Origin of the sequence: Streptomyces sp. NPDC048270 (assembly GCF_040652335.1) — a bacterium.
In the GTDB taxonomy this organism is placed as follows: Bacteria; Actinomycetota; Actinomycetes; order Streptomycetales; family Streptomycetaceae; genus Streptomyces.
Map to the genome: position 1 here is coordinate 339,001 of NZ_JBEZLV010000004.1, position 44,988 is coordinate 383,988.

Sequence of the window (44,988 nt, forward strand, 5' to 3'; positions counted from 1 at the left end):
GGGTGCAGGACGTAGGAGCGCATCTGGTTGCCCCAGGAGCTGCCGCCGTCCTTGAGGGCGTCCATCTTGGCCTGCTCCTCCTGGCGGCGCCGCTCGAGCAGCTTGGCCTGGAGCACGTTCATGGCGCTGGCCTTGTTCTGGATCTGCGAGCGCTCGTTCTGGCAGGAGACCACGATGCCGGTCGGGAGGTGCGTGATGCGCACCGCCGAGTCGGTGGTGTTGACGCCCTGGCCGCCGGGGCCGGAGGCGCGGTACACGTCGATGCGCAGCTCGCCCTCGTCGATCTCGACGTGGTCGCTGGACTCGACGACCGGCAGCACCTCGACGCCGGCGAAGGAGGTCTGGCGGCGGCCCTGGTTGTCGAAGGGCGAGATCCGCACGAGGCGGTGGGTGCCCTGCTCGACGGAGAGGGTGCCGTAGGCGTACGGGGCCTTGACGACGAAGGTGGTCGACTTGATGCCGGCCTCTTCCGCGTACGAGGTCTCGTAGACCTCGGTCGGGTAGCCGTGCCGCTCGGCCCAGCGCAGGTACATGCGCTGCAGGCGCTCGGCGAAGTCGGAGGCGTCGACGCCGCCGGCCTCGGCGCGGATGTTGACCAGGGCCTCGCGCTCGGCGTACTCGCCGGAGAGCAGGGTCCGGACCTCCATCTCGTCCAGCGCCTTGCGCACGGAGACCAGCTCCGCCTCGGCCTCGGCGAGGGTGTCCGCGTCGTCCATCTCCTGGGCGAGGTCGAACAGCACCGCGAGGTCGTCGATGCGCCCGCGCAGGGTCTCGGTCTTGCGGACCTCTGCCTGGAGGTGCGAAAGCTTGCTCGTGATCTTCTGAGCGGCCTCCGGGTCGTCCCACAGGGACGGCGCGGCGGCCTGCTCCTCGAGCACGGCGATATCTGCCCTCAGCTTGTCGAGGTCCAGGACGGCCTCGATCGACCCCATGGTCGAGGAGAGGGACTTCAGCTCTTCGGAAACATCGACGACTGCCACGGGTCCAGCGTAGCCGGTCCGCGGGCGGGGCCGTCCGGGCAGGCCGGATCACCCGTACTGATGGCCGCTCGTACGGGCGTACGCTCACCGTATGACCGTTCTCTTCGTCACGCGCCTCGTGAAGCGCCGGCATGTGGACCACATGCGCGTCACGACGTCGAGCTGTCTGCCGCCGGACCATCCCCAAGCCTGATCCACACCGATCCGACTTGGTCCTGTACGCGGCCCAAGCGGTCCCGGCGCCATCCCTGCCGGCGGCCCTCCCCACCCGCGGCCCCCGCCACCCGTAGGGGAACAGGACCCCGTGACATCCGAAACGGAGACGTCATGCCGTCCGCGCACTCCACCGTTCCCGCCCTCCCCGTCCTGGACCTCTCCGAGGCGGACGACCCGGCCCGGCGGGCCGGGTTCCTGAAGAAGCTCCACGCCGCGGCCAGGGACACCGGGTTCCTGCACCTCACCGGGCACGGGGTCACCGACGCCGAGAGCGCCCGGATCCTGGAGCTGGCCAGGGCCTTCTTCGCCCTTCCGGAAGCCGACCGGCTGGCCGTGAGCAATCTGAACTCCCCGCACTTCCGGGGCTACACCCGGATCGGCCACGAGCTGACCGGCGGAGCCCACGACTGGCGGGACCAGCTGGACGTGGGCGCGGAGCGGCCGGCGCCGGCGGTCGGGCCGCGGGACCCGGCGTACCTGTGGCTGGAGGGCCCGAACCAGTGGCCCGCGGCGCTGCCGGAGCTGCGGGGCGCGGTGCTGGACTGGCAGGCCCGGCTCGCGGCGGTGGCCCACCGGCTGCTCCGGGAGATCCTGGCCTCGATCGGCGCCCCGGCGGACTTCTTCGACGCGGCCTTCGCGGACCTCCCCCATCTGCACACGAAGCTGATCCGCTACCCGGGGTCCGCTCCGACGGGCGCGGACCAGGGGGTCGGCGCGCACAAGGACTACGGCTTCCTTACTTTGCTCCTCCAGGACTCGGTGGGCGGCCTGCAGGTGGTGCGGGACGGGGGCTACGTCGACATCCCGCCGATGCCAGGGGCGTTCGTGGTCAACCTGGGCGAGCTGCTGGAGATCGCGACGGAGGGCTATCTGACGGCTACGGATCACCGGGTGGTCAGCCCGCCGGGCTCGGTGGAGCGCTACTCGGTGCCGTTCTTCTACAACCCGCGGCTGGACGCGGTGGTGGAGACCGTGCCCGGGGACTACCTGGCGGCGGCGCCGGGCATCGCGCCAGACGCCTCGAACCCGCTGCACGCGGAGTACGGGCGCAACGAGCTGAAGGGCTGGGTACGGGCCCACCCGGCCGTGGCCCGGCGCTGGCACCCGGAACTGGTCGTCGCTCCGTAGCCCCTGCCCCGGGCTGCGCCCGGCCCCGCCGCCGATGGGGGCGCGGGGGATGCCGGGTGCGGGGCTACGGGGTGCGGGGGCCCGACTGCTTGCTGTCCTGCGGGGGCGCGGGGTCGTCGCCCGAGACGGCGAACCACGTGCCCAGGCCCACCGCCGCGGCCAGGGCGACGGCCGAGAGGGACAGCACCAGCCGCCGCTTGCGGGCGGCCTCCGCGCGGTGGCGGGCCGAGCCGGGGCGGTGGCCGCCCGCCGGGCGGGGGACGCGGGCGGTGCCCAGCGCGCCGCCCGCCAGCTCGTCCGGCCCGGGCACCCGCATCGAGGTGTGGGTGTCCCGGTTGGAGTCGGTCGCGGAGCCCGGCACCAGCGGGACCACGCCCCGGCGGCGCACCGGCTCGGCGCCGCCGGCGGCCGAAGCCGCCGACGGGTCGTCCGCGGGATCCGGCTCCGGCTCCGCGTCGTCCGGCTCGTCCACGTCCAGCGGCGGCATCCCGGCCAGCAGCGGCAGCAGGTCCCGGAGGCGCACGGAGAGCTCCGAGGCGCGCAGCCGCGAGGCCGGCGCCTTGGCCAGGCACTGCACGATCAGCTGCCACAGCTCGTCGGGGATCCCCGGCAGCGGGACGACCGTCTCGGTGACGTGCCGCCGCAGGACCGCGCCGGGGTGGCCCCCGCCGAAGGGGGTGAACCCGGCCAGCAGCTCGTACAGGACCGTGGCCAGGGCGTATATGTCCACCGCCGCCCGCGGGGGCAGCCCCTCGACGATCTCCGGCGCCAGATAGTCCGGTGTGCCGATGATCCGCGTGGTCGGGGCCGTGGCGCGGCCGGCAGAGGCCCGCCGGGGGCTGTCGATCAGCTTGGCCACGCCGAAGTCGGTCAGCAGCGCCGGATGCGCGCCGCCCGGACCGAGCGGGCCCTGCATGTCCAGCAGGACGTTCTCGGGCTTGACGTCGCGGTGGACGACCCCGGCCGCGTGCGCGGCCGCCAGCGCGTCCGCGACGTCCGCGACGATGGCCACGGCCGCCTCGGGGGCGAGCCTGCGCTCGCGGTCGAGGCGCGTGCGCAGGTCCGTACCGCGGACGAGGTCCATGACGAGGGCGAGGTCGTTGCCGTCGACGACGAGGTCGCGGACGGAGACGACGTGCGGGTGTTCCAGGCCGAGCAGCGCGCTGCGCTCCTGGACGAACCGTCCGACCAGCTCCTGGTCGGACGCGAGGTCCTCGCGCAGCAGTTTGACGGCGACGGGCCCGTCAGGCCCCTCGCCCAGCCACACCGTGCCCGCGCTGCCGCGCCCCAGGATCTGGTGCGCGGTGTACCGGCTGCCGATCTTCCGTGCCACGACTGCTCCCTCAGCGGCTGGCGTACGCACCAAAGCTACGCGGCCGGGTGGGCGTTGGAGGCCAGCAGGGGCCCGGATTCGCGGCGACCTTCACTTCTGCGGGCGAAATCACGCCCCAGAAGTCGACAAATCCACGAACTCGGCGCTACGGGGCCCGGTTCAGGGCTGCGTGGTGCCCGAGCCCTCCCCGACGGAGCCCACCCAGTCGGCGATGGAGGAGCCCCACGTCCACAGCTGGTCCCACCAGCCGCGGCCGGTGCCGACCCACTCCTGGAGCGGGGTGAGCTCCCAGATCAGCCAGCCCGCCACCACGAACAGCACGATCATGACCAGGCAGCCCTTGAGGCAGCCGAGGCCGGGGATCCGTACCGGGTTGGCGCTGCGGCGGCGCGGCTCGCGCGGGGCCTGCTGCCGGGGCGGCGGGCTCTGCGGGGGCTGCTGCTGCGGGGGCTGCTGCGGCTGCGGCTGGCGGTACTGGGGCTGCTGCGGAGGCTGCGGCTGCTGGTACGGCTGGGGCTGGTGCTGCTGCGGCTGGTAGTGCTGCGGAGGCGGCGGGGGCGCGTACTGCTGCTGCGGCCGCTGCTGGGGCTGGCGGTACTGGGGCTGCTGCGGCTGCTGGTACTGCTGCTGCGGGGGCTGCTGGGGCCGGTGCTGCGGCGGCGGGGGCGCCTGCCGCTGGGGGCGGCGGCGCAGCGGGTCCTCGCTCGGGTCGAGGTACTGGACCTGCGTCTGCTCGTTGCGGTCGCGGACGGCGCGCATCTGCGATTCCCACGGGTGCGGCTGGTCCGGCTGCTGCACGGGCGGCATCACCGAGGTCGGGTCGGCCCCGCCGGGCGCGCCGACCGGCGGCATGACGCTGGTCATCGCGTTCGGGTCGTACGCGCCCGTGGGCGCCCCCGCGCCGGCGGGCAGCACCTGCGTGGGGTCGGCGGATCCCAGTACGCCGGGAGTCTCGGGGACCGGGGCCGGGGAGGGGTCGGGCGCGAGCACCGCGCCGACGCCGAGCGCGGCCTCCACCTCGGCCGCCGTGGAGTGCACGCCGATGCCGGCGGCGACCACGCGCAGCCCGCGGGCCAGGCTCTCGGCGCTGGGCCGCTCGTTCGGCTCCTTGCGCAGGCAGCGCTCGACGACGGTCCACAGCGGCTCGGGGACGGTCGAGGGACGCTGCGGCTCCTCGCTGAGGTGGCGGTGGAGCACTTCGAGCGCCGTGCCGCCCGCGAAGGGCGGCCGGCCGGTGAGCAGCTCGTAGAGCAGGATGCCGGCGCCGTAGATGTCGACGGCGGAGGTCTGCGGGCGGCCCTCGGCGGACTCGGGGGCCACGTAGGCCGGGGTGCCGACGAACTCGTGGGTGCGGGTCAGGCCCGGGGAGTCGGCGAGGCGGGCGATGCCGAAGTCGGTGAGCATCGGGCGCATCTGTCCGCCGCGCTCGTCGAGCAGCACGTTGGCCGGCTTCAGGTCGCGGTGGACCACGCCGTCGGCGTGGCTGGCGGCGAGCGCGTCCGCGATCTGCGCGGTCAGCAGGCTCGCGGCGACGGGGGTGAAGGGGCCGTTCTGGCGGAGGTACTTGTGCAGGTCCGGGCCGTCGATCAGGTCCATGACCAGGGCCAGCAGGTCGCCCTCGACCACGAGGTCGCGGGTGCGCACGATGTTGGGGTGCGTCAGGCGCAGCAGGACGGAGCGCTCGCGCAGGAAGCGCATGACGATGTCCGCGTCCTGGGCCAGCTCCTCCTTGAGGACCTTGATGGCCACGGTCTCGCCGGGCTGCCCGGCGACGGCCGCCTCGGCACCCGCGGTCTCCCGCTGGCGGGCGCGCCAGACGGTGCCCGTGGCGCCGCGCCCGAGCGGCTCCTCGAGCAGGTACTTGCTGCCGACTGGCCGCACGTCTCGCGCTCCCCTGCTGTCGTCTTCTGTCGTCAGGATTTTCCGACCCACTCTAGGGGGTGTCCCCATGAAGGACGCCGGGTGCCGGAGGTTGGTTGCCGTACATATGTACGAAGGGTGATGTTTGGGGGGTATGCCGGAGGCGATTTTCCCCTGCTCCCCGCCCCCTCCGACCGAGGTCCGCGCCGTACCGTGATCGATCAAGATCAATTGTCGCCGGGTGCCGGGCGTGTTGTCCGCGACAGGTGCGAGGATGCACCCGTACGGAACGGCACGGGCGGGAGCCGCGCCTTCCGGGCAGACCTGACCGGACGACGCGTCCGTGCCGGGCGGGGGGCGGTCGGGCAGTGGTGTGCCGACGTTCCCCTGCCGGGCGCACACACCGCGCACCGCGCAGAAGGGACCGCTGACGGCGATGCAGATCCGGCTGACCGTCCTTGGGTCGCGCAGCGGCCACCAGCCCTCGACCGCCCCTGCGAGCTGTGACGTACTCGTCACCGCGCCCGTCGGCACCGCGCTCGCCGCGGTCGCCTCCGGACTCGCGGCGACCGTCGGCGGACCCGACACCGGGGGCACGGTCGTCCTCTACGCCGGAGCCGAGCGCCTCGACCTCCAGCGGCGCGTGCTGGGCGAACCCCCGCTGGTGGACGGGGCGGTGGTGGCCCTGCACGGCCCGGTCCCGGACGTACTGCCCGAGGAGAGCCTCGGCGCGCCCCAACTGCACGTGGTGGCCGGGCCCGACGCGGGCGGGGTGCACCTGCTGCACAGCGGGCAGATCAAGGTGGGCCGCTCCGCCGACGCCGACGTCCCGCTGGACGACCCCGACGTGTCCCGGCTGCACTGCACGGTGACCGTGCTGCGGGACGGGCGGGTGGCGGTGGCCGACCTGGACTCGACGAACGGCACCACCCTGGACGGCTCCCCGGTCGGCCCGCAGCCGGTGGCCCTGCCGCCCGGGGCGCTGCTGCGGGTGGGCGAGTCCACGCTGCGACTGGCCGCCTCGGCCGCCGCTCCCCTGCCGGTGGCCCCCGACCTGGAGGGCCACCTCGCCCTCGGCGGCCGCGGGCCCGCCGCCGTGCCCGCTCCGCCCGCGCACCGCCCGGGCCTGCCCGGCTCGGAGTGGACCGGCACCCCCGGCTCGGCCCCCGACCCCTACGCGGGGGACCCCCGCACGGGACACCCCCCGGCCGCCGCACCGGAGCCCGCCGCCGCGGCCGGGCCGGACGGACCGCCGGCCGGCCGGCGCAAGGGCCTCGGTGCCTGGGCCCGCAAATGGGTGCGGGGCGAGGAGGCCGCCGAGGCCCCGGCCGGGCCCTCGGCCCCGGCCGCCCCCGCCAGACCCGACGCCGACGACCCGGCCGCACTGCTGCTGGCCGCGCTGGGCCCCACCGAACGCCTCTGGTCCCGTACGCCGGGACACCCCCGGGTGCTGGACGTCGGGCTCGGCGCCGGCAGCCGGGTCTCGCTGCGGGCCGTCGGCGCCCTCGGCATCGCCGGCCCGCGCACCCGCCTGACGGGCCTGGCCCGCTGCGTGATCGCGCAGCTGGCGGGCCTGCACGCCCCGGCGCAGCTGGAGATCGTGCTGGTCTGCACCGACCGGGCGCGCACCCTCGCCGAACGGCGCCGCGACTGGGGCTGGCTCGGCTGGCTGCCCCACGTACGGCCCGCGCACGGCCAGGACTGCCGGCTGCTCCTCGCCTACGACCGCGACCAGGCGGCCACCCGGGCCGGCGAGCTGACCCGGCGCCTGGACGACAGCCCGCTCGGCACGCACTGGGCGGCCGCCGACCCCGAGCGGGTGCGGCAGGCCGCCGAGGCCTACGAGGGCCCGTACACCCTCCTCGTCCTGGACGGCGATCCGGGCGCGGGCGCCCTGCGCGACATCACCGGGCGGCTCGCCTCGCACGGTCCGGCCGCCGGGATCCACGTCCTGGCGCTGGCCGAGGCTCCGCCCGCCACGCCCGCCTCCCCGGTCGCCGAGACGTACGAGGCCGCCTGCGCGAGCGCCCCGGCCTTCCGGGACTGCGGGGCGGTCGCCCTGCTCAGCGGGGACGTGGCCACGACCGTACGGACCTTCGCGGTCCACGGCGGCAGGCCGGCGCCGAGCGGAGACACGGCCACCGCCGACGCCGTGTCCGCGGCCTGGGCCGAGCGGTTCGCCAGGGCGCTGGCACCGCTGCGCACCGAGGGCGCGGGCACCGGCGAGCCGTACCGGCCGGCCGCCGCCACCCTGCCCGCGACGGCCCGGCTGCTGGACGAGCTGGGGCTGGCGCGGGCCACCCCGGCCTCCCTGATGGCCCGTTGGGCCGCCGCCACCGAGCAGGGGCAGGGGGTGGGCGGGCTGGTCGAGCTGGTGCTGGGCAGCGGCCGGCGCGGCCCCGTCGGGACCGAGCTGGTGCACGACGGCCCGCACCTGCTCATCGAGGGCCCGACCGGCAGCGGACGGACCGAGCTGCTGCGCTCGGTGGCCGCGTCCCTGTCGGCGGGCGCCCGGCCCGACCGGCTCGGCCTGCTCCTGCTCGACGGGGCGGGCGGCGAGCGCGGCGACGGGCTGGCGTCCTGCACCGACCTCCCGCACGTCTCGGCCCATCTGGTGGCCTCGGACCCGCTGCGGATGCGGGAGTTCGCCCAGGCCCTGGGCGCGGAGCTCAAGCGCCGCGCCGAGCTGCTGGACGGGACGCCGTTCGCCGAGTGGCACGCGCGGCGCGAGGTCTCCGACCGGATGGTCGCGCCCCGCCGGCCCACCGAGGGGGAGCTGCGCGGCGACCTCGACCCGCAGCGCACGGGCACGCTGCGGCTGCGCTCCTCGCTCGCGGCGGCCCGTACCGACCCGGCCGGGCCCAGTCCGCTGCCCCGGCTGGTGGTGTTGGTGGACGACTTCGACGCGCTGGTCGCGCCGGGGCTCGGCAGCACCGGACGCCCCGCCGCCGGTTCGGTGGTCCGGGCGCTGGAGGCGGTGGCCCGTGAGGGCGCCCGGCTCGGGGTGCACCTGGTGGCCACCAGCGCCCGCCCGGACCGCACGGCCGACACCGTGCTGGCCCGGCTGTCGACCCTGCGCGTGGAGCTCGACGCGCCCGACCAGCCCGGTCCCGGCCGCGGCCTGCTCCGCTGCCCGGACGGCCGGACGGTGCCCTTCCAGGCGGGCCGGGTCACCGGCCGGATTCCCAGAACCGCGACCCAGCGCCCGACCGTGGTGCCGGTGGAGTGGGAGCGGATGGGAGACCCGCCGGCCCGCCGCCCGGTGCGCGAGCTGGGCAACGGCCCGACCGACCTCGCCCTGCTGGCCAGCGCCCTGGACCGGGCCTCGCACCTGGTCTCGGCGATACCCGTGCTGTTCCCGCCCGCCCCGTAGGGCCCGCTCCCGGACCGGGCGGGCGCCGCACCGGCTGCCCGAGGCGGTATTGCGGGGCCGCGCCGGTCGGCGTAGACCTTGTGGTCCGGGACACACCACGGGCATCGGGGGCAGAACCATGCGCAGGCACGGAACGAGCCGTACGACACTCAGCTGGGCGGCACTCGCCGCGGCGGGCGCGCTCACGCTCGGCGCGTGCGGCGGGGGCGGCGGCGGGAAGGACCAGCCGGCCCCGGGCGGGGCGGAGCAGACCCCGAGCGTGGCGTTACCCCAGCTGAACGGCGAGAAGCTGGAGGTCGCGGCGGTCTGGACGGGACCGGAGCAGGAGAACTTCACCAAGGTCCTGAAGGAGTTCGAGAAGCGGACGGGGGCTTCCGTCACCTTCGTCCCGGCCCAGGACCCGATCGTCACCTTCCTCGGCTCGAAGATCGCGGGCGGGGCGCCGCCGGACGTGGCGCTGCTCCCGCAGGTCGGGGCGCTGGTCTCGGCGGTGCAGAACAAGTGGGCGCAGCCGGTGGGCCCGGAGGCCCAGGCTCAGCTCGACAAGAACTACTCGGCGGGCTGGAAGACGCTGGGGGCCGTCGGGGGCACCCAGTACGGCGTCTACTACAAGGCCGCGAACAAGTCGCTGATCTGGTACAACGCGAAGGCCTTCGAGGCGGCGGGCGTCAAACCCCCGGCGACCTGGAAGGAGTTGCTGACCGCGGCCGACACCCTGTCCGCCTCGGGCACTCCGGCGGTCTCGGTGGCCGGAGCCGACGGCTGGACCCTCACCGACTGGTTCGAGAACGTGTACCTGTCCCAGGCCGGTCCGGAGAAGTACGACCAGCTGGCCAAGCACGAGATCAAGTGGACGGACGACAGCGTCAAGCAGGCGCTGACCACGCTGGGCGAGCTGTTCGGGCGCAAGGACTTCCTGGCGGGCGGGCCGAGCGGGGCCCTGTCGACCGAGTTCCCGAAGTCGGTGACCCAGACGTTCACCGGCGGCGACCGGCCGGCGGCGGCGATGGTCTTCGAGGGCGACTTCGTGGCGGTGAACATCGCGCAGACCGAGGCGAAGGTGGGTACGGACGCGCTCGTCTTCCCCTTCCCGGCCGTCGGCGCGAAGGCTCCGGTGGTCTCGGGCGGTGACGTGGCGGTGGCTCTGAAGCCGTCGAAGGGCGCGCAGGCGCTGCTGACCTTCCTGGCGTCGGCGGACGCGGCCGCCATCCAGGCCCGCGAGGGCGGTTTCATCTCCCCGAACAAGGCGGTCGACCTGGCCGCCTACCCCAACGACATCCAGCGGAACATCGCCAAGGCGCTGATCGCGGCGGGCGACGACTTCCGCTTCGACATGTCGGACCAGGCTCCGGCGGCCTTCGGCGGGACCCCCGGCGCGGGTGAGTGGAAGGCCCTCCAGGACTTCCTGGCGAACCCGTCGGACGTGGCGGGCGCCCAGGCGAAACTGGAGGCGGACGCGGCCAAGGCCTACGGGAACTGATCCCGGTGACGGCCAAGGTCACCACCCCGGCCCCGGCCCCGGCCGCCCGGGCGGGCAGGACCGCCCGCTCGGCCGAGGCCAGGCGCCGCCGCCTGGTCGCGGCGGCGTTCCTCCTGCCGGCGCTCGTGCTGCTCGGCGCGCTCGTCGTGCACCCGATCGGCTACTCGCTCTACCGCAGCTTCTTCGACCGTCCCGGGACCGGGTTCGTCGGCGGCGACAACTACCGGGAGATCCTGAGCGACCCCACCATCCGCACCGCCCTGCAGAACACGGCGCTGTGGGTGGTGCTCGCGCCGACGACGGCCACCGCGCTCGGCCTGATCTTCGCGGTGCTCACCGAACGGGTCCGCTGGGGAACGGCGTTCAAGCTGCTGGTGTTCATGCCGATGGCGATCTCGATGCTGGCGGCGGGCATCATCTTCCGCCTCGTCTACGACCACGACCCCGACCGGGGCGTCGCCAACGCGGTCTGGGTCGGGGTCCACGACACCTTCGCGGAGTCCTCGGCCTTCCCCAAAGCCCGCCCGGGCCGGGACTCCCCGCTGACGGACGCCGGCGGAGGCGCCTTCGTGACCCGCGACCCGGTCCGCGCGGGCACCCCGGTGCTGCTGCCGCTGGTCGGCGTGGCCCCGGAGGCCCTGCCGGAGGGGACCCGTACGGCCAAGGCGGCGGCCGCCGAGCCCGGCAAGGTCACCGGGACGGCCTGGCAGGACTTCACCCGCGGCGGGGGCGGCGCCACGAACGCGGTCGACCCGGCCGAGCAGGCCTTCGCCGGGATGCGGATCGAGGCGGTCAAGGACGGCCGGGTCGTCGATAGGGCGACGGCCCGAGCCGACGGCACCTTCACGCTGTCCGCCAAGGCCGACGGGGCACAGCTGCGGCTGCCGGCGGCGAACTTCCGCGAGGCCTACGCGGGGGTCCAGTGGCTGGGCCCGTCGCTCGTCACCCCGGCGGTGATCGGGGCGTACGTATGGATGTGGGCCGGTTTCGCGATGGTGCTGATCGGGGCCGGGCTGGCCTCCGTACCGCGCGAGCTGCTGGAGGCGGCGCGGGTGGACGGGGCGAACGAGTGGCAGGTGTTCCGCCGGATCACCGTGCCGCTGCTGGCGCCCGTGCTGGCGGTGGTGCTGGTCACCCTCGTCATCAACGTGATGAAGATCTTCGACCTGGTCTTCGTGATCGCACCGGGGGCGGTGCAGGACGACGCGAACGTGCTCGCGCTCCAGCTCTACCGGACCTCCTTCGGGACGGACGCCGATCCGGGTCTGGGCAGTGCCATCGCCGTGCTGCTGCTGGTGCTGGTGGTCCCGGTGATGCTGGTGAACATCCGCCGGCTGCGGAAGGAGGGGTCCCGATGAGCCGTTCCCCCCGGGTCTCGTACGCCCAGGCCGTCTCCGCCAAGCTCGCCTCGGGTGCGGTGCGCGTGTTCCTGGTGGCGGCCGCGCTCTTCTGGCTGCTGCCCACCCTCGGCCTGCTGCTCTCCTCCCTCCTGGCCCCGGGCGATCTGAACCGGGGCGGCTGGTGGCAGGCGCTGACCGCGCCCGCGCGGCTGACCGCCGGCAACTACGAGCGGCTGCTGGCGAACGACACGATCACCGCCTCGCTGCTGAACACCGTCGCGATCGCGGTTCCGGCCACCCTGCTGGTCCTGGTCCTGGGCGCCTTCGCCGGATACGCCTTCGCCTGGCTGGAGTTCCCCGGACGGGACTGGCTGTTCCTGGTCGTCGTCGGGCTGCTGGTCGTCCCGGTCCAGGTGGCGCTGATCCCGGTGTCCGAACTCTTCGGCGCCATCGGCCTGTTCGAGACCACGGCGGGCGTGGTGCTCTTCCACACCGCCTTCGGGCTGCCGTTCGCGGTGTTCCTGCTGCGCAACTTCTTCGCCCAGATCCCACGGGAGCTGCTGGAGGCGGCCCGCCTGGACGGTGCGGGCGAACTGCGGCTGTTCGCGCGGGTGGTGCTGCCGCTGGGCGGTCCGGCCATCGCCTCGCTCGGCATCTTCCAGTTCCTGTGGGTGTGGAACGACATGCTGGTCGCGCTCGTCTTCGCGGACTCCGCGAACCCGCCGGTGACGGTGGCGCTCCAGCAGCAGGTACGGCAGTTCGGGAACAACATCGACGTACTGGCGCCCGGCGCGTTCCTGTCGATGGTGATCCCGCTCGTCGTCTTCTTCGCCTTCCAGCGGCAGTTCGTCTCGGGGGTGATGGCCGGGGCCATCAAGTAGCGGCGCGAGGCGGCCGCGACGACCCCCCGACATGCGGTGTTGACGCTGCGTAACCCGAATGCCACACGCTGCGTAACCCGAACACCACACCGGGGGTTGCTTGGGGGTACCACCCAGCGGTAGCTGGGGGAGCAATATGCCCGCGCCGACCCCTGGATGTGCCGTGCCCCGGTTCAGCGTCATCGTGCCCGCGTACAAGGTCCAGGCGTACCTCCAGGAGAGTCTGGACTCGGTCCTGACGCAGTCGTGCCCGGATCTGGAACTGATCGCGGTCGACGACGCCTCCCCGGACGCCTGCGGCTCGATCATCGACGAGTACGCGGCCCGGGACCCGCGGGTGACCGCCGTGCACCTGGCGCACAACCTCGGCCTGGGCCCTGCCCGCAACGCGGGTCTGGCCCGGGCCACCGGCGACTACCTGGTCTTCCTCGACGGCGACGACACCCTGGCCCCCGGCGCGCTCCAGGCCATCACCGACCGGCTGAAGGACACCGGCTCGCCCGACGTGCTGGTCTACGACTACGCGCGCACCTTCTGGACCGGCGAGCTCGTGCGCAACCGCCTCTCGCACCGGCTGTCCGAGGAGGGGCCGGCCAGCTTCCGCCTCGCCGACCGGCCCGCGCTGCTCGGCATGCTGATGGTGGTGTGGAACAAGGCGTACCGCCGCGAGTACGTGGAGCGCGAGGGCTTCGAGTTCCCGCCCGGCTTCTACGAGGACACCCCCTGGACCTACCCGGCGCTGCTGGCCGCGGAGTCAATCGCCGTCCTGGACCGGGTCTGCGTCCACTACCGCCAGCGCCGCACCGGCTCGATCCTGACCACCTCCACCCGCCGCCACCTCGACATCTTCGACCAGTACGACCGGGTCTTCGGCTACCTCGCCGGTCGCCCCGAGCTGGAGCGCTGGCGCCCCGCCGTGCACCGGCGGATGGCCGAGCACTTCTGCGCCCTGTACGCCGACCCGCGCCGCCTCCCGCGCGCGAGCCGGGCCGAGTTCTTCGGCCGGGCGTCGGCCCTGCTGCGCCGCTACCGGGCGCCGGGGGCGCAGGCGCTGTCCCTGTCCAGGACCGACCGGATCCGCCACCTGCTGATGCGGCTGGGCACCCGGCGCACGTACCGGCTACTGTCGGTCCTGCGCTCGGGCGGGCTGGCGGCGGGCCGCGGCGCCTCGGCCCTCTCGCGCGGCCTGCGCGAAAGCGCCCTGCGGCTGCACTACCGCACCCAGCGCCTGCTCCCCCTGCGCCCGGAGCTCGCGGTCTTCTCCGCGTACTGGCACGGCGGTTACGCCTGCAACCCGGCGGCGATCGAGGCGAAGCTGCGGGAGCTGGCGCCCGCCATGCGCACGGCCTGGATCTGCGACCCGCGGCACGCCGCGACCCTCCCCCGCGAGACGGCCCTGCTGCGCCCGGGCTCGGCGGCGTACTGGACGGCCCTGGCCAGGGCCGCGTACCTGGTCACCAACGTCAACTGCGAGCGGGCCCTGGTCAAGCGCCCTGGCCAGGTCGTGGTCCAGACCCAGCACGGGACCCCGCTCAAGCGGGTCGGGCTCGACCTCCAGGACCGGCCGGCGGCCACCCCGACCACGGACTTCGCGGGGCTGCTGCGCGGCGCCGACCAGTGGGACTACCTGCTCTCGGCGAACCGGCACTCGACCCTGGTGTGGGAGAAGGCCGTCCCCTCCTCGTACACCACCCTCGAGTACGGCTACCCGCGCAACGACGTCTTCCACCGGGCCACCCAGGCCGACGTCCTGGAGCTGCGCGAACGCCTCGGCATCCCGGCGGGCTCGACGGCGATCCTGTACGCGCCGACCCATCGCGACTACCGGCGCAGCCGGCCGGACCACCTGGACTTCGAGCGGGTGCTGCGCGACCTCGGGCCGCGCTTCACGATCCTGGCCCGCACCCACCTCACGTACGCGGACGCCCACTCCCCCGCGGACGCCCACCCCCGCCTGCTGGACGTCTCCTCGCACCCCTCGGTGGAGGAACTCTGCCTCGCCTCCGACGCGCTGGTCACGGACTACTCGTCCCTGATGTTCGACTACGCGGCGCTGGACCGGCCGATCGTGATCCACGCGGACGACTGGGAGGCGTACGAGGCGGCCCGGGGCACCTACTTCGACCTGCGCGCGTGCCCGCCGGGCGCGATCGCCCGGACCGAGGACGAGCTGGTGGACATCTTCGCCACCGGCCACTGGCAGGGCTCCCGCTCGGCCCAGCTCCGCGCGGCCTTCCGGGCGCGCTTCTGCCAGTACGACGACGGCCACGCGGCGGAGCGCGTGGTGCGCCGGATCTTCCTGGGCCAGCCCACCCCGATCCCGGCGGTCACCCCCCTGCCGGACCGCCGCCCCGCCCCCGCGGCCCCCGCCCCGACGCCGGCCCCGTCGGCGGAACCGACCCTGGCGCACGTCTGGCCGTGACCGCCCTGAGGGCGTGCGGTGCGCTCAGGCGGCGCCGGGGCCCGCCTTCAGGCCCGCCACCACCTGGTGGGCCAGGGTGTCGAGGTGGGCGGCGGTCACCGCGTCGCGGACGACCACCTGGCGCCAGTAGAGGGGGCCGATCAGCAGGTCGAGGGCGTGCTCCGGGCCGATGCCCCCGGGGAGTTCCCCGCGGTCGACGGCGTCGCCGACGATGCCCTGCGCCATGCGGTGCTGGCCGTCGAGCAGGGCCCCGCGGACCGCTTCGGCGATCTCCGGGTTGCGGGCCGCCTCGACCAGCAGGTCGGGGATCACCGCCGAGGCCACGGGGTGCCGCAGTACGTGTGACATGACCTCCAGCAGGGCCCGTACGTCCCCGTACAGCGAGCCCGTCGCCGGCACCGGCAGGCCGTCCGCCGCGAAGGCGCCGACCAGGTCCAGCACCAGGTGCAGCTTGGACTTCCAGCGCCGGTAGACCGCGGTCTTCCCGACGCCCGCCCGCCGCGCGATGCCCTCGATGGACATCCGGGAGAAGCCGACCGCGGCCAGCTCCTCCACCACCGCCTCCCTGATCGCCTCGGTCACGTCCTCGCGCAGGACGGCGGCCCCGGCGGGGGCGCGGCGGGCGGGGGCGGCGACGGTGTCGGCAGGATCCGTGGTCATGCACAGAGCATAGCCGCGCCCACGACACGACGATACGGTTGCGTTCCGTCGCGCAACGCCCTAGCCTCGCCGTAGCGACGATACGGCCCCGTCCCATCGTCGCCGACGCCCCGACCCCGGCGAAAGCGACCCCTGTGACCACCGCGACCGCACCCCCGACCGCCGCCGCGACCCCCGCGGAACTGGCGGCCGCCCACGGCCTGACCCTCAGCGGCGCCCGCCCCTCCCTCCCCCGCTACATCGCGGAGCTCTGGGACCGGCGCCACTTCGTGACCGCGTACGCCACGGCCCGCATGCAGGCCACCTACAGCACGGAGAAGCTGGGCCAGGTCTGGCACCTGGTGACCCCGCTGCTCAACGCGGCGGTCTACTACTTCATCTTCGGCGTGGTCATGCGCGCCAGCCACCACGTGCCCGACTACGTGCCGTTCCTGATCACCGGCGTCTTCGTCTGGGACTTCATCGGCAGCTCCGTCAACGCCGGCACCCGATCCGTCCACAGCAACATCGGCCTGGTGCGCGCCCTGCACTTCCCCCGCGCGAGCCTGCCGATCTCCACCGTCGTCCAGCTCTTCCAGCAGCTGCTGGTCACCATGGGCGCCCTGGTCATCCTGCTGCTCGCCTTCGGCCAGACACCGAGCCCGTCCTGGCTCGTGGCCCTGCCGACGCTGCTGCTGATGGCCGTCTTCGCCGCCGGCTGCGCCCTGCTCATGGCCCGCATCGGCAGCAAGAGCCCCGACGTCAGCCAGCTGATGCCCTTCGTCCTGCGCACCTGGATGTACTCGTCGGGCGTCATGTGGTCCATCGACCAGATGCTCAAGACCGACCACCTGCCCCACTGGGTGCTCATGATCCTCAAGCTCAACCCGGCGGCCGTCTACATCGACCTGATGCGCTTCTCCTTCATCGACAGCTTCACGTCGCAGTCCCTCCCCCACCACGTCTGGCCGGTCGCCATCGGCTGGGCCCTGCTCGCCGGCGTCGGCGGGTTCGTCTACTTCTGGAAGGCCGAGGAGGAGTACGGCCGTGGCTGACACCGCATCGGACACCGCATCGAACACCGCAGCGCAGACCGGTGAGACCCGCGTCCCCACCGTGATCGCGGACGAGGTCCACGTCGTCTACAAGGTCCAGGGCGCCGGCGCCCGCAAGGGCGGCGCCACGGCGGCCCTCAGCCGGATCTTCACCCGGGGGCCCGCCCCCGGCCTCCGCGAGGTGCACGCCGTCAAGGGCGTCAGCTTCACCGCGTACAAGGGCGAGGCCATCGGCCTCATCGGCTCCAACGGTTCGGGCAAGTCCACCCTGCTCAAGGCCATCGCCGGACTCCAGCCGGTGGCGCGGGGCGCGGTCTACTCACACGGCCAGCCCTCGCTCCTCGGGGTGAACGCCGCGCTGATGAACGACCTGACCGGCGAGCGCAACGTCGTGCTCGGCGGCCTCGCGATGGGCATGACCCGCGAACAGATCAAGGAGCGCTACCAGGACATCGTCGACTTCTCCGGCATCAACGAGAAGGGCGACTTCATCTCCCTGCCCATGCGCACGTACTCCTCCGGCATGGGCGCCCGGCTGCGGTTCTCCATCGCCGCCGCCAAGGACCACGACGTCCTGATGATCGACGAGGCCCTCGCCACCGGCGACGCCGCCTTCCAGCGGCGCAGCCAGGACCGCATCGAGGAACTGCGCGAACGCGCCGGCACCGTCTTCCTCGTCAGCCACGGCATCAACACGGTCCGCGAGACCTGCGACCGCGCGATCTGGCTGGAAGCGGGCGTCCTGCGCATGGACGGCCCCTCCGACGAGGTCTGCGCCGCCTACGAGGCCTTCACGAAATCCCGCTGACCCACTCCAGCCCCGGCCGCGCCGCATCCAGCCCCGCCGGGGCTCCCCTCCGGCGCCCTGCGGAGGCTTCCCGCGCCCCCGACGCCGTTCCCGCCCCGGCCGGGCCACATCCAGCCCCGCCGGCGTTTGAGGCGCGGGGGCCCGGGGGCGGAGCCCCCGCAACGGCGCCGCACCCGCACACGAACGGGCCGGGCCCGGGACCGCGAAGGTCCCGGGCCCGGCCCGCCGAGAAGGCCTAGCTGTGCGCGCGCAGCAGCGACCGCATCGTCCGCATCGCCACCGACAGGTTCGCCAGGTCGAAGTCGTCCGAGCCGCGGATCTCGTCCAGGGTCGTCCGCGCACGGCCGATGATCGCCGCGTTCTTCTCCTCCCAGGCCTTGAACCGCTCCTCGGGGGTCGAGCTGCCGTCGCCCACCGACAGCACATCGGCGGTCAGGGCCGCGTGCGCCGCGAACAGGTCCTCGCGGATGGAGGCGCGGGCCATCGACTGCCAGCGGTCGGACCGCGGCAGCTCGATGATCCGGTCCATCAGCTGGGTGATGTCCAGGCGGTCGGCGAGGTCGTAGTACACCTCGGCGACGTCCAGCGGAGCCACCCCGGTGCGGTCCGCGATCGCGACGACGTCCAGCGTCGGGAAGGCGGAGGAGAAGCCGGCCACCTTGGCCGCCAGTTCCTCCGGCACGCCCTCGCCGACCAGCTCGTCCATGATCGACTGGTACCACTCGAGGTCGGCGCCGCGCACCAGCTTCGGCAGCTCGGCCCAGACGTGCCCGACCCGCTCGCTGAAGAACTCGATGGTCTCGGTGATCTGGAGCGGCTGCGGCCGGTTGTTCAGCAGCCAGCGCGTGCCGCGCTCGACCAGGCGCCGCGAGTGCAGCCGGATCCGGGTCTGGACACTGGCCGCGACCTTGTTGTCGAGGGCCTCGACCGCGTCCCACACATCGGCCAGGCCGAAGATCTCGCGGGCCGCGAGCTGCGCCCGGACGATCTCCTCCGTGGAGGCCCCGGTCTCCTCGCGCAGGCGGTGCAGGAAGGTCGAACCACCGGTGTTGACGGTGTCGTTGACCAGCAGCGTGGTGATGATCTCCCGGCGCAGCGCGTGCCCGTCGATCTGCTCGGGGAACTTCTCGCGCAGGGCGGCCGGGAAGTACGCGAAGAGCAGGCGGCGCAGGTACGGGTCGTCCGGCAGCACGGTGTGGATGAGCTCGTCCGCCAGCGTGATCTTGGTGTAGGCGAAGAGGACGGCCAGCTCCGGCTGGGTCAGGCCCCGGCCGTTGGCGAGCAGTTCGCGGATCTGCCGGTCGGTGGGCAGGAACTCCAGCTCGCGGTTGAGCAGCCCCGCGCGCTCCAGGCGGCGCATGAAGCGCTGCTGCGCGTGGAGCAGGCTGGGGGCCTGCGCCGCGCCGTTGGCGAGCGCCGTGTTCTGCGCGTAGTTGTTGCGCAGCACCAGCGTGCCGACCTCGTCGGTCATCTCGGCGAGCAGCTTGTTGCGCTGCTTGACGGTCATGTCGCCGTCCGCCACGACCGCGTTGAGCAGGATCTTGATGTTCACCTCGTGGTCGGAGGTGTCCACGCCGGCGCTGTTGTCGATGGCGTCGGTGTTGACCTTGCCGCCCTCGCCGCCCGCGCCGATACGGGCGAACTCGATGCGGCCGAGCTGGGTCAGGCCCAGGTTGCCGCCCTCGCCGATGACCTTGGCCCGTACGTCGGAGCCGTTGACGCGGATGGCGTCGTTGGCCTTGTCGCCGACGTCCGCGTGCGTCTCGGACGTGGCCTTGACGTACGTACCGATGCCGCCGTTCCACACCAGGTCCACGGGGGACCTGAGGATCGCCTGCATCAGCTCGGCCGGGGTCATCTTGGTGACGCCGGCCTCGATGCCGAGGGCCGCGCGGACCTGCGCGGTGATCGGTACGGCCTTCGCCGAGCGCGGGTGGATGCCGCCGCCCGCCGAGATCAGCGAGGTGTCGTAGTCGGCCCACGAGGAACGCGGCAGGTCGAACAGGCGCCGGCGCTCGGCGTACGAGGTGGCCGCGTCCGGGCTCGGGTCGAGGAAGATGTGCCGGTGGTCGAACGCGGCCACCAGGCGGATGTGCTCCGAGAGCAGCATGCCGTTGCCGAAGACGTCGCCGGACATGTCGCCGACGCCGACGACCGTGAAGTCCTGGGTCTGGGTGTCGTGGCCGAGCTCGCGGAAGTGCCGCTTGACGGACTCCCAGGCGCCGCGGGCCGTGATGCCCATGCCCTTGTGGTCGTAACCGGCCGAGCCGCCCGAGGCGAAGGCGTCGCCGAGCCAGAAGTTGTACTTGTGGGCGACCTCGTTGGCGATGTCGGAGAACGTCGCGGTGCCCTTGTCGGCGGCGACGACGAGGTAGGTGTCGTCCTCGTCGTGGCGCACCACGTCCTGCGGGGGCACGACCTCGCCCGCGACCAGGTTGTCGGTGATGTCGAGCAGCGCCGAGATGAAGGTGCGGTAGCAGGCGATGCCCTCGGCGAGCCAGGCGTCGCGGTCCACGGAGGGGTCCGGGAGCTGCTTGGCGACGAAGCCGCCCTTGGCGCCGACCGGCACGATCACGGTGTTCTTGACCATCTGCGCCTTGACCAGGCCGAGGATCTCCGTACGGAAGTCCTCACGCCGGTCGGACCAGCGCAGGCCGCCGCGCGCGACCTTGCCGAAGCGCAGGTGCACGCCCTCGACGCGCGGCGAGTACACCCAGATCTCGTAGGCCGGGCGGGGCGCCGGCAGGTCGGGGATGGCCTGCGGGTCGAACTTCATGGACACGTAGTCGTGCCACTCGAAGCCCTTCGCCTCCTGGAAGAAGTTGGTCCGCAGGGTGGCCTTGATGAGGGTGAGGAAGGCCCGCAGGATCCGGTCCTCGTCGAGCGAGGCGACCTGGTCCAGGGCCCCGTCCAGCTCCTCCAGCATGGCGTCCACGAGCTCGCTGCCGGCGGCCTGGCGGCTGGGCGACAGCCGCGCCTCGAAGAGGGAGACCAGCAGCCGGGTGGTGTGGACGTTGTTGCGGAGGGTGTCCTCCATGTAGTCCTGGCTGAAGGTGGAGCCCGCCTGGCGCAGGTACTTGGCGTACGCGCGCAGGACGACGGCCTGCCGCCAGGTCAGCCCGGCGCTCAGCACCAGGGTGTTGAAGTTGTCGTTCTCCGCCTGGCCGGTCCAGACGGCCGCGAAGGCCTCCTGGAAGCGCTCGCGGGCGTCGTCGCCGAGGTACGCGTCGCCGTTGGCGCCGACGGCGGGCATCCGCAGGCCGAAGTCGTAGATCCAGGCGCTGACCCGGTCGGAACGGCGCAGCTCGTACGGCCGCTCGTCGGTGACCTCGACGCCCAGGCGCTGGAGCACGGGCAGGACCGCGGAGAGCGAGACCTGCTCGCCGGTGCGGTAGATCTTGAACCGGCGCTCGCCGGGGCCGGCGCCGACGGGCTCGTACAGCGAGAGCGCGAAGGGCAGGTCGCTGGCGGAGAGCCGCTCCAGGTGGCAGAGGTCGGCGACGGCCGCGCGCGGCGAGTGGTCGGCCTTGTAGCCCTCGGGGAAGGAGTTGGCGTACTTGCGCAGCAGTTCGGCGGCGCGCTCCTCGCCGAGTTCGGCGACCAGGGCCTCGGAGAAGCCGTCGGCCCAGGAGCGGGCGGCCTCGACGAGGCGGCCCTCGATGCGCTCGACGTCGGCGTCGGTGAGGACCGGCAGTTCCTTGCCCTGCGGGACGCGGACGACGAAGTGGATGCGGGAGAGGATCGACTCGGTGTTCCAGGCGGTGAAGTCGACGCTGATGCCGTCGAGCTCCTCCTTGAGGATGTCCATCAGCCGCAGCCGGACGCCGGTGGTGAACCGGTCGCGCGGCAGGTAGACGAGCGCGGAGTAGTAGCGCCCGTACTCGTCCTGGCGCAGGTACAGCCGCAGCCGGCGGCGCTCCTGGAGGTACAGGACGGAGGTGACGATCTCGCGGAGCTTGTCGACCGGGGTCTGGAACAGCTCGTCGCGCGGGTAGGTCTCCAGGATCTGCGTCAGGTCGCGGCCGTCGTGGCTGGACGGCGAGAAGCCGGCGGCCTCGAGGACCTCGCTGACCTTGCGGCGGATGACCGGGACGCGGCGCACGGACTCGGTGTACGCGGCGGAGGAGAACAGGCCGAGGAAGCGGCGCTCGCCGACCACGTTGCCCTCGGCGTCGAACTTCTTGACGCCCACGTAGTCGAGGTACGAGGGGCGGTGCACGGTGGAGCGGCTGTTGGCCTTGGTCAGCACCAGCAGGCGGTGCTCGCGGGCCTTGGCGCGGGCGTCGGCGGGCAGCCGGTTGAAGGACGGCGAGACGGGGTGGCCGTCGTCCTTGCCGCTGTGGTGCGGGTCGGAGCGCAGGATGCCGAGGCCGGTGCCGGGGACGGCCGCGAGGGAGTCGCCGTCGACCAGGTTGTACTCGCGGTAGCCGAGGAAGGTGAAGTGGTCGTCGGCGAGCCAGCGCAGCAGCTCGCGGGCCTCTTCGAGCTCGTACTCGCGCAGGTCCGGGGCGGTGGGCTCGTCGGGCAGGCCGTCGGCGATGCGCAGCGCCGCGTCGCGCATCTTCTCCCAGTCCTCGACGGACTCGCGCACGTCGGACAGGACGCGCAGCAGATCGCCGGTGATCTGCTTCAGGTCGGCGCGGTCGGTCTCGCGGTCGATCTCGACGTGGATCCAGGACTCGACGAGGGAGTCGTGGGGGCGCGCGGTCCTGGGGCCGTGCGCGTCGCAGTCGGGGCCGAGGATCTCGATCAGCTTGCCGGTGACGTCACGGCGGACGACGACCTGCGGGTGGATCACGACGTGGATGCCGCGGCCCTGGCGGGACAGCTCGTTGGTGACGGAGTCCACCAGGAAGGGCATGTCGTCCGTGACGACCTCGACGACGGAGTGGCTGGAGGTCCAGCCGTTCTCCTCCACGGTCGGGGTGTTCACGCGCACGTTCGCGGTGCCCTGCGGCCGCTTCTCCGCGAGCCGGTAGTGCGAGAGCGCCGCCCCGAACACGTCGACCGGGTCCCGGTCCAAGAGGTCCTCGGGGGCGGTGTGCAGGTAGTAGCGCTGGAGGTAGGCGAGCACTGTGTCCCGGTCGGGACGCTCCCCCTGCTCGGACCCAGTCGGAAGTAGCCCCCCGGCCGGGCTGTTCTCAGCTACCCGGGCCGCCCGCGCGAGCAGCTCGGCCTTTGCTTCGTCCAGCTTGGTCTGCATGTCCTCTGGCTCCTGTCGCGCGCCATTGCGTGACGTAGGTGAAGGAAGTGGCATTGCACCGCGAAGCGGGGTGTCCGTTCGGGATCGGCGCCGCGCCGTGGAGAGAGCCGACCGGGAGGGAATTGGCCATAGGCCCCACGTCCCGGCAGCGGGGACCAGCGAGGGCCCGGGCACGGTGGTGCCACGGGCGCAGGCCGGAGGCTTCGGTGCCCCCGATGACTATCGCGCTGATCACGGGTACCAGGCTATCTCCACCCACCCCGCACACGTCATGGATGTGTACAAAACTTGAGGTTGAACTTTGACGTTCTGGACAGCGACGGCGAGGAGGCCCGGGCGCGGCGCCGCGACGGTCGCTATTCGGCCATTTCCCGAGCTGTGCGGACGGCCTCCGCCAGGGAGTCGACGACGGGCACACCGGCCGATTCCAGGCTGGTGCGGCTGTGCGAGCCGCCCGTGTAGAGCACGGCCCGGGCGCCGATGTGGGCCGCGGCGAGCGCGTCGTCCACGGCGTCTCCGATGAGGACCGTACCCGCGGCCGTCACGCCCGTCCCGTCCAGAGCGGCCATGTGCCGTACGAGATGCCCCGCCTTGCTGGTGTGGGAAGGCCCGGTCCGCCCGTCGACGCGCAGGAAGTGCCGCTCGATGCCGTAGAAGCGGACCAGCGGCACGAGCTTCTCGTGGGGTGCGAGGGACAGCAGGGACTGCGTGAGCCCGTCGCCCTGCCAGTCCCGGAGCAGCTCGCGGGCACCCTCGGCGAGCGCGGCGCCCTCGGCGGCGGCCCAGTAGTGCCGGTGGAAGGTGTCGTCCATGAGCAGCCACTCGTCCTCGGTGGGCAGCCGCCCCATGAGGCGCTCGTAGAACTTGGGTACCGGTACGACGTACAGGTCGCGGTAGGTCTCGAGGGTGATCGGGGCGAAACCGAGCTCCGCGAAGGAGGCGTTGGTCGCGGCTATGACGGCGTCGATGTCGTGGAGGAGGGTGCCATTCCAATCCCAGACAATATGGGTCGAAGGGGTCATTTCAGCAGCCCCGGAATCTCCTGCACCCCGAACCACAGCAGCTCATGGTCCTCGGCGCCGTCCACGGTGAACTGCGCGTCGCCGTCCCCGCCGTCGGCGGCCGGGAGGGCCCGGGCGGCGGCCGCCACGGCCTCCTCGGCGTCATCGGCGTCGACGTGCACGGCGGCGGCCGCGGAGAGCCGTACCGCCTCGGCGAGGACGACCTGGCCGAGGGCGGCCTCGTCCACGCCGGGGGCGGCGGTGGCGGCCTTGTCGGGGACGTCCAGGGCGAGGACGACCCGCCGGGGCGGAGCGGCCGGGTCGGCGGCGATCAGCCGGAGGGAGGCGGCCGCGGCGCGGCTCAGGGCCGCGTACTCCAGCTCCTCGATGTCGTCCGACACGTACCACTCGCGCAGCCCGGGGGTGACGGCGTACGCCCGCAGCGGACCGGGGGCCAGCCCACCCGCTTCGTGCACCTCGGCGAGCCCGGGGAGGGTCAAAGGAACATACGCGCGCATGGGGCTGCCTTCGGTAGTCGGAAACGCCCCCAGGATACGACCGCACCCCAGGCCACCGGGAGCACCAGGGCCCCGCCGCCGCCCCCGCGCCCCTCGGCGACGGCCGGGATCGCGCCGCCCTCCGGGTGACGGCCCGTCCCCCTTCGGGGTGCGGGGCCACGACCCTCCCGCGTCCACCCCGGTCCCGGACGGCGCACCACCGGGGCCCGGGAAGCCCCCGGCGCCACTCGGATAGGTGAAGCGGCGCCGGACCGGGACCGCGTGACGGGCCGCTTGCGGACCATGTTCGGCCCGCCATAAGAAACTCCCATCAAGTTACCGCCCGGTATCAGCCGGGCCCGGCCTGTTCGGGGGCAGATCGCGAATGGACACCACGATGCGCGGCACGATCGGCGGCGAGGCGGCCCGCCGCCGGACCGGCGGCCAGTCCCGGACCCGCCCCGCCGGGCGGCGCGACACGCGGCGCCCGGCAGCCCCGGAGCGGGCCCTGCGGCTCGGCCCGCACCACTGGTTCGCCGACCGCCTCCTCGCGGTCGTCAGCGGCCTGCGGCCGGTCCACTCGCTCCTCGGCCACACGGTCGGCCCCGCCTACGAGCAGCTGGTCACCCTGGCCCCCGCGGAGCACCTCCGCGACCGCCTGCGGCCCGTCGTCCGCCAGTGCGGCCGCTTCACCCCGGGCCCGGGCGTCATCGAGGCCTTCGCCCGCATCGCCACGGGCGACCGCATGACGGCCATGGCCTTCCGCCTGGAACAGGGCCCGGACCTGCGCTGGCGCTGCGCAGCAGTGGAACTCGAAGGCCCCCGCCCATGACCCCGCCACCACGTACGGCACAGGGCCCAAGTTCAGCCCCGCCACCAAGCTCAGCCCCGCCGGCGTTTGAGGCGCGGGGCCCAAGCTCAGCCCCACCACCACGTACGGCACAGGGCCCAAGTTCAGCCCCGCCGGCGTTTGAGGCGCGGGGCCCGGGGCAGAGCCCCGCAACGGCGCCGCACCGCCTCACCCACCGGCACCACCCACCCACCGCCCCCAACACCGGCACCCGCGCGCACGCGCAACGGCCGGGGCCGGACACCCCTAGGTGCCCGGCCCCGGCCGTGTACGCCGCCCCGCAGGGGCTACTTCTTACGGCGACGCCCGCCGGAGGCCTTCGCGGCCTTCCGCCGCTCCGCCCGCGTCATCCCGTCACCGTCACCGTCACCCGCGGCGCCCTCGGACTCGAAGTCGCCCTCGACCACACCGCCCTCACCATCGACGGTCGGCGCCGAGAAGTGCAGCCGGTCCGGCCGCTGCGGAGCGTCCAGCCCCTTCGCCCGGATCTCCGGACGGGCCGGCTCCTTCGTCAGCGACGGCGCCGCGTCCTGCACCGGGACCTCCTCGACCTGCTGCTCGACCTGGACCTCCAGGTTGAACAGGTAGCCGACGGACTCCTCCTTGATGCCGTCCTGCATGGCGTTGAACATGTCGAAGCCCTCGCGCTGGTACTCGACCAGCGGGTCCTTCTGGGCCATCGCCCGCAGGCCGATGCCCTCCTGCAGGTAGTCCATCTCGTACAGGTGCTCGCGCCACTTGCGGTCCAGCACCGACAGCACCACGCGCCGCTCCAGCTCGCGCATGATGTCGGAGCCCAGCGCCTTCTCGCGCGCCTCGTACTGCTCGTGGATGTCGTCCTTGATGGACTCCGCGATGAACTCGGCGGTGATGCCCGCCCGGTCGCCCGCGGCCTCCTCGAGCTCGTCGATGGTGACCTTCACCGGGTAGAGCTGCTTGAAGGCGCCCCACAGGCGCTCCAGGTCCCACTCCTCGGCGAAGCCCTCGACCGTCTCGGCCGCGATGTACGCGTCGATCGTGTCGTCCATCATGAAGCGGACCTGCTCCTGGAGGTCCTCGCCCTCCAGGACGCGGCGGCGCTCGCCGTAGATGACCTCGCGCTGACTGTTGAGGACCTCGTCGTACTTCAGGACGTTCTTGCGCGTCTCGAAGTTCTGGGTCTCGACCTGCGACTGGGCCGACGCGATCGCGCGGGTCACCATCTTGTTCTCGATCGGCACGTCGTCCGGCACGTTGGCCATCGCCATGACGCGCTCGACCATCTGCGCCTTGAACAGGCGCATCAGGTCGTCGCCGAGCGAGAGGTAGAAGCGGGACTCGCCCGGGTCGCCCTGTCGGCCGGAGCGGCCGCGCAGCTGGTTGTCGATACGGCGCGACTCGTGCCGCTCGGTGCCCAGCACATACAGCCCGCCGAGGTCCTTGACTTCCTCGAACTCGGCCTTCACGGCCGCCTCGGCCCGGGTGAGCGCCGCGGGAAGGGCGTGCGCCCACTCCTCGATGTGCTCCTCCGGGTCCAGGCCCTGCTGGCGCAGCTCGGCCTCGGCGAGGTCGTCCGGGTTGCCGCCGAGCTTGATGTCGGTACCGCGGCCGGCCATGTTCGTGGCGACGGTGACGGCGCCCCGGCGGCCGGCCTGGGCGACGATCGTCGCCTCGCGGTCGTGCTGCTTGGCGTTGAGCACCTCGTGCGGGATGCCGCGCTTGGAGAGCTGCTGCGAGAGGTACTCGGACTTCTCGACCGACGTCGTGCCGACGAGGATCGGCTGGCCCTTCTCGTGCTTCTCCGCGATGTCGTCGACGACGGCGGCGAACTTCGCGACCTCGGTCCGGTAGATCAGGTCCGGCTGGTCCTTGCGGACCATGTCGCGGTTGGTCGGGATCGGGACGACACCGAGCTTGTAGATCTGGTGGAACTCGGCGGCCTCGGTCATGGCCGTACCGGTCATGCCCGACAGCTTCGAGTAGAGGCGGAAGAAGTTCTGCAGGGTGATCGTGGCGAGGGTCTGGTTCTCGTCCTTGATGTCCACCCCTTCCTTCGCCTCGATCGCCTGGTGCATGCCCTCGTTGTAGCGGCGGCCGGCGAGGATACGGCCGGTGTGCTCGTCGACGATCATGACTTCGCCGTCGATGACGACGTAGTCCTTGTCGTTCTTGAAGAGCTCCTTGGCCTTGATCGCGTTGTTGAGGTAACCGACGAGCGGGGTGTTCACCGACTCGTAGAGGTTCTCGATGCCGAGCCAGTCCTCGACCTTCGCCACACCCGTCTCGTGGATGGCGACGGTGCGCTTCTTCTCGTCGACCTCGTAGTCGCCGGTCTCCTCGATGCCCTTCAGCGGCTGGCCGGCCTCGCCCTTGGTCAGGCGGGTCACCAGCTTCGCGAAGTCGCCGTACCACTTCGTGGCCTGGTCGGCCGGGCCGGAGATGATCAGCGGGGTGCGGGCCTCGTCGACGAGGATCGAGTCGACCTCGTCGACCACGGCGAAGTTGTGGCCGCGCTGGACCAGCTCGTCCTTCGACCACGCCATGTTGTCGCGCAGGTAGTCGAAGCCGAACTCGTTGTTCGTGCCGTAGGTGATGTCGCAGTTGTACTGCTCGCGGCGCTGCGCCGGCGACATGTTCGCCAGGATGCAGCCGACCTCCAGGCCGAGGAACTTGTGCACCCGGCCCATCAGCTCGGAGTCGCGCTCGGCGAGGTAGTCGTTCACCGTGATCAGGTGGACGCCCTTGCCGGACAGCGCGTTCAGGTACGCGGGCAGGGTGCCGACGAGGGTCTTGCCCTCACCGGTCTTCATCTCGGCCACGTAGCCGAGGTGCAGCGCCGCGCCGCCCATGATCTGGACGTCGTAGTGCCGCTGGCCGAGGACGCGCTTGGCGGCCTCGCGCGTGGTCGCGAAGGCCTCGGGCAGCAGGTCGTCCAGGCTCTCGCCGTCCTGGAACCGCTGCCTGTACTCGTCCGTGAGCGCCCGCAACTCGGCGTCGGAGAGGTTGACGAAGTCCTCTTCGATGGAGTTGACCTGGTCCGCGATGCGGTGCAGTTTGCGCAGGATCTTGCCTTCGCCTGCACGCATGAGCTTGTTGAAGACGGACACCGAGGTTTGTCTCCTTGCCGGTCGGGCCTGGGCACTGTTCGTACACGGGCACGGCAGGTGGACCCCACCGCAACGGCCATCGTAAGCGAGGACGTGGTCGCGTCGGGAGGTCCGCCGTAGCCGCGAGGGCGTGGGCGCCCGGATTGAGAACGTACGGGGGGCGCGGAAGGTGCCGCTGTTCCCGCCCGCGGTTATGAAAAAGAGTTCGCCCGACACCCGTCCGGGCACCAGAATCCGTCCATGGATCACACGACGCTGAAGACGGACCGGCTGGAATTGCGGCCTTTCGCCCCCTCTGACGAGGACGAGGTGTACGCGGCCTGCCAGGACCCCGACATCCAGCGCTGGACGCTGGTCCCCTCCCCCTACGCGCGGGAGCACGCCCACGGCTTCGTGAACGAGGTCGTGCCGGACGGCTGGCGCGAGGACACCGCGTACGCCTTCGCCGTGCGCCTGGCGGGCGGCGGCCCGCTGGTCGCCGCCGTCGGCGTCCACGTGCACGGGACCGACTCCCATGAGATCGGCTACTGGGCGGTCAAGGAGCACCGCGGGCAGGGCTACGTGACCGAGGCCGTGGCGGCCGCGGCCCGCTGGGCCTTCACCGAGGTCGGCGCCGTACGCCTGGAGTGGCGCGCCGAGGCCGGCAACACCGGCTCCCGGGCCGTCGCGGAGAAGGTCGGCTTCCGCTTCGAGGGCGTCCTGCGGGCGGGCGTCCTGCGCAACGGGACCGCGCGCGACTGCTGGATCGGCTCCCTGCTCCCCTCCGACCTGGGCCTGAACCCCGCGCTGCCGTACCTGCCCGGCGATGTCAGTGGTGCGTCCTAGGCTGCGGATCATGACGAGCCTGCCGCAGCCGACCCTGTCCCTGTCCGCCGGCGAGGCACGCCGGATCGCCCTGCGCGCGCAGGGCTTCCTCGGCGCGCCCGACCGCCGCGGCGGGGTCCGCGGCGTGCTGCGCCACCTGGGCGCCGTGCAGCTGGACACGATCTCGGTGCTGGCCCGCTCGCACGAGCTGATCCCGTACGCCCGCCTCGGCGCGGTGGGCCGCGACACCGTGGAGCAGGCGTACTGGTCGGACCGGCACGCCTTTGAGTACTGGTCGCACGCGGCCTGCATCCTGCCCATCGAGGAATGGCCGCATTTCGCCTTCCGCCGCCGGGCCCGCCGGGCGCGCGGCCACCGCTGGCACGTGCTGCGGGACAAGGACCGCTCGACGCGGGCGGTCCTGGACCGGCTGCGCGCCGACGGCCCGCTGACCTCCACCGAGCTGGGCGGCGCCAAGAACGGCGGCGAGTGGTTCGAGTGGTCCGATACCAAGATCGCGGTGGAGTGGCTGCTCGACACCGGGGAGGTGGTGTGCAGCGAGCGCCGCGGCTGGAAGCGGGTCTACGACCTGCCCGAGCGGGCCGTGCCCGGGGCGCTGCTCCACGACGACCTGGACGACCGCGAGTGCCTGCGCCGCCTGGTCACCCTGGCCGGCCGGTCGCTGGGCGTGGGCACCCGCGCCGACCTCGCGGACTACCACCGCCTCAAGGGCGAGCAGGTCGACGCCGTGATCGCGGACTCCGGGCTGGTCCCGGTCGCGGTGGAGGGCTGGGCCAAGCAGGCCTGGGCGGACCCGGCGGCGCTCGCGACGGCCCCCCGCGGCCGCCACCGCACGACGCTGCTCTCGCCGTTCGACTCCCTGGTCTGGGACCGGCCCCGCACGGAGCGGATCTTCGGCTTCACGCACCGCCTGGAGGCCTACGTCCCCAAGCCGAAGCGGATACACGGGTACTTCGCGATGCCGCTGCTGGCGGGCGGCCGCCTCCAGGGCCGCGTCGACCCGGCCCGCGAGGGCCGCACCCTGGTGGCCCGCCAGCTCTCCCTCCAGACGCCCGGGGCCGCCCCGGCCATGGCCGAGGCCCTGTGGGAGGCCGCCCGGTGGGTGGGGTGCGAGGAGGTGCGCGTCGAACGCGCCCAGAGCCCGCAGGAGGCCGAGGCCGTCCGGGCGGAGCTCACGGCACGGCGCCCGTAGCGGCGGGTGCCCTTGGCGGCCGGTCCGTACCGGCGCGGCGCCCGTCCCGGCGCGGCTAGCGGATCTCCAGGATCTTCTCGCGCATCGCGTAGACCACGGCCTCCATCCGGGAGTGCAGCTGCAGCTTCTCCAGGATGTTGCGGACGTGGTTCTTCACGGTGTTCTCCGAGATGAACAACTCCTTGGCGATGTCACGGTTGTTCATGCCGGTGGCCACCAGCTTCAGGACCTCCAGCTCCCGGTCCGTCAGCCTCGGCGCCGGCACCAGCCGCCGCTCGTCGGTCCGCTGGATCATCGACTTGAACTCGGTGAGCAGCTTCGACGCCATCGACGGGCTGATCTGCGACTGGCCGTCCGCCACCGCCCGGATCGCCGTGGCCACCTCGTCCGTGGAGATCTCCTTCAGCAGGTACCCGGTCGCGCCCGCCTTGATCGCGTCGTAGAGGTCCGCCTCCTCGTCGCTGATCGTCAGCATGATGATCTTCGCGGAGGGGGCGACCTCCTTGATGGAGGTGCACGCCTCGATCCCGCCGCGACGGGGCATCCGCACGTCCATCAGCACGATGTCCGGCAGCAGGTCGGCCGCCTTGTCCACGGCCTCCGCCCCGTCCCCCGCCTCGCCGACGACCTGGATGTCCTCCTCCTGCGCGAGGACGATCTCCAGCCCGCGCCGGAACAGCGCGTGGTCGTCGACCACGAGGACCCGGATGGGCTCCCCCGCGGGCGACCCGGCGGACCCGGCCGCCGGGTCCGCCTCACGGCAGCCCGCACCGTCGTCACCGCGCACCGGCCCGAAGCTGTCCGCCATCGTTCCTCCCCCTGCATGTGCCGAGCTGCTGGGCCAACCGGACCGGCCGCGCCGCCGGTTGACTGCCCGCCATGATTCCATGCCCGCGGCACGGCGCGGGGGGCTGCCACCGGCCGTCCGGCGCATACGCGCCACACAAAGGCCCCCGCGGGACGCCGGAGCGTCCCGCGGGGGCAGCAGCGAGGTGCTCAGCCGCCGAGCGCGCCCCCGGCACCACCGCGCGGCTGCTCCGAGCTGGAAGCGCCGTCGGGGTTCACGTGGATCACGCCGTAGTCGTACGCATGGCGTCGGTAGACGACGCTGGGCAGCTTGGTCTCGGAGTCGACGAACAGATAGAAGTCGTGGCCGACCAGCTCCATCTCGTACAGAGCCTGGTCCAGCGACATGGGTGAAGCCGAGTGGGTCTTCTCGCGGACGATGAGCGGGCCTTCGCCCTGCACTTCGAGGGATCCGATCCGGGTGATCGGGACCCCGTTCGCCTTCTCCTCGGAGAACGGCTCGCCATTCGCGTTCAGCTGCGCGGCGTCCGGCACGACGTCGGCGACCTCGGCCGCCGAGATCCGGCCCGCGCCCCTGCGGGTGTAGCGCTTGTCGTGCTGCTTGCGCAGCCGGGCCTCCAGCTTGTCCTGAGCCAGGTCCAGCGCCGCGTACGGGTCGGCTGCGGCGGCCTCGGCCCGGATCACCGGTCCCCGCGAACGCAGAGTGATCTCCACACGGTCGGAACGGTCGGCCTGGCGCGGGTTGTGCTCCTTCGACACCTCGACGTCCAAGCTGATCACCTTGGCGTCGAGCTTCTGGATCCGCTCCGGATTCAGCTTCTCGGCCACGTGCTTGCGGAACCGGTCGGGCACCTCGGTCTTGCGGCCCTTGACGACGATGTCCACGCAGAACTCCGTTCCCGGATAGCTCCGCCCGACGGGGCGAAGCGTCTCCCTTTCGCACCAGACTCCGGCGAAGGCCGGAGCCTCGGACTTGGCGACTTTCACCTCCTCCTCCCCCATCGGCAAGATCTACACCCCACCGACTTCGGAGTCGAGCGACAGCGATGCGTGGGGCCAAAGGCTCGCCAGTCCTCACAACCGAACATATCCCTGTATGACCGTTGTCGGCACCCGCTACCGGAACGTACTTCCGTTCCGGTGGCCGTCCACTCTTACTACCTGCAACGATGGACCTTCCCCGGCAGTTCCAAATCTATTCACCGGTTTTTTGCTCTGTCCGGGTCGCGGCCACCACCGCCGCCCGCGGGGCGGCTCCCCCGCCCAGGCCGGCCGCCCGCACCGCCCGCGCGGCCTCGGCCAGCGTGGCCCCCGTGGTGACCAGATCGTCCACCAGTACGAGCACGGCACCGGCCGTCAGCCGCGCCCCGCCCGGGCACGCCTCCAGCGCCCCCGCGAGGTTCTCCCGGCGCTGCCGGGCGCCCAGGCCCGCCTGGTCCGCCACCGCCCGCCGCAGCCGCAGTACGGGCGCCACGCGCGCGGGCACACCGGCCCGCCGCAGCCGCCACGCCGCGGCCAGCGCGATCCTGCGCGCCGGATCGTGCCCGCGCGCCCTGACCTGCCGGCGCGCCGACGGGACCGGCACGAGCGCCACCTCCCGCCCGTCCCCTCCCGCCCCGCCGCCGTGCTCTCCCGCCCCGCCGCCGCCCGTCCCCGCCAGGGCCGCCAGCACCGACACCGCCAGCGCGCCACCGAGCGCCCCGGCCAACGGCAGCGCCCCGCGCTCCTTGTGCGCCAGCAGGACGGCGCGTACGGGCCCCTCGTACCGGGCGGCAGCGAACACCGCCGGCAGCCCCGCGGGCCGCGGAAACAGCCCCGCCCGCACCGCCCCGGCCCCGCCCAGCGCCTCCCGGCAGCCGGCGCACAGCAGCACCCGCGCGGCCCCGCAGCCCGCGCAGTCCACCGGCAGGACCAGACCGGCCAGCTCCCGCCACCACCCCCGCATGCCTCCACAGTGCCGGGCCCCACCAGGACCCGCCACCCCTGTGGACGACGCACGGACGAGCAGGTCAGCCCGGGTACACCGGGCCCCTGCCGCCCTCGGCCACCGTCCGCCACTGCGCACCCGGCGGCAGCCAGACGATGCCGTCGTCCGCCGAGTACCCCACGACCGGCTTCGGCTTCGACTCGTCCTCCGACGCGGCCACCGCGACCGCGATCAGCCCGGTCGCCCCGGGCAGGCTCGCCGCGACCACCGAACCGTCCGCCAGCATGTAGCGGGCCTGCACGACCCCGCCGCTCTCCCGGCCCACCACCAGCAGCCTGCCCCGCGGCGCCCAGCTCATCGCGGTCACGTCCGCCATCTGCGGAGCCGCCGGACGCAGCTCGCGCACCGACACCGCCGAGGCATCCCCCTTGGCGTCGGGCCGTTCGATCCGGCCCACCCACAGGTTCTTGCGGCCGTCCTTCTCCACGAGCAGCGCGATGCGCGCCCCGTCGGAGGAGGCCTTCAGCGAGGTGATCCGCCCGTCGAGCCCGGCCACCTGCACCTTCTCGGGGGTTCCGGTGCCGTCGGGCACCCGCCACAGCCCCGGGTGCTGCGGATCCTGGTCGACCACCCACAGGTCGCCCGCCGCGTCCCAGCTGGGCGCGGCCAGCGTGACCGGCCTGCCGCCCTTCGCGGGCAGCACCGGCTGCGGCATGGCCCCGGAGCCGGACAGCGGCACGACGTAGAGGCCGTGCCCGTCCTGCGAGACCACCGCCGCGCGCCGCTCGTCGTACGACACGGCCGCGGAGCCGACCTTGGCCCCCCCGGGCACGGAGAGCGGCCCCGGCACCGGCTCGGACCGCGGCTGCTGGTCCTCGCTGGTCACGTCGAGCTTCATCCGGACCAGCCGGTCCTGGTTGTCGATGTAGTACTGGTACTCGGGCGTCCGGGGCCGGTTGGCGATCACGGCCGCCGTCACCTCGGTCACCGAGCACAGCGAGGACGACTTCCCGTCGGAGCGCAGCAGTTCGACCCGGTCCAGCCGGGAGGCCGTCAGTTCCTTGACGGTGTAGAGGAGTTGGGTCGCCATCTTCTGGCACTGCGGCGACGCGACGTTGTCGGCCTTGTCGTTCAGCGGCACGCGCAGCGTGTTCTGGCCGTCGTACGACAGGGACTTGGTGCCCTGCCGCAGTTCCGTCCCGGTGGGGAAGCTGGACTCGACGACCGGCGCGAGCCACCTGGACGGCCCGGCCAGCAGCGACTGGACGGTCTGCGTGGTGGGGTCCATCCGCGAGTCCGGGTCGCTGCGCTGGCGCACGTACACGGGATCGGCGACCAGCGTGCCGCCCGCGAAGTAGTACTTGTTGACCGGCATGTAGATGCGCTGGAAGTCCGACTCGCTCAGCACGAGGCTGCTCGGCGGACTGGAGATCCGCCACTGCTTGTCCTCCTGGACCAGCTGGAGGAACTCCGTGTAGTCCCCGTTCTCCGGCTGGTAGGCGCTGCGCTCGTCCACGGTCGCGAGCTTCTTGCCGGCCACCTTCCAGCGGGGCCCGTCGGGGTCCTTCTCGGTGCGGACCGGGAACCGGTCGAGGCCGGCCGAGAGCACGGTGACGGCGGTGCCCGGCCGCCAGCGCTTCGCGGCGTCCTCGGTCAGGTACTTGCGGGCGGTCTCCAGCTGCGGATCGTCGCTGGTCATCGCCTCCAGGAAACCGTCGACGATCTCGCCCGCGCTGGCCTTGTCCGCGGGCGGTACGCCGAAGACCCGGACCTGCGAGTCGACGCCCTGCGAGGCCTGCACCCGGCGGATCTCGCCGTGGTCGGGCATCGAGGCGCACCCGGCCAGCAGCAGCCCGGCCACCCCGAGCGCGTACGCGCGCAGGGTGCGCAGCCGCCTGCCGCGGGCCCCGGCGCGCGCCCTCCCCGGCACTGCGTCAGCGTCCGTCGGCATCGGCATCGGCATCGGTTCGTTCCTCCTGTGGTGCCTGCTCGGCCGGCCGGGCCACGACCCGGGCACCGCTGCCCGGCAGGGCCGTCGGGTCGGCGGGTACGGACTGCACCGAGGCCACCGCCGGCCGCGGCGGTATCGGCGACCGGTCCCCCGCGTCCGCGGGCTGCTGCCGCTCCACCGCGCTGCCCGCGGCTTCGGCTGCCGCCCTGGCACGGTTGGCCCGGGAGTCCTCGGGTTCCAGCGGGATGGGCGAGCCCCGCAGCGGCTCGTCGGCGGTGCGCGGCAGGGTGAGGCGGAACTGCGAGCCGCCGCCCGGCTCGCCCCAGGCCTGCAGCCAGCCGCCGTGCAGCCGGGCGTCCTCGACGGCGATGGACAGGCCCAGGCCCGTACCGCCCGTCGTGCGCGCCCGCGCCGGGTCGGCCCGCCAGAAGCGGTTGAAGACGCGGGTGGCCTCGCCGGGCTTGAGCCCGACGCCGTAGTCCCGTACGGCGACCGCGACGGCCCCGCCCGCGGACGCCAGCCGGACCACCACATCGCGCCCCTCGCCGTGCTCCACGGCGTTGACGACCAGATTGCGCAGCACCCGCTCCACCCGCCGGGCGTCGGCCTCGGCGATGACGGGCTGGGTGTCGCCGAGCACCCGGATCCGGCTGCCCTTGTGCTCCGCGAGCGGCTCGGCCCCGTCGATGACGCGGCGTACGACGTCCCGCAGGTCGATGGGCTCCGCCTCCAGGGCGGCCGCGCCCGCGTCGAACCGGCTGATCTCCAGCAGGTCGGAGAGCAGCGACTCGAACCGGTCGAGCTGCCCGGCGAGCAGCTCCGCGGAGCGTGCCGTGATCGGGTCGAAGTCGACCCGCGCGTCGTGGATGACGTCCGCGGCCATCCGGACCGTCGTCAGCGGTGTGCGCAGCTCGTGCGAGACGTCCGAGACGAACCGGCGCTGCATCCGCGACAGGTCCTCCAGCTGCTGGATCTTGTTCTGGAGGTTCTGGGCCATCTTGTTGAAGGCCTCGCCCAGCCGGGCGATGTCGTCCTCGCCGGTGACCTTCATCCGCTCCTGCAGCCGCCCGGCCGACAGCCGCTCGGCGATCCCGGCGGCCATCCGGACGGGCGTGACGATCTGCCGCACCACGAGCCAGGCGATGGCGCTGAGCAGCACCACGACGAACAGCCCGGCGGTGGCGATGGTGCTCTTGACCAGGTTGAGGGACTCCTCCTCCTGGCTGAGCGGGAAGAGGTAGTACAGGTCGTACGGATCCCCGTTGATGTCGGTGAGCCGCTTGCCCACGACCAGCGCGGGCTCGGGCGCCTTCTCCCCGGCCCCGGCGGTGTACCGGATCTCGGAGAAGGTCTTGAACGTGCCGGCGGAGTGGTTGACGGCCCGGCGCAGCTTGACGGGCACGCTCGCGGTCGGGTCCACGTTGCCCGAGGCGCGGGCGCCCTTGACCCCCTGGGTGCCGGGCAGCACCTGCTCACCGGTGCCGGCGCCGAGCGCGACCACCTCGAAGGCGGTCTGGCCGCCACTGGCCAGCTGTTTGACCAGCGAGTTCATCCAGGTACTGGCGTCCAGTCCGACCTTGTTGTCCGCGGCGTCGGGCCCGTCCACGGTCGCGGGGGTGTTGGCCTTCTCCTGTGCGACCGCGAACCCGCCCGCGGCCTGGCTCTGCGCGGCCTCCTCCTTGGCGTCCAGGAGGCCCTTGCTGACCTGCGCGATCACGACGAAGCCGAGCGCGAGGACCACGGCGAGCGACATCAGCAGGGTGGCGGCGACCACCCGCAGCTGCATGTTGCGCCGCCACAGCCGGACAGCCGGAAGCACCGGCCGGCGTACGAGGCGTACGCACAGCCGCAGCACGGAGGCGCCGGGCGCCCCCTCCTGGAGCAGCCGGCCGGCCCGCAGGCTTCCCCAGCGTGAGCCGCCCCGGTCCCTGCCGGACTGCACCTCAGCTGGGTCCGGCCTTGTAGCCGACACCGCGCACCGTCACGACGATCTCGGGGCGCTCCGGGTCCTTCTCGACCTTGGAGCGCAGGCGCTGCACGTGCACGTTCACCAGGCGGGTGTCCGCGGCGTGCCGGTAGCCCCAGACCTGCTCCAGCAGCACCTCGCGGGTGAAGACCTGCCAGGGCTTGCGCGCCAGGGCGACCAGCAGGTCGAACTCCAGCGGGGTCAGGGCGATGGAAGCGCCGTCCCGCTTGACCGAGTGCCCGGCCACGTCGATGACGAGGTCACCGATGGCCAGCTGCTCGGGAGCGGGCTCCTCCGACCGGCGCAGGCGGGCCCGGATGCGGGCCACCAGCTCCTTCGGCTTGAACGGCTTCACGATGTAGTCGTCGGCACCGGACTCCAGGCCCACCACGACGTCGACCGTGTCGCTCTTGGCGGTGAGCATCACGATCGGCACGCCGGACTCGGCCCGGATCAGCCTGCAGACCTCTATGCCGTCCCGTCCGGGCAGCATGAGGTCGAGCAGCACCAGGTCCGGCTTCGCCTCCCGGAAGGCAGCAAGTGCCTTGTCACCGTCTGCTACGAACGACGGCTCAAAACCTTCTCCACGCAGCACAATGCCGAGCATCTCGGCCAGCGCGGTGTCGTCGTCGACGACAAGGACGCGTCCCTTCATGGTTGACATCATCCCATTAGCTAATCGTTACCAGGCGGTGAGCTGTCCCACAGCCAAAAGGGCTGGAAATCGCCCCTCGGACCTGCGTGGAGATCAGGTCGACCAGTCTGCCCCGGATCCGGGTGACAATTGAAGGTACGGGCTGCCGATGATCCGGGGGGATCGCTGGTCCGTTCGTGTACCCCACGTGGCACGATGGCAGCGACCAGCGCCCCCGCCGCAGCAGGTGCACGTGAAGGAGCGACGATGAACGACTCGCCGGGCTGGGCTACGCCCGGACCCTCTCCGTCCGATGGCGAGCGGCCCGGGGCGCCCGCCGACCGTCCGGCTTCCGGTGACCCCAAGTGGTCGTCCGAGCAGCCGCCGCCGGGACAGTGGACCAGCCCCTCCCCCGGCCAGACCCCGCCCCCGCAGGGGCCCCCGCAGCAGCCCCAGCAGCCCCAGCAGGGGCAGGGCTGGGGGCCGTACGGCGGCCAGTACGGGCAGAACGCCCAGTACGGCGGCTACCCGGGCGGACCCGGCCAGTGGGGCCAGCCCCCGGCCGCCAAGCCCGGCGTGATCCCCCTGCGCCCCCTCGGCCTCGGCGAGATCCTGGACGGCGCCGTCGCCACCATGCGCTCGCACTGGCGCTCGGTCCTGCCGATCACCCTGGTCGTGGCCACCGTGGTGCAGGTGCTCAGCCTGCTCACGCAGAAGTACGCGATGTCCGACTTCGCCGTCTCGACCGACGCCGGGGCCGACATCGACCAGACCGTCAACGACCTCATCGTCGCCATGGGCGCCCTCGTCGTCGTCGGCTTCATCGCGGCCCTCGGCGGCATCGTGGCCACGGCGATGCTCACGATGATCTACAGCCGGGCCGTGCTCGGCACCACCTCCACGGTCTCCGCCGCCTGGCGCGAGTCCCGCCCCCAGCTGCTGCGCCTCTTCGGCCTGACGTTCCTGCTGGGCATCGGCGCGATCCTGCTCGGCGCCGTGCTGGTCCTGCCCGGCATCCTGGCCGAGAGCCCGGGGCTGGCCGTCGTGGGCGTGCTCGTCATGCTCCCGCTGTTCACCTGGCTGTGGATCAAGTTCAGCCTGGCCTCGCCCGCGCTGATGCTGGAGAAGAGCACCGTCTTCAAGGCCCTCGGCCGCTCCTCGAAGCTGGTCCAGGGCACCTGGTGGCGCATCTTCGGCATCACCGTGCTCACCAACATCATCACCGGCATCGTCTCGGCGATCATCGTCTGGCCGCTCACGATCGTCGGCCTGGCCGCCTTCGGCGGCGGCCTGAGCGCAATGGAGGACGGCACCGCCTCCAGCGCCTGGGGAGCGCTCGTCCTCTCCGGCATCGGCTCGATCATCGCCCAGACCATCGTGATGCCGATCCTGGCCGGCGTCACCGTGCTCCTCTACGTGGACCAGCGCATCCGCCGCGAGGGGCTCGACCTGGAGCTCGCCCGGGCGGCCGGCATCGAGAACTACGGCACGACCGGAGGCTGACCACCCATGATGAGCACGGGGGGCCTCATCACGCGCGCCACGGCGCTCCTGCCGGGCGCCGAGACACCACCGGTCACGACACCGCGCGAACCCGCCCGGGAGGCGGCCGAGCACGAACTGTCCAAGCCGATGTACCACGAGAACGACCCGGGGCTGCTGGACCGGGCCCTGCGCAAGTTCCTCGACTGGATCGACGACCTGTTCGAAGCGGCCTCCGGGGCGGCCCCCGGAGGCACGCTCGGCCTCGTCGTGATCGTCCTCCTGGTCGTCCTGGCCGCCACCGCCCTGTGGTGGCGGCTCGGCGCCCCCGGCCGGATCCCCGCCGGCGCGGGCGTCCTCTTCGACGACGGCATCCGCAGCGCCGCCGACCACCGCACGGCTGCCGAGGCCCACGCCGCCGCCCACCGCTGGACCGAAGCCGTCCAGGAACGCATGCGCGCCGTCGTCCGCTCCCTCGAGGAGCGCACCCTGCTCGACCCGCGCCCCGGCCGCACGGCCGACGAGGCGGCCGCCGAAGCCGCCGTCTGCCTCCCCGACCACGCCGCGGACCTCCGCGCGGCCGCCCGTACCTTCGACGACGTCACCTACGGCGGCCGCTCCGCCGACGCCGACACGTACGCCCGCCTGCGCACCCTCGACCTCACCCTGGACCGCGCCAAGCCGCTCCTGACGGGACCCACCGCATGACCACCCCCGAGGGACCGGCCTCCACCCCCCACAACCCCACCGGCCCCGGCCCGGACCACCAGACTCCCGACGAGCCCGGCCACGCACCGGCACACTCCCCGCAACCCGCCGCACCCACCGCCGCCGCCCTGCCCGACGAGCCCCCGACCCGCCCGGGCCCCGAGGGCCCCGGCCCGGACCGCCCGGGTTCCGGTGGGGCCGGGCGTGTGCCGGGGCGCTCCCCGCAGGGCGCCGAACGCACTGCCGCTTCACTCTCCGACCCCTCGCCACGTTCGGCGCCCGAGGAGACGCCCCGGCGCGCGCCCGGCCCCACCGGAACCCCAGCCCCGGCCACCCCGCCCGGCAAGGGCCCCGGCCCCACCGGAACCCCAGCCCCGGCCACCCCGCCCGGCAAGGGCCCCGGCCCCACCGGAACCCCCGCCACCCCGCCCGGCGAGGGCACCGGCCCCGCCCCCGACCGGGCCCGCCTGGCCCGTCGCGCCCGCCGCGTCCTGGCCTTCGTGGCCGTGCTCGCCGCAGGCGGCATCGCCATGGCCGCCCTGGGCTCCGGCACCCGCCACGGCATCCTCGACCCCCGCTCCGCCGACCCCTACGGCAGCAAGGCCGTCGCCGAGCTCCTCGAGGACCGCGGTGTCCGCACCCGCGTGGTCACCACCGCCCGCGAGGCCGCCGACGCCGCCGGACCCGGCACCACCCTCCTGGTCACCGACCCCGACCGCCTCGGCACCACCCAGCGCGGCCTGATCCGCTCCGCCATGGACCTCTCCGGCGGTCGTACCGTCCTGCTCGCCCCCGGCAGCCACAGCCTCACCGAGCTGGCCCCGGGCGTCCGCACCCGGAGCGCCACCGCCGCCGACACCCTCGCCCCGGCCTGCGACCTGCCCGCCGCCACCTCCGCCGGCCGCGCCACGACCGGCGACGACCGCCGCTACACCACCGACCTGCCGCGGACCACCGGCTGCTACCCCAGCGACGGCCACCCCACCCTGCTGGTCCTCCCGGCCGGCACCGGCGGCGACACCGTCCTCCTCGGCTCCGGCACGGTCCTCCTCAACGAGAGCCTCGCCGACGAGGGCAACGCCTCCCTCGCCCTCCACCTCCTCGGCTCCCGCCCGGACCTCGTCTGGTACATGCCGTCGCTCGCCGACGGCGACCCCGCCGCCGAGTCCGACGAGGAGCAGAGCCTCGTCGACCTGATCCCGGCCGGCTGGTCCTGGGCCCTGCTCCAACTCTTCGTGGCCGCCGCCCTCGCCGCCCTGTGGCGCGCCCGCCGCCTCGGCCCCCTCGTCACCGAGAAGCTGCCCGTCGTCATCCGCGCCTCGGAGGCCACGGAGGGCCGCGCCCGCCTCTACCGCAAGGCCGGAGCCCGCGACCGCGCCTCCACCGTGCTGCGCGCCGCCACCCGCGAACGCCTGGCCGCCCTGGTCGGCGTACCGGCCGCACAGGCGCACGACCCCGTCACCCTGGTCCCCGCCGTGTCCACCCGGCTCGGCGACGCCGGCCACGACGTGAACACCACCCTCTTCGGTCCCACACCCTCCGACGACGCGGCACTCGTCGCGCTCGCCGACCACCTCGACGCCCTCGAAAGAGAGGTCCGTACGTCATGACGTACCCGGCCACCGAGTCCGCCGCCGCGGACAGCGCCCGCGCTTCCCTCGAAGCGCTCCGCACCGAGATCGGCAAGGCCGTGGTCGGCCAGGACTCCGCCGTCACCGGCCTCGTCGTCGCCCTCCTGTGCCGCGGCCACGTGCTCCTCGAAGGCGTCCCCGGCGTCGCCAAGACCCTCCTGGTCCGAGCCCTCGCCGCCGCCCTCGAACTCGACACCAAGCGCGTCCAGTTCACCCCGGACCTGATGCCCAGCGACGTCACCGGCTCCCTCGTCTACGACGCCCGCACCGCCGAGTTCTCCTTCCAGAACGGCCCGGTCTTCACCAACCTCCTCCTCGCGGACGAGATCAACCGGACCCCGCCCAAGACCCAGTCCTCGCTCCTCGAAGCGATGGAGGAGCGCCAGGTCACCGTCGACGGCACACCGCGCCCGCTCCCCGAGCCGTTCCTGGTCGCCGCCACCATGAACCCGCTCGAGTACGAGGGCACCTACCCCCTCCCGGAAGCCCAGCTGGACCGCTTCCTCCTCAAGCTCACCGTGCCGCTGCCGTCCCGCACGGACGAGATCGGCGTCCTGACCCGGCACGCCGCCGGCTTCAACCCCCGCGACCTGCACGCCGCGGGCATCCGCCCGGTCGCCGGCCCGGCCCAGCTGGACGCCGCCCGCGAGGCCGTCGCCAAGGTCTCCGTATCCCCCGAGATCGCGGGCTACGTCGTCGACATCTGCCGCGCCACCCGCGAGTCGCCCTCCCTCACCCTCGGCGTCTCCCCGCGCGGCGCGACCGCCCTGCTGGCCACCGCCCGCGCCTGGGCCTGGCTCACCGGCCGCGACTACGTCACCCCCGACGACGTCAAGGCCCTGGCCCTGCCGACCCTGCGGCACCGCGTCCAACTGCGCCCGGAGGCCGAGATGGAGGGGGTCACGGCCGACGCCGTCATCACCGCGATCCTCTCCCACGTCCCCGTCCCGCGCTAATGGCCCTCACCGGACGCACCGCCCTCCTGGCGGCCCTCGGCAGCATCCCCGTCGGCATCCTCGAACCGAGCTGGACGGGGATGCTCGCCGTCAACGGCCCGCTGGCGCTGGCCTGCGCGGTCGACTGGGCCCTGGCCGCGCCCGTCCGCACCCTCCGCCTCACCCGTTCGGGCGATACCTCGGTCCGCCTCGGCGAACCCGCGGACGTCCACCTCACCGTCACCAACCCGAGCGGCCGCCGGCTCCGGGCCCGGGTCCGCGACGCCTGGCCCCCGAGCAGCTGGGCGCCCGGCACGGAGACGGCCGGCTCCCGCCACCGGCTGGACGTCCCCGCCGGCGAACGCCGCCGCCTGACCACCCGCCTGCTCCCCACCCGGCGCGGCGACCGCCAGGCCGACCGCGTCACGATCCGCTCGTACGGACCCCTCGGCCTGTGGGCCCGCCAGGGCTCGCACACCCTGCCGTGGACGGTCCGGGTCCTGCCGCCCTTCACCAGCCGCAAGCACCTCCCCTCGCGCCTGGCGCGCCTGCGGGAACTGGACGGCCGTACGAGCGTCCTCACGCGCGGCGAGGGAACCGAGTTCGACAGCCTCCGCGACTACGTCCCCGGCGACGACACCCGGTCCATCGACTGGCGGGCCACGGCCCGACAGCACAAGGTGGCCGTCCGCACCTGGCGCCCCGAACGCGACCGGCACATCCTGATCTGCCTGGACACCGGCCGCACCTCGGCGGGCCGCGTCGGCGACGCCCCCCGCCTGGACTCCGCGATGGACGCGGCCCTGCTCCTCGCCGCCCTGGCCACCCGCGCCGGCGACCGCGTGGACCTGCTGGCCCACGACCGCCGCCCCCGCGCCCAGGTCCAGGGCCGCCCGGCGGCCGACATCCTGCCCGCCTTCGTGAACGCGATGGCGCCCCTGGAGCCGGAACTGGTCGAGACCGACTCCCGCACCCTGGTCTCCACCATCCTCCGCAACGCCCCGCGCCGCTCCCTGGTGGTCCTTCTGACGAGCCTGGACGCGGCCCCCGTCGAAGAGGGCCTGCTGCCGCTCCTCCCCCGCCTCACCCAGCGCCACACGGTCCTGCTGGCCTCGGTGGCGGACCCCCACGTGGCCGAGATGACCACCTCCCGCGGCACCCCGGAAGCGGTCTACGAGGCCGCCGCCGGCACCCAGTCCCAAGCCCAGCGCCGCCGCACGGCCGACCAGCTCACCCGCCACGGGGTGCACGTGGTCGACGCGACCCCGGACACACTGGCCCCCGCCCTGGCCGACGCCTATCTGGCCCTCAAGGCCGCCGGCCGCCTCTGAGTCACTTCGTGACCCCCGTCGTCCGCCGCTCGAACCAGCGGGCGACGGGCACGACCGAGATCCCGTGCAACAGCACGCTGAGCAGCACGGTCGCGCACATCGCGTTGACGACGAACCGCCCGTCCTCGGGCGGCAGCTGGGTGACGGCGAGGACCGCGAACACGATGGACGTCACCCCGCGGGAGCCGAGCCAGCCCAGCGCACACCGCTCGGGCCGGTCGAAGCCCTTGCCGGCCACGGCGAAGTAGACGGGCACGAACCGCAGCACGGTGAGCGCCAGCAGCCCGTACAGCACCACGCCCCACCCGATCCCGCTCCCGAACTCGTCCGCCGTGAGCTTGCCGAAGGTGAACCACACGGCGAAGGCCATCAGCTGCGCCATGTCGTGCACGAGTTCCAGGTTGTTCCCGCCGACCGCGTGGGCGGTGGCCGAGTAGCACAGGCCCGTGACGAAGGCGGCGACGAAGCCGTTCCCGCCCACCAGTACGGAGGTGGCGTACGCCATGAAGGGCAGCGCGAGGCTCGCCAGCCGCAGCGTCCCGGCGCTCGCCCAGCCGGCGCCGAGCGCCCGCCGCACCAGATACGAGGCGAGGTAGCCGAGCACGATCCCCACGACCACCGCGAGCCCGGCCTCCTTCAGCGCGTGCACCACCAGGTCGGCGAAGGAACTGGAGTGGGCGCTCACCAGGTTGGCGACGCAGAACACGAAGACGGGCGAGATCAGTCCGTCGCTGAAGCCGCCCTCGATGTTCAGCGCGGCCCGCACCCGCAGCGGCACCCGCCGGTCGCGCAGGAACATGGAGATCGGTGCGAGGTCCATGGGCATGACGACGAGCGCCGTGACCCCCAGCAGCCACCAGTTCGTCCCCGGGAACACCACCGCCCCCGCCAGCGTCGCCAGGACCACCGACACCGGCAGCGCGAGGAAGAGCAGCCTCCCCTCCCCGACGGAGCGCTGCTCCAGTTCCTCGTAGTGCTCGGCCTCGGTCGCGTCGACGAACAACAGGACGGCGAGGACGAGCTCGACCCCCCGGTGCGTGCTGTGCGCTTCCAGGTCGAGGGGGACCGCGGGGTCGTAGCCGCGGGTCAGGACGATCCCGGCGATCGCGAACGCGAGCGGCGCGGTGATGCTCCACCGGGCCAGCCGGTCCGCCGCGAGGGCCCACGCGAACAGCAGGGACAACACAACCAGCAAAGCCAGCATGGGCAGCTCTCCGAAACCCGATCGGTGCGACCCCCCAGTCTCCGACCGGCCGGCCCGCCACCCCGGGCGGCGCGCCCCGAACAGCCCGTAAACGCAGAAAAGCCCCGCACCGAGCCCGAAAGGGCTGGTGCGGGGCTTCCCGCAATGATTGTTCGGCGGCGTCCTACTCTCCCACAGGGTCCCCCCTGCAGTACCATCGGCGCTGAAAGGCTTAGCTTCCGGGTTCGGAATGTAACCGGGCGT

31 protein-coding genes and 1 rRNA gene (1 of these 32 only partly in view) are annotated in these 44,988 nt (G+C 73.2%); 16 read left to right on the forward strand and 16 right to left on the reverse strand.

From position 1 onward, the window contains the following. Window positions 1-980: the 5' portion of a peptide chain release factor 2 gene (prfB, locus tag AB0D66_RS06595; protein ID WP_362297550.1), read on the reverse strand. The gene continues 130 nt to the left of window position 1, outside the view; the window shows 980 of its 1,110 coding nt (coding positions 1-980); its start codon is at window positions 978-980; the stop codon falls past the left edge of the window. 327 nt (window positions 981-1,307) lie between these two features. On the opposite strand from prfB, the gene AB0D66_RS06600 reads away from it, so the two are divergent. Next, the gene (locus tag AB0D66_RS06600; RefSeq protein WP_362297553.1) at window positions 1,308-2,324 is read left to right on the forward strand and encodes a 2-oxoglutarate and iron-dependent oxygenase domain-containing protein; all 1,017 of its coding nucleotides are present in this window, start codon (window positions 1,308-1,310) and stop codon (window positions 2,322-2,324) included. A gap of 64 nt (window positions 2,325-2,388) precedes the next feature. Here AB0D66_RS06600 and AB0D66_RS06605 read toward each other — a convergent pair whose 3' ends face one another. Then, entirely contained in the window at window positions 2,389-3,657 is a 1,269-nt protein-coding gene (locus AB0D66_RS06605; protein ID WP_362297556.1) for a serine/threonine-protein kinase, read from the reverse strand. Between the two features lie 159 nt (window positions 3,658-3,816). Beyond that, entirely contained in the window at window positions 3,817-5,538 is a 1,722-nt protein-coding gene (locus AB0D66_RS06610) for a protein kinase (RefSeq protein ID WP_362297559.1), read from the reverse strand. A gap of 415 nt (window positions 5,539-5,953) precedes the next feature. On the opposite strand from AB0D66_RS06610, the gene AB0D66_RS06615 reads away from it, so the two are divergent. The 5 genes from AB0D66_RS06615 to AB0D66_RS06635 all read left to right on the forward strand — a co-directional run bounded on the left by AB0D66_RS06615 (window position 5,954) and on the right by AB0D66_RS06635 (window position 15,013). After that, entirely contained in the window at window positions 5,954-8,890 is a 2,937-nt protein-coding gene (locus AB0D66_RS06615; RefSeq protein WP_362297661.1) for an FHA domain-containing protein, read from the forward strand. A 118-nt stretch (window positions 8,891-9,008) separates the two neighbouring features. Beyond that, window positions 9,009-10,370: an ABC transporter substrate-binding protein gene (locus AB0D66_RS06620; RefSeq protein ID WP_362297562.1), complete on the forward strand. Its 1,362-nt coding sequence runs from the start codon at window positions 9,009-9,011 to the stop codon at window positions 10,368-10,370. Window positions 10,371-10,462: 92 nt separating this feature from the next. Continuing rightward, the gene (locus AB0D66_RS06625) at window positions 10,463-11,728 is read left to right on the forward strand and encodes a sugar ABC transporter permease (RefSeq protein WP_362297664.1); all 1,266 of its coding nucleotides are present in this window, start codon (window positions 10,463-10,465) and stop codon (window positions 11,726-11,728) included. Further along, a complete protein-coding gene (locus AB0D66_RS06630) occupies window positions 11,725-12,591 on the forward strand; it encodes a carbohydrate ABC transporter permease (RefSeq protein WP_362297565.1) in 867 nt (288 codons plus the stop codon). Before AB0D66_RS06625 ends, AB0D66_RS06630 begins: the two co-directional genes overlap by 4 nt. Window positions 12,592-12,754: 163 nt before the next feature. Then, window positions 12,755-15,013 (forward strand): bifunctional glycosyltransferase family 2 protein/CDP-glycerol:glycerophosphate glycerophosphotransferase, encoded by a 2,259-nt coding sequence (locus AB0D66_RS06635; protein WP_362297568.1) that lies wholly within the window; start codon window positions 12,755-12,757, stop codon window positions 15,011-15,013. 24 nt (window positions 15,014-15,037) lie between these two features. Here AB0D66_RS06635 and AB0D66_RS06640 read toward each other — a convergent pair whose 3' ends face one another. After that, the gene (locus AB0D66_RS06640) at window positions 15,038-15,673 is read right to left on the reverse strand and encodes a TetR/AcrR family transcriptional regulator (RefSeq protein WP_362297571.1); all 636 of its coding nucleotides are present in this window, start codon (window positions 15,671-15,673) and stop codon (window positions 15,038-15,040) included. A gap of 134 nt (window positions 15,674-15,807) precedes the next feature. On the opposite strand from AB0D66_RS06640, the gene AB0D66_RS06645 reads away from it, so the two are divergent. Together AB0D66_RS06645 and AB0D66_RS06650 are read left to right on the forward strand one after the other, a co-directional pair. After that, a complete protein-coding gene (locus tag AB0D66_RS06645) occupies window positions 15,808-16,707 on the forward strand; it encodes an ABC transporter permease (protein WP_362297574.1) in 900 nt (299 codons plus the stop codon). Further along, the gene (locus AB0D66_RS06650; RefSeq protein ID WP_362297577.1) at window positions 16,700-17,515 is read left to right on the forward strand and encodes an ABC transporter ATP-binding protein; all 816 of its coding nucleotides are present in this window, start codon (window positions 16,700-16,702) and stop codon (window positions 17,513-17,515) included. Before AB0D66_RS06645 ends, AB0D66_RS06650 begins: the two co-directional genes overlap by 8 nt. 235 nt (window positions 17,516-17,750) lie before the next feature. Here AB0D66_RS06650 and AB0D66_RS06655 read toward each other — a convergent pair whose 3' ends face one another. The 3 genes from AB0D66_RS06655 to AB0D66_RS06665 form a co-directional block, all read right to left on the reverse strand. Further along, window positions 17,751-22,718 (reverse strand): NAD-glutamate dehydrogenase, encoded by a 4,968-nt coding sequence (locus AB0D66_RS06655; protein WP_362297580.1) that lies wholly within the window; start codon window positions 22,716-22,718, stop codon window positions 17,751-17,753. A 356-nt stretch (window positions 22,719-23,074) separates the two neighbouring features. Next, the gene (locus AB0D66_RS06660; protein ID WP_362297583.1) at window positions 23,075-23,740 is read right to left on the reverse strand and encodes an HAD hydrolase-like protein; all 666 of its coding nucleotides are present in this window, start codon (window positions 23,738-23,740) and stop codon (window positions 23,075-23,077) included. Continuing rightward, on the reverse strand, window positions 23,737-24,237 hold the full coding sequence (locus tag AB0D66_RS06665; RefSeq protein ID WP_362297586.1) for a hypothetical protein: 501 nt from the start codon (window positions 24,235-24,237) through the stop codon (window positions 23,737-23,739). The genes AB0D66_RS06660 and AB0D66_RS06665 overlap by 4 nt, the downstream gene beginning before the upstream one ends. Window positions 24,238-24,613: 376 nt before the next feature. Here AB0D66_RS06665 and AB0D66_RS06670 point away from each other — a divergent pair, with 376 nt between their 5' ends. After that, window positions 24,614-25,048, forward strand: coding sequence for an Rv3235 family protein (locus tag AB0D66_RS06670; RefSeq protein ID WP_362297667.1), 435 nt, complete (start codon window positions 24,614-24,616; stop codon window positions 25,046-25,048). Window positions 25,049-25,353: 305 nt separating this feature from the next. On the opposite strand, the gene secA is transcribed toward AB0D66_RS06670, so the two are convergent. Beyond that, window positions 25,354-28,152 (reverse strand): preprotein translocase subunit SecA, encoded by a 2,799-nt coding sequence (secA, locus tag AB0D66_RS06675; RefSeq protein ID WP_362297589.1) that lies wholly within the window; start codon window positions 28,150-28,152, stop codon window positions 25,354-25,356. Between the two features lie 240 nt (window positions 28,153-28,392). On the opposite strand from secA, the gene AB0D66_RS06680 reads away from it, so the two are divergent. Both AB0D66_RS06680 and AB0D66_RS06685 read left to right on the forward strand, forming a co-directional pair. Next, window positions 28,393-28,977, forward strand: coding sequence for a GNAT family N-acetyltransferase (locus AB0D66_RS06680; RefSeq protein WP_362297592.1), 585 nt, complete (start codon window positions 28,393-28,395; stop codon window positions 28,975-28,977). Window positions 28,978-28,987: 10 nt separating this feature from the next. After that, a complete protein-coding gene (locus AB0D66_RS06685) occupies window positions 28,988-30,169 on the forward strand; it encodes a crosslink repair DNA glycosylase YcaQ family protein (protein WP_362297595.1) in 1,182 nt (393 codons plus the stop codon). A 55-nt stretch (window positions 30,170-30,224) separates the two neighbouring features. Here AB0D66_RS06685 and AB0D66_RS06690 read toward each other — a convergent pair whose 3' ends face one another. The 6 genes from AB0D66_RS06690 to mtrA form a co-directional block, all read right to left on the reverse strand. Beyond that, window positions 30,225-30,977, reverse strand: a complete 753-nt coding sequence (locus AB0D66_RS06690; RefSeq protein WP_362297598.1) for a response regulator transcription factor — start codon at window positions 30,975-30,977, stop codon at window positions 30,225-30,227. A gap of 188 nt (window positions 30,978-31,165) precedes the next feature. Beyond that, complete coding sequence (gene raiA / locus AB0D66_RS06695; protein WP_362297670.1) at window positions 31,166-31,861, reverse strand: ribosome-associated translation inhibitor RaiA; 696 nt, start codon at window positions 31,859-31,861, stop codon at window positions 31,166-31,168. A gap of 310 nt (window positions 31,862-32,171) precedes the next feature. Then, entirely contained in the window at window positions 32,172-32,921 is a 750-nt protein-coding gene (locus tag AB0D66_RS06700; protein ID WP_362297601.1) for a ComF family protein, read from the reverse strand. A gap of 64 nt (window positions 32,922-32,985) precedes the next feature. Further along, window positions 32,986-34,854, reverse strand: a complete 1,869-nt coding sequence (locus tag AB0D66_RS06705) for an LpqB family beta-propeller domain-containing protein (protein ID WP_362297604.1) — start codon at window positions 34,852-34,854, stop codon at window positions 32,986-32,988. Next, the gene (gene mtrB / locus AB0D66_RS06710) at window positions 34,838-36,796 is read right to left on the reverse strand and encodes an MtrAB system histidine kinase MtrB (protein WP_362297607.1); all 1,959 of its coding nucleotides are present in this window, start codon (window positions 36,794-36,796) and stop codon (window positions 34,838-34,840) included. Before mtrB ends, AB0D66_RS06705 begins: the two co-directional genes overlap by 17 nt. A gap of 1 nt (window position 36,797) precedes the next feature. Beyond that, window positions 36,798-37,487, reverse strand: a complete 690-nt coding sequence (mtrA, locus tag AB0D66_RS06715; RefSeq protein WP_189747360.1) for a two-component system response regulator MtrA — start codon at window positions 37,485-37,487, stop codon at window positions 36,798-36,800. A 234-nt stretch (window positions 37,488-37,721) separates the two neighbouring features. On the opposite strand from mtrA, the gene AB0D66_RS06720 reads away from it, so the two are divergent. From AB0D66_RS06720 to AB0D66_RS06740, 5 genes are read left to right on the forward strand one after another with little or no spacing between them, the layout of a single operon-like run. Continuing rightward, window positions 37,722-38,957: a hypothetical protein gene (locus tag AB0D66_RS06720; RefSeq protein ID WP_362297610.1), complete on the forward strand. Its 1,236-nt coding sequence runs from the start codon at window positions 37,722-37,724 to the stop codon at window positions 38,955-38,957. A 9-nt stretch (window positions 38,958-38,966) separates the two neighbouring features. Then, window positions 38,967-39,644, forward strand: coding sequence for a DUF4129 domain-containing protein (locus AB0D66_RS06725; RefSeq protein WP_362297673.1), 678 nt, complete (start codon window positions 38,967-38,969; stop codon window positions 39,642-39,644). Next, window positions 39,641-41,254, forward strand: a complete 1,614-nt coding sequence (locus AB0D66_RS06730; protein WP_362297612.1) for a DUF4350 domain-containing protein — start codon at window positions 39,641-39,643, stop codon at window positions 41,252-41,254. Before AB0D66_RS06725 ends, AB0D66_RS06730 begins: the two co-directional genes overlap by 4 nt. Then, window positions 41,251-42,231, forward strand: a complete 981-nt coding sequence (locus AB0D66_RS06735) for a MoxR family ATPase (protein ID WP_362297615.1) — start codon at window positions 41,251-41,253, stop codon at window positions 42,229-42,231. The genes AB0D66_RS06730 and AB0D66_RS06735 overlap by 4 nt, the downstream gene beginning before the upstream one ends. Next, complete coding sequence (locus AB0D66_RS06740) at window positions 42,231-43,541, forward strand: DUF58 domain-containing protein (protein ID WP_362297618.1); 1,311 nt, start codon at window positions 42,231-42,233, stop codon at window positions 43,539-43,541. Before AB0D66_RS06735 ends, AB0D66_RS06740 begins: the two co-directional genes overlap by 1 nt. Before the next feature lies 1 nt (window position 43,542). Here AB0D66_RS06740 and AB0D66_RS06745 read toward each other — a convergent pair whose 3' ends face one another. Together AB0D66_RS06745 and rrf are read right to left on the reverse strand one after the other, a co-directional pair. Beyond that, on the reverse strand, window positions 43,543-44,727 hold the full coding sequence (locus AB0D66_RS06745) for a cation:proton antiporter (protein ID WP_362297676.1): 1,185 nt from the start codon (window positions 44,725-44,727) through the stop codon (window positions 43,543-43,545). A gap of 168 nt (window positions 44,728-44,895) precedes the next feature. Further along, window positions 44,896-44,988 (reverse strand): 5S ribosomal RNA (gene rrf / locus AB0D66_RS06750); the annotation flags it as partial.

Coding starts and splice junctions, on each gene's coding strand:
- AB0D66_RS06680 (WP_362297592.1), top strand. CDS start 28,393: ATGGATCACACGACGCTGAAGACGGACCGGCTGGAATTGCGGCCTTTC.
- AB0D66_RS06700 (WP_362297601.1), bottom strand. CDS start 32,921: ATGCGGGGGTGGTGGCGGGAGCTGGCCGGTCTGGTCCTGCCGGTGGAC.
- AB0D66_RS06665 (WP_362297586.1), bottom strand. CDS start 24,237: ATGCGCGCGTATGTTCCTTTGACCCTCCCCGGGCTCGCCGAGGTGCAC.
- AB0D66_RS06600 (WP_362297553.1), top strand. CDS start 1,308: ATGCCGTCCGCGCACTCCACCGTTCCCGCCCTCCCCGTCCTGGACCTC.
- AB0D66_RS06630 (WP_362297565.1), top strand. CDS start 11,725: ATGAGCCGTTCCCCCCGGGTCTCGTACGCCCAGGCCGTCTCCGCCAAG.
- AB0D66_RS06705 (WP_362297604.1), bottom strand. CDS start 34,854: ATGCCGACGGACGCTGACGCAGTGCCGGGGAGGGCGCGCGCCGGGGCC.
- AB0D66_RS06730 (WP_362297612.1), top strand. CDS start 39,641: ATGACCACCCCCGAGGGACCGGCCTCCACCCCCCACAACCCCACCGGC.
- AB0D66_RS06620 (WP_362297562.1), top strand. CDS start 9,009: ATGCGCAGGCACGGAACGAGCCGTACGACACTCAGCTGGGCGGCACTC.
- AB0D66_RS06615 (WP_362297661.1), top strand. CDS start 5,954: ATGCAGATCCGGCTGACCGTCCTTGGGTCGCGCAGCGGCCACCAGCCC.
- AB0D66_RS06720 (WP_362297610.1), top strand. CDS start 37,722: ATGAACGACTCGCCGGGCTGGGCTACGCCCGGACCCTCTCCGTCCGAT.
- AB0D66_RS06690 (WP_362297598.1), bottom strand. CDS start 30,977: ATGGCGGACAGCTTCGGGCCGGTGCGCGGTGACGACGGTGCGGGCTGC.
- AB0D66_RS06740 (WP_362297618.1), top strand. CDS start 42,231: ATGGCCCTCACCGGACGCACCGCCCTCCTGGCGGCCCTCGGCAGCATC.
- AB0D66_RS06640 (WP_362297571.1), bottom strand. CDS start 15,673: ATGACCACGGATCCTGCCGACACCGTCGCCGCCCCCGCCCGCCGCGCC.
- AB0D66_RS06735 (WP_362297615.1), top strand. CDS start 41,251: ATGACGTACCCGGCCACCGAGTCCGCCGCCGCGGACAGCGCCCGCGCT.
- AB0D66_RS06685 (WP_362297595.1), top strand. CDS start 28,988: ATGACGAGCCTGCCGCAGCCGACCCTGTCCCTGTCCGCCGGCGAGGCA.
- AB0D66_RS06660 (WP_362297583.1), bottom strand. CDS start 23,740: ATGACCCCTTCGACCCATATTGTCTGGGATTGGAATGGCACCCTCCTC.
- mtrA (WP_189747360.1), bottom strand. CDS start 37,487: ATGATGTCAACCATGAAGGGACGCGTCCTTGTCGTCGACGACGACACC.
- AB0D66_RS06655 (WP_362297580.1), bottom strand. CDS start 22,718: ATGCAGACCAAGCTGGACGAAGCAAAGGCCGAGCTGCTCGCGCGGGCG.
- AB0D66_RS06725 (WP_362297673.1), top strand. CDS start 38,967: ATGAGCACGGGGGGCCTCATCACGCGCGCCACGGCGCTCCTGCCGGGC.
- AB0D66_RS06670 (WP_362297667.1), top strand. CDS start 24,614: ATGCGCGGCACGATCGGCGGCGAGGCGGCCCGCCGCCGGACCGGCGGC.